53 protein-coding genes (1 of these 53 cut by a window edge) are annotated in these 56,240 nt (G+C 67.2%); 19 read left to right on the top strand and 34 right to left on the bottom strand.

The features are described 5' to 3' along the window. Positions 1–42: 42 nt before the first annotated feature. From ACNPNP_RS13825 to ACNPNP_RS13835, 3 genes are read right to left on the bottom strand one after another with little or no spacing between them, the layout of a single operon-like run. A complete protein-coding gene (locus tag ACNPNP_RS13825; protein WP_448966605.1) occupies positions 43–750 on the bottom strand; it encodes a spermidine synthase family protein in 708 nt (235 codons plus the stop codon). Between the two features lie 60 nt (positions 751–810). Next, complete coding sequence (locus ACNPNP_RS13830) at positions 811–2,223, bottom strand: amidase (protein WP_448966606.1); 1,413 nt, start codon at positions 2,221–2,223, stop codon at positions 811–813. 9 nt (positions 2,224–2,232) lie between these two features. Beyond that, on the bottom strand, positions 2,233–3,192 hold the full coding sequence (locus ACNPNP_RS13835) for a helix-turn-helix transcriptional regulator (protein ID WP_448966607.1): 960 nt from the start codon (positions 3,190–3,192) through the stop codon (positions 2,233–2,235). Between the two features lie 97 nt (positions 3,193–3,289). Between ACNPNP_RS13835 and ACNPNP_RS13840 the strand changes: the two genes are divergently transcribed. After that, positions 3,290–3,715 carry a VOC family protein gene (locus ACNPNP_RS13840; protein ID WP_448966608.1) on the top strand — a complete coding sequence of 142 codons (426 nt, stop codon included), beginning with the start codon at positions 3,290–3,292 and terminating at the stop codon, positions 3,713–3,715. Positions 3,716–3,752: 37 nt separating this feature from the next. Here the strand turns inward: ACNPNP_RS13840 and ACNPNP_RS13845 are convergent, their stop codons facing one another. Both ACNPNP_RS13845 and ACNPNP_RS13850 read right to left on the bottom strand, forming a co-directional pair. Next, positions 3,753–3,989, bottom strand: coding sequence for a hypothetical protein (locus ACNPNP_RS13845; RefSeq protein WP_448966609.1), 237 nt, complete (start codon positions 3,987–3,989; stop codon positions 3,753–3,755). Positions 3,990–4,042: 53 nt separating this feature from the next. Then, complete coding sequence (locus ACNPNP_RS13850; protein WP_448966610.1) at positions 4,043–4,591, bottom strand: TetR/AcrR family transcriptional regulator; 549 nt, start codon at positions 4,589–4,591, stop codon at positions 4,043–4,045. A 91-nt stretch (positions 4,592–4,682) separates the two neighbouring features. On the opposite strand from ACNPNP_RS13850, the gene ACNPNP_RS13855 reads away from it, so the two are divergent. Further along, the gene (locus ACNPNP_RS13855) at positions 4,683–5,621 is read left to right on the top strand and encodes a ketopantoate reductase family protein (protein ID WP_448966611.1); all 939 of its coding nucleotides are present in this window, start codon (positions 4,683–4,685) and stop codon (positions 5,619–5,621) included. Between the two features lie 19 nt (positions 5,622–5,640). Here the strand turns inward: ACNPNP_RS13855 and ACNPNP_RS13860 are convergent, their stop codons facing one another. The 3 genes from ACNPNP_RS13860 to ACNPNP_RS13870 form a co-directional block, all read right to left on the bottom strand. Then, positions 5,641–6,756, bottom strand: coding sequence for a fatty acid desaturase family protein (locus ACNPNP_RS13860; RefSeq protein WP_448967256.1), 1,116 nt, complete (start codon positions 6,754–6,756; stop codon positions 5,641–5,643). Between the two features lie 124 nt (positions 6,757–6,880). After that, on the bottom strand, positions 6,881–7,147 hold the full coding sequence (locus ACNPNP_RS13865) for a hypothetical protein (protein WP_448966612.1): 267 nt from the start codon (positions 7,145–7,147) through the stop codon (positions 6,881–6,883). A gap of 264 nt (positions 7,148–7,411) precedes the next feature. Further along, positions 7,412–8,557: a low temperature requirement protein A gene (locus ACNPNP_RS13870; protein ID WP_448967257.1), complete on the bottom strand. Its 1,146-nt coding sequence runs from the start codon at positions 8,555–8,557 to the stop codon at positions 7,412–7,414. Between the two features lie 334 nt (positions 8,558–8,891). On the opposite strand from ACNPNP_RS13870, the gene ACNPNP_RS13875 reads away from it, so the two are divergent. The 6 genes from ACNPNP_RS13875 to ACNPNP_RS13900 are packed head-to-tail and all read left to right on the top strand — an operon-like array spanning position 8,892 to position 19,201. Next, positions 8,892–10,427, top strand: a complete 1,536-nt coding sequence (locus ACNPNP_RS13875) for a sugar transferase (protein ID WP_448966613.1) — start codon at positions 8,892–8,894, stop codon at positions 10,425–10,427. Beyond that, entirely contained in the window at positions 10,427–11,101 is a 675-nt protein-coding gene (locus tag ACNPNP_RS13880) for a hypothetical protein (protein ID WP_448966614.1), read from the top strand. Before ACNPNP_RS13875 ends, ACNPNP_RS13880 begins: the two co-directional genes overlap by 1 nt. Positions 11,102–11,134: 33 nt before the next feature. After that, positions 11,135–15,637, top strand: a complete 4,503-nt coding sequence (locus tag ACNPNP_RS13885; RefSeq protein WP_448966615.1) for a fibrinogen-like YCDxxxxGGGW domain-containing protein — start codon at positions 11,135–11,137, stop codon at positions 15,635–15,637. Beyond that, complete coding sequence (locus tag ACNPNP_RS13890) at positions 15,634–16,338, top strand: CDP-alcohol phosphatidyltransferase family protein (protein WP_448966616.1); 705 nt, start codon at positions 15,634–15,636, stop codon at positions 16,336–16,338. Before ACNPNP_RS13885 ends, ACNPNP_RS13890 begins: the two co-directional genes overlap by 4 nt. A gap of 18 nt (positions 16,339–16,356) precedes the next feature. Then, a complete protein-coding gene (locus tag ACNPNP_RS13895; protein WP_448966617.1) occupies positions 16,357–17,700 on the top strand; it encodes an O-antigen ligase family protein in 1,344 nt (447 codons plus the stop codon). Further along, positions 17,690–19,201, top strand: a complete 1,512-nt coding sequence (locus ACNPNP_RS13900) for an oligosaccharide flippase family protein (RefSeq protein WP_448966618.1) — start codon at positions 17,690–17,692, stop codon at positions 19,199–19,201. Before ACNPNP_RS13895 ends, ACNPNP_RS13900 begins: the two co-directional genes overlap by 11 nt. 15 nt (positions 19,202–19,216) lie before the next feature. On the opposite strand, the gene ACNPNP_RS13905 is transcribed toward ACNPNP_RS13900, so the two are convergent. Genes ACNPNP_RS13905 through ACNPNP_RS13915 form a run of 3 tightly spaced genes read right to left on the bottom strand, consistent with a single transcriptional unit; the run spans position 19,217 to position 21,149 of the window. After that, positions 19,217–19,789: a glycosyltransferase gene (locus tag ACNPNP_RS13905; protein WP_448966619.1), complete on the bottom strand. Its 573-nt coding sequence runs from the start codon at positions 19,787–19,789 to the stop codon at positions 19,217–19,219. Further along, positions 19,786–20,235, bottom strand: coding sequence for a UDP-N-acetylglucosamine--LPS N-acetylglucosamine transferase (locus ACNPNP_RS13910; RefSeq protein WP_448966620.1), 450 nt, complete (start codon positions 20,233–20,235; stop codon positions 19,786–19,788). Before ACNPNP_RS13910 ends, ACNPNP_RS13905 begins: the two co-directional genes overlap by 4 nt. 2 nt (positions 20,236–20,237) lie before the next feature. Then, on the bottom strand, positions 20,238–21,149 hold the full coding sequence (locus tag ACNPNP_RS13915) for a glycosyltransferase family 2 protein (RefSeq protein WP_448966621.1): 912 nt from the start codon (positions 21,147–21,149) through the stop codon (positions 20,238–20,240). A gap of 189 nt (positions 21,150–21,338) precedes the next feature. Between ACNPNP_RS13915 and ACNPNP_RS13920 the strand changes: the two genes are divergently transcribed. The 3 genes from ACNPNP_RS13920 (at position 21,339) to ACNPNP_RS13930 (ending at position 25,058) form a co-directional block, all read left to right on the top strand. Then, complete coding sequence (locus ACNPNP_RS13920) at positions 21,339–22,460, top strand: Gfo/Idh/MocA family protein (protein ID WP_448966622.1); 1,122 nt, start codon at positions 21,339–21,341, stop codon at positions 22,458–22,460. Beyond that, complete coding sequence (locus ACNPNP_RS13925) at positions 22,457–23,365, top strand: hypothetical protein (RefSeq protein WP_448966623.1); 909 nt, start codon at positions 22,457–22,459, stop codon at positions 23,363–23,365. Before ACNPNP_RS13920 ends, ACNPNP_RS13925 begins: the two co-directional genes overlap by 4 nt. A 109-nt stretch (positions 23,366–23,474) precedes the next feature. Then, positions 23,475–25,058: a glycoside hydrolase family 16 protein gene (locus ACNPNP_RS13930; protein ID WP_448966624.1), complete on the top strand. Its 1,584-nt coding sequence runs from the start codon at positions 23,475–23,477 to the stop codon at positions 25,056–25,058. Between the two features lie 40 nt (positions 25,059–25,098). On the opposite strand, the gene ACNPNP_RS13935 is transcribed toward ACNPNP_RS13930, so the two are convergent. The 3 genes from ACNPNP_RS13935 to ACNPNP_RS13945 form a co-directional block, all read right to left on the bottom strand. Continuing rightward, positions 25,099–26,058 (bottom strand): YveK family protein, encoded by a 960-nt coding sequence (locus tag ACNPNP_RS13935; protein WP_448966625.1) that lies wholly within the window; start codon positions 26,056–26,058, stop codon positions 25,099–25,101. Positions 26,059–26,129: 71 nt separating this feature from the next. Continuing rightward, the gene (locus tag ACNPNP_RS13940) at positions 26,130–27,380 is read right to left on the bottom strand and encodes a phenylacetate--CoA ligase family protein (RefSeq protein ID WP_448966626.1); all 1,251 of its coding nucleotides are present in this window, start codon (positions 27,378–27,380) and stop codon (positions 26,130–26,132) included. A 127-nt stretch (positions 27,381–27,507) separates the two neighbouring features. After that, positions 27,508–28,716, bottom strand: coding sequence for a glycosyltransferase (locus tag ACNPNP_RS13945; protein ID WP_448966627.1), 1,209 nt, complete (start codon positions 28,714–28,716; stop codon positions 27,508–27,510). A gap of 131 nt (positions 28,717–28,847) precedes the next feature. On the opposite strand from ACNPNP_RS13945, the gene ACNPNP_RS13950 reads away from it, so the two are divergent. From ACNPNP_RS13950 to ACNPNP_RS13965, 4 genes are all read left to right on the top strand, one after another. After that, positions 28,848–29,294 carry an FAD synthase family protein gene (locus ACNPNP_RS13950; RefSeq protein ID WP_448966628.1) on the top strand — a complete coding sequence of 149 codons (447 nt, stop codon included), beginning with the start codon at positions 28,848–28,850 and terminating at the stop codon, positions 29,292–29,294. A 60-nt stretch (positions 29,295–29,354) separates the two neighbouring features. Further along, a complete protein-coding gene (locus ACNPNP_RS13955) occupies positions 29,355–29,618 on the top strand; it encodes a glutaredoxin family protein (RefSeq protein ID WP_448966629.1) in 264 nt (87 codons plus the stop codon). Between the two features lie 28 nt (positions 29,619–29,646). Continuing rightward, on the top strand, positions 29,647–31,047 hold the full coding sequence (locus ACNPNP_RS13960) for an MFS transporter (RefSeq protein ID WP_448966630.1): 1,401 nt from the start codon (positions 29,647–29,649) through the stop codon (positions 31,045–31,047). Positions 31,048–31,134: 87 nt separating this feature from the next. Then, positions 31,135–32,880, top strand: a complete 1,746-nt coding sequence (locus ACNPNP_RS13965; protein ID WP_448966631.1) for an aldehyde dehydrogenase family protein — start codon at positions 31,135–31,137, stop codon at positions 32,878–32,880. Between the two features lies 1 nt (position 32,881). Here ACNPNP_RS13965 and pip read toward each other — a convergent pair whose 3' ends face one another. From pip to ypfJ, 3 genes are all read right to left on the bottom strand, one after another. Beyond that, positions 32,882–33,847, bottom strand: a complete 966-nt coding sequence (gene pip, locus ACNPNP_RS13970) for a prolyl aminopeptidase (protein ID WP_448966632.1) — start codon at positions 33,845–33,847, stop codon at positions 32,882–32,884. A gap of 102 nt (positions 33,848–33,949) precedes the next feature. After that, positions 33,950–34,321: a hypothetical protein gene (locus ACNPNP_RS13975; protein WP_448966633.1), complete on the bottom strand. Its 372-nt coding sequence runs from the start codon at positions 34,319–34,321 to the stop codon at positions 33,950–33,952. Between the two features lie 47 nt (positions 34,322–34,368). Further along, complete coding sequence (ypfJ, locus tag ACNPNP_RS13980; RefSeq protein WP_448966634.1) at positions 34,369–35,238, bottom strand: KPN_02809 family neutral zinc metallopeptidase; 870 nt, start codon at positions 35,236–35,238, stop codon at positions 34,369–34,371. A 90-nt stretch (positions 35,239–35,328) separates the two neighbouring features. Between ypfJ and ACNPNP_RS13985 the strand changes: the two genes are divergently transcribed. Further along, entirely contained in the window at positions 35,329–36,318 is a 990-nt protein-coding gene (locus ACNPNP_RS13985; protein ID WP_448966635.1) for a malate dehydrogenase, read from the top strand. Between the two features lie 68 nt (positions 36,319–36,386). Beyond that, on the top strand, positions 36,387–36,857 hold the full coding sequence (locus ACNPNP_RS13990) for a recombinase family protein (RefSeq protein WP_448966636.1): 471 nt from the start codon (positions 36,387–36,389) through the stop codon (positions 36,855–36,857). A 9-nt stretch (positions 36,858–36,866) separates the two neighbouring features. Here the strand turns inward: ACNPNP_RS13990 and ACNPNP_RS13995 are convergent, their stop codons facing one another. The 13 genes from ACNPNP_RS13995 to ACNPNP_RS14055 form a co-directional block, all read right to left on the bottom strand. Continuing rightward, a complete protein-coding gene (locus ACNPNP_RS13995; protein WP_448966637.1) occupies positions 36,867–37,355 on the bottom strand; it encodes a DUF6630 family protein in 489 nt (162 codons plus the stop codon). Positions 37,356–37,385: 30 nt separating this feature from the next. Further along, positions 37,386–38,315, bottom strand: a complete 930-nt coding sequence (locus ACNPNP_RS14000) for a hypothetical protein (RefSeq protein ID WP_448966638.1) — start codon at positions 38,313–38,315, stop codon at positions 37,386–37,388. A gap of 33 nt (positions 38,316–38,348) precedes the next feature. Continuing rightward, complete coding sequence (locus ACNPNP_RS14005) at positions 38,349–39,113, bottom strand: PoNe immunity protein domain-containing protein (protein WP_448966639.1); 765 nt, start codon at positions 39,111–39,113, stop codon at positions 38,349–38,351. A gap of 83 nt (positions 39,114–39,196) precedes the next feature. Then, positions 39,197–40,039 (bottom strand): hypothetical protein, encoded by an 843-nt coding sequence (locus ACNPNP_RS14010; protein ID WP_448966640.1) that lies wholly within the window; start codon positions 40,037–40,039, stop codon positions 39,197–39,199. 24 nt (positions 40,040–40,063) lie between these two features. Next, positions 40,064–40,306 (bottom strand): hypothetical protein, encoded by a 243-nt coding sequence (locus ACNPNP_RS14015; RefSeq protein ID WP_448966641.1) that lies wholly within the window; start codon positions 40,304–40,306, stop codon positions 40,064–40,066. 194 nt (positions 40,307–40,500) lie between these two features. Beyond that, entirely contained in the window at positions 40,501–44,319 is a 3,819-nt protein-coding gene (locus ACNPNP_RS14020) for a WXG100-like domain-containing protein (RefSeq protein WP_448966642.1), read from the bottom strand. Between the two features lie 3 nt (positions 44,320–44,322). Then, positions 44,323–44,616, bottom strand: coding sequence for a hypothetical protein (locus ACNPNP_RS14025; protein ID WP_448966643.1), 294 nt, complete (start codon positions 44,614–44,616; stop codon positions 44,323–44,325). Beyond that, on the bottom strand, positions 44,613–45,071 hold the full coding sequence (locus ACNPNP_RS14030; protein ID WP_448966644.1) for a WXG100 family type VII secretion target: 459 nt from the start codon (positions 45,069–45,071) through the stop codon (positions 44,613–44,615). The genes ACNPNP_RS14025 and ACNPNP_RS14030 overlap by 4 nt, the downstream gene beginning before the upstream one ends. 54 nt (positions 45,072–45,125) lie before the next feature. Beyond that, the gene (locus ACNPNP_RS14035) at positions 45,126–45,419 is read right to left on the bottom strand and encodes a WXG100 family type VII secretion target (RefSeq protein WP_307361391.1); all 294 of its coding nucleotides are present in this window, start codon (positions 45,417–45,419) and stop codon (positions 45,126–45,128) included. Positions 45,420–45,547: 128 nt separating this feature from the next. Then, positions 45,548–46,171, bottom strand: coding sequence for an FHA domain-containing protein (locus tag ACNPNP_RS14040; protein WP_448966645.1), 624 nt, complete (start codon positions 46,169–46,171; stop codon positions 45,548–45,550). Between the two features lie 85 nt (positions 46,172–46,256). After that, positions 46,257–49,487 carry an FtsK/SpoIIIE domain-containing protein gene (locus ACNPNP_RS14045; RefSeq protein ID WP_448966646.1) on the bottom strand — a complete coding sequence of 1,077 codons (3,231 nt, stop codon included), beginning with the start codon at positions 49,485–49,487 and terminating at the stop codon, positions 46,257–46,259. Beyond that, positions 49,394–50,596, bottom strand: coding sequence for an FHA domain-containing protein (locus ACNPNP_RS14050; protein ID WP_448966647.1), 1,203 nt, complete (start codon positions 50,594–50,596; stop codon positions 49,394–49,396). Before ACNPNP_RS14050 ends, ACNPNP_RS14045 begins: the two co-directional genes overlap by 94 nt. Next, on the bottom strand, positions 50,593–51,630 hold the full coding sequence (locus ACNPNP_RS14055) for a hypothetical protein (RefSeq protein WP_448966648.1): 1,038 nt from the start codon (positions 51,628–51,630) through the stop codon (positions 50,593–50,595). The genes ACNPNP_RS14050 and ACNPNP_RS14055 overlap by 4 nt, the downstream gene beginning before the upstream one ends. Before the next feature lie 75 nt (positions 51,631–51,705). Between ACNPNP_RS14055 and ACNPNP_RS14060 the strand changes: the two genes are divergently transcribed. Continuing rightward, positions 51,706–52,377 carry a hypothetical protein gene (locus ACNPNP_RS14060; RefSeq protein WP_448966649.1) on the top strand — a complete coding sequence of 224 codons (672 nt, stop codon included), beginning with the start codon at positions 51,706–51,708 and terminating at the stop codon, positions 52,375–52,377. Then, positions 52,358–53,062, top strand: coding sequence for a hypothetical protein (locus ACNPNP_RS14065; protein ID WP_448966650.1), 705 nt, complete (start codon positions 52,358–52,360; stop codon positions 53,060–53,062). Before ACNPNP_RS14060 ends, ACNPNP_RS14065 begins: the two co-directional genes overlap by 20 nt. 17 nt (positions 53,063–53,079) lie before the next feature. Here the strand turns inward: ACNPNP_RS14065 and ACNPNP_RS14070 are convergent, their stop codons facing one another. The 4 genes in view from ACNPNP_RS14070 to ACNPNP_RS14085 are tightly spaced (each overlapping or abutting the next) and all read right to left on the bottom strand, a layout consistent with a single transcriptional unit that may run on beyond the window. Beyond that, on the bottom strand, positions 53,080–53,412 hold the full coding sequence (locus ACNPNP_RS14070) for a hypothetical protein (RefSeq protein WP_448966651.1): 333 nt from the start codon (positions 53,410–53,412) through the stop codon (positions 53,080–53,082). Beyond that, positions 53,405–54,199 carry a hypothetical protein gene (locus tag ACNPNP_RS14075; RefSeq protein ID WP_448966652.1) on the bottom strand — a complete coding sequence of 265 codons (795 nt, stop codon included), beginning with the start codon at positions 54,197–54,199 and terminating at the stop codon, positions 53,405–53,407. The genes ACNPNP_RS14070 and ACNPNP_RS14075 overlap by 8 nt, the downstream gene beginning before the upstream one ends. Then, a complete protein-coding gene (locus tag ACNPNP_RS14080) occupies positions 54,192–54,929 on the bottom strand; it encodes a hypothetical protein (protein WP_448966653.1) in 738 nt (245 codons plus the stop codon). The genes ACNPNP_RS14075 and ACNPNP_RS14080 overlap by 8 nt, the downstream gene beginning before the upstream one ends. Further along, positions 54,917–56,240 carry the 3' portion of a serine/threonine-protein kinase gene (locus ACNPNP_RS14085; protein WP_448966654.1) on the bottom strand. 311 nt of this gene lie beyond the right edge of the window, so 1,324 of the gene's 1,635 nt are visible here — the last part of the coding sequence; its start codon lies beyond the right edge, outside the window; the stop codon is at positions 54,917–54,919. The genes ACNPNP_RS14080 and ACNPNP_RS14085 overlap by 13 nt, the downstream gene beginning before the upstream one ends.

Here is a 56,240-nt window from a genome sequence, read left to right on the forward strand (position 1 = left end):
AGAAGCAGCGACGCCACTCGTGCGTCTGCGCCCCTGCGGGAATCAGCTGCGGCTGCGACCGACGTAGATCGTGTTCGACGACACGCCGCCCGTGACCGGATTGTCGAAGTCCACGACGTGCGCCGTCGCGTCGTCGAACACGTCGTTCAACTCGACCATGAAGTCGTCATCTGGCGGGTCATCCGACCACAGCGCGAAGACACCGCGCGGCGCGAGGTGCCTGGCGAGTGATCGCAGTCCCGCGGCGTCGTACAGATCGGCATGCGTCGGGTCGAGCTGATGCCGCGGGGAATGGTCCACATCGAGCAGGATGGCGGAATAGCCGCCGTGCCCTTCCGCTGGCGCGGCCCGCATCACGGCGAAGAAGTCGTCCTCCACGAGGGTGGTCCGTGCATCGCTCACGAGCTCCGTCGACGCCGGAAGCAGCATCCGCTCGTGCCAGCCGATCACGGCGCCGAGCCGATCGATCACCGTGAGTGCGCGCACCCGCTCGTCGCGCAGCGCGGCGACAGCGGTGTATCCGAGCCCGAGGCCTCCGACGAGAACCGAGAGCTCCTCACCCTCGACTGCGGCGAGCCCCAGGTGCGCGAGTTCCTCCTCGGCCACCGTGAACAGGCTCGACATGAGGTACTCGTCGCCGAGCTTCACCTCGTAGATCTCCCGACCCACCGCGGGCTCCGTGCGGCGCCTGAGCATGAGGTCGCCGATCGGTGTGGGCTGCCAGTCGAGTTCTTCGAACCGAGTGATCACTGCGGCGTCCCTCCGTCATGCCTCACCCTACCCGCGCCGGCAGCCCCGGATCGCCACGCGTCACTCCCGCCAGACGTCCGGCCTCGGCATCAGACCTGCACCGCGCTCCAGCTCTGCGGCGAGCGCGATGATCCCTGCTTCCCCGCCCGGCCGACCGACCAGCTGCACGCTCACCGGATGACCGGATGCACTGAGCGTCACGGGCACCACGATCGCGGGCAGGCCTGCGACGTTGACGAAGCTCGAGTACGGCGCGTAGCGCACCTGCTGGGAGAAGTTCTCCGCCGCATCCGTCGGATGGAACCAGCCGACCGGCTGCGGTGGCAGCGCCAGAGCCGGAGTCAGCACGACGTCGAACGGCGCGAAGGCTGTGATCGTCTCACGCTCGAAGACCGTCGCCGCGGCGAGGGCCTCGAGCACCTGCGTGCCCGTGAGCGCACGCCCCTCGCGCACCAGCCACGCGGTGATCGGCTCGACGAGCTCGAGCTCTGCATCCGACAGGTTCATCCGCGCGGCGCTCGTGCGCCAGATCGTGGTGAACATCTCCGCATAACCGCGCGGGCGCCAATCGAACGGATCGACGCCGTGCCCTGCATCCGTCAGCAGCGCCGTCGCGATGTCGACTGCGCGCGCCGCTTCGGCATCGAGACGGATGTCTTCGGCGTCATCCCATGGCGATACGGTCGTGACGCCGACGCGAGCGGATGCCGGTACCGCCGTCGCGGCGTCCGCGAAGCGACCGGAGCCGGAGCCGGAGGCGGCTGTCGCGTATGAATAGGGCCGCCCGTGCACCTGCACGTCGAGCAGCAGCGCCGCATCGGTCACGGTGCGGGCTATCGGGCCCGCCACCGGGAGGCCACCGGGGCTGTCCAGGCCTGAGGCGAACGGAATCCTTCCGCGCGACGGTTTGAGCCCCACGACGCCGACGGTCGCGGCGGGGATGCGGATCGAACCGCCGCCGTCCGATGCCGGGGCGAGCGGAAGCAGTCCGGCCGCCACAGCGCTCGCGGCTCCGCCGCTCGATCCGCCGGCCCCGTTGAGCGGATTCCACGGATCGCGCGCGGGCGGAGCGATCTGCGTCTCGGTGTATCCGGTCAGCCCGAACTCCGGGGTGTTGGTCTTGCCGAGGCTGATCCCGCCGGCCTCGTCGAGCACTGCGGCCTGATCCGCTGTGGAATCCGGGATGAAGTCCGCGTGCAGACGCGACCCGAACCGCGTGGGCACACCGGCGCGCGGCACGAGGTCCTTGTCGGCGAACGGCAGACCCCAGAGCGCGCCTTCCGGCGTCTGGTCGCCGAGCGCAGCCGCGCGCGCGAGCGCAGCATCCGCCGTCACATGCACGAACGCGCCGAGGCCGTCGTCCAGTCGAGAGACGCGATCGAGGTAATGGCGGGTGAGCTCGACCGGGTTGACCTCGCGCGCGCGGAGCGCCGCGAGTTGTTCGATCGCCGTCAGGTCGTGGAGCTCAGCCATGCCTCGAGCCTACGGGCGCGTGCTGCCGCGAGCACCCGATCCGTACCGGTCGGCCAGCGTCGCGAACGCCTCCGCCAGCTCGGGCGGCTCGATCGCCGTGATCGCGGCGTCGAACCGGCCGAACGACGCCGCCAGAGCGACCCATGACCACGAGCCCGCGTCGATCATCGTCCGTCCTTCGTCCACAGCCTCGGCGACTGCATCGCCGAGGAAAGGGCGCACCACCGGGAGGGGAAGGTCGACGATCGCCCTTCCACGGCACGGCCAGACGTCACGTCCCTGAGACCCCTTGAACCGTGCCGCGACGAACTCGCGCACATCGCCGCCCGGCACGTCCCGCGTGGCGAACCGTGGGCCGTTCGGGATGCGCGGAACGATGCGATCGGCGCGGAAGATCCGCCAGTCGTCCTTGTCGAGATCCCACGCGATCAGATACCAGCGCCCGTCCGAGGTCACCAGGTGATGCGGTTCGACGCGTCGCCGGTCTTCGGAGGCGCCGTAGTCGAACCTCAGCGTCTCCTCCGCATGGATCGCGGCGGCGAGCGCGACCAGTACGTCCGACGATGCCGCATCCGCGTCGTCCGTGCGCAGCGGGGTGACCTTCAGCGCGTCGAGGCGGTGCCGCAGTCGTGACGGCATGACCTGCCGCACGGTCGTCAGCGCACGAACCGCCGCTTCTTCGATGCCTGCGCCCATCGCGGTCGCCGACTGCAGCGCGAACCCGATCGCGATCGCCTGGTCGTCGTCGAAGAGCAGCGGCGGCAGTTCCGAGCCCGCGTCGAGGCGGTACCCGCCGTCCGGCCCCTTCGCCGCCTGTACCCGGTACCCCATCTCGCGCAGCCGATCGATGTCCCGGCGCACCGTGCGGGGGCTGACCTCGAGGCGCTCGGCGAGTGCCCCACCCGGCCAGTCGCGCCGCGTCTGCAGCAGCGACAGCAGCACGAGCAATCGCGACGTGGTCGAGGCCATGCTCTCAGACTAGATCCAGTAGAGGACAGGAACCGACCTGTACTGCTGACAGCGTGGTCATCACCGGGATCCACCGGCCAGACAGCGAGGAGCGACCATGTCGATCACCACCACCACTCACCTCAACTTCCGCGGCGATGCCCGAGCAGCGCTCGAGTTCTACCAGGGCGTCTTCGGCGGCGACCTCACCGCGATCACCTACGCCGACGCGCACAGCGTCACCGCTCCCGACGAGGCGCAGCAGATCATGTGGGGACAGGTCGCCTCACCCGAGGGCTTCCGAGTCATGGCGTACGACGTGCCCTCGCACACCCCTCACGACCCTGGCACGATTCCTGTGTTCGTGTCGGTGCGCGGCGCCGACGCCGACGAGATCACCCGCTACTGGGAGCGTCTCGTCGAGGGATCCGACGTCATCGTCCCGCTCGCACAGGCCGCGTGGGCGCCGCTCTACGGCATGCTCAAGGACCGCTTCGGCGTCACCTGGGTGCTCGACGTCGAGGCGGCCTGGCCTGCGAGCTGACCCTTCGGGTGCGGGGCCGCGGTCCCGCACCCCAGGGTCACTGCCTGGGCGGTACGCCGTGATGCTGGGTGCTCGGCGGCCCAGCGTACGGGCCGCCGGGTCGCTGTCCGGCACGTTCCGCATCCGCGCGAAGGATGCCGTTCTTCACGGCAGTGCGCATGACCAGGTATCCGATCCACAGCATCAAGGCGATGGTTCCGAGGTAGATCACCAGGCCGAAGATGATCGCACCGATCCCGAGGCCTGCGGCCATTCCTGAATAGTCGTTGTCCATGCCCACAAAGTAGCGAACGCGGAGTGCTGCCGGAAGAGCACCCTGGCTGCTCGTCAGCGCGAGCTGATCCCGTCGATCAGCAGTTCGACGGCGGCCCTCGCCTCTGTCTCCCACTGCGGCCGGTCGACCGCTGACCCGATGCCGTGCAGGACCACCATCACCGCACCCGCAGAGACCTGTTCGCGAATGGCACCGTCAGCAGCGGCGCGATCGATCAGTCCGGCGACCGTGAGCTCGAGCTCGTTTCCGCTGTCGGCCTGGACATGAGGCCCCACCAGAGCGGCAAGCGTCCGAGCCAGAGCGGCATGCGCCACGACGTACTCCACGAAGCCTCGCAGGAACGCTTCGAGGGCCTTCGCCGCGGGTTCTGTCGATGTGCGTGCCCGCTCGCAGAGCGCGAGCACCTCGCCCTGATACACCGCCGCGGCCAGCGCCTCTCGAGTCGGGAAGTGCCGATAAAGGGTTCCGACGCCGCCTCCTGCGCGGCTCGCGAAGTCGTCGAACCGCAACTGATCGCCACGGTCGAACGCCGCCCGTGCTGCTGCCACGATCGCGTCCCGATTGCGGCGGGCATCCGCCCTCATCGCACGCTCTTCCGCCATGTGCTCTCCCTTTGACATCCGGAGATGGTTTCCATATCGTAGCATCCGGAGATCATCTCCACTTATTGGAATCGGCGAAGAGAGGCTCGACATGCGAGTACTGATGTTCGGCCGTGGAGTGATCTCGACGATCTACGCCCACGCACTGCAGGATGCCGGACACGACGTCGAGTTCCACGTCCGCGAAGGACGCGCCGAGCAGTACGGCGAGGAGGTGGTGATGGACCTCCTGGATGCGCGCCGCACGCCGCTCGGCCGTCAGTCCCGCAACGTCGTCCGCACCCGCCTGCGAGAGTCGTTCGGACCATCGGACGCGTTCGACCTCGTCGTACTCAGCGTCGGCCATCATCACCTCTCGGCCGCCTCCGAGTACATCGCTCCCCGCCTGGGCGACGCGACGGTGCTCGTGCTGGGCAACGTGTGGGACGAGCCCCTCGCCGCGGTCGCCCCGATCCCGGCGAGTCAGATCCTGTTCGGTTTCCCGCAGGCCGGTGGCGGTTTCGATGACGCGGGAATCCTGCATGGCGCCGTCATGCGCACCGTGATCCTCGGCACGTCCGGCACAGCGCCCGCCGCACGGGAGATCGCCGTGCGGAATCTGTTCCGACAGGCGGGCTTCGTCGTCCGTGAGGAGAAGGACATCCGCGGGTGGCTGTGGCTGCACTTCATCGCCGACGTCGGGATGCATGCTCAGGGCCGTCGGTACGGTGGTCTGGCGAACATGGTCGGCGACAGACAGGCATTCCGAGACGCTTTCCTGATCGGTCGTGAACTGCTGCCCGTGCTCGAGGCGCGCGGGGTCGACCTGCGTCGGCACCGGAGTGCGGTCCTGCCCTTTCGCCTGCCTGCGCAGACGAGCGCCGTGATCGCCTGGGCGTCCACCCGTTTCCGGATCGCTCGGGTCAGCCTGGCAGCCCATACCGATCCGGATGCACCCGAACCGCAGGCGGTGCTCCGAGACGGATCACGAGACGCCCGCAGGCTCGGGATCCCGACCCCGCGCCTGGATGCGGTCCTCTCGGACGGCTGACAGCCCGTGAGGGCGTCTGCTAGGCCCGACCGAACTGCGCCACGGCGGGGCAGTCGAACGGATCGGCACCCGCAGAGAGTCCCACCCGGTTCAGATACTGGATGACGATCGCGTACGACTTGAGAAGCGTGGTCTCTGTGTACGGCACGTCGTTGGCGAGGCAGTAGTCGCGCACGATCTCCCTGGCCTTCGCCAGGTGAGGGCGGGGCATGTTCGGGAAGAGGTGGTGCTCGACCTGGTAGTTGAGGCCGCCCATGAACATGGTCACCCACCAACCACCGGAGATGTTGCGCGAGGTGCGCACCTGCTTGCTGAAGAAGTCCAGTCGGGCGCCAGGCTCGATGATCGGCATGCCCTTGTGGTTCGGGGCGAACGCGGCCCCCATGTACACGCCGAAGACGGCGAGCTGCACGCCCATGAAGGCGAACGCCATTCCGAGCGGAAGAAGCAGGAAGACGGGCACCAGCACTGCTGCGAGTCGTGCGGTGATGAGCGAAAGTTCGATCCAGCGGCCCTTGACGCCCTTCTTCGTGAGCAGGTACTTCAGACCGAGGTAGTGCAGGTTCAGGCCCTCGAGGGTGAGCAGCGGGAAGAACAGCCAGCCCTGCTTGCGGGTGATCATGCGGATCAGGCCACGGGACTTGGCTGCATCCTCTTCGAGGAAGGAGATCGTGTCGACTTCGATGTCGGGATCCTTGCCCACCTGATTGGGGTTGCCGTGGTGCTTGGTGTGCTTGTTGTCCCACCAGGAGTAGCTCATCCCGACGAGTCCGACGAGGATGCGGGCCAGACGGAAGTTCGCCGGCCCCGAGGTGAGGATCTGCCGATGCGCAGCCTCGTGCGCCAGGAAGGCGATCTGCGTGAAGATGATGCCGAGGGCGCCGGCGATGAGCAGCTGGAACCAGCTGTCGCCGAGCAGGATGAATCCGGTGATGGCCCCGCCGAGGGCGAGCGCGATGCCCACTGCGGTGAGGAGGTAGAACCACCCGGTGCGCTGCAGGAGCCCTGTCTCGCGGACGACCTGCGAGACGTTCTTGAAGGCGCGCGCCATGGGCGGGAAATCCGCATTGCCGGAGTACGTCTGACGTACCGGTCCGAGAGTGCTGGTCGTTTCGACGACCGTTGAGGTGGAGATGTTGCTCTCCTGTCGATCGGAGCCCTTGAGCTGTGAAAGCCAAGGGCAGGTGCCGATCGCTTACCTTAGGCTAACGCGACGCGTATGCGTCCTCACGTATACATAAGGGGTTCGCAGATGAACTTCAGGAGCGCGCGCGGCTCAGATGCCGGCGCAGGGTCTGCGCGATCGAACGGTTGATTCGACGGGGCGTGCCGTCGAGTGCGCGGCGCGCGTCCGAGGACGTCGCGAAGGCACCCAGTTCGTTGCCGTGGTTGTCGTGGACGATGTACTCGGTGCCGTCGAACTCGACGAAGCCGGCGAATTCGCCGTCGCGGGTCGCGACGTGCACGAAGTCGTCTGCCTGCTTCCAGTTCAGCGGTGCGTGTGGACGGATGGATGTACTGCTCATTGTGATGCTCATTGCTTGTGGTGGGCGCGCGCATGCGCGCCTCATGTTCTCGAGATCGAGAGCGGATGCCGCGCGCGTCGGTGCGAGCGGTCCTTTACGGCCCTGATCAGTGGCGACGTGATGCGCCGAATCGCGGCGAATCCTTCACGTTGCACCACCAGTCTACCCGAAAACGCCCGAGGGCGCCGATCGGCGTCGATCAGAGCGTGAGAATCGATCTGCTGCGCGAGAAGGGCGTGGGCACCAGGAGCCTCACGCTGCAGATCAATTCTCGTGCGCGACGGCAGATCGTTTGCGGACGGGCGGGCGGATCACCAGCACGGTCACGACGACGATCAGGATGCCGGCGGTCAGCGTGACCGGGATGGGGATGAGCGGATCGAACAGCACGAGGAGCGCCGCGATCGGGACGACGGTGTTGACGATGCGGTCGGCGTTGTCTCGGATCGCGATCCACCAGATCCCCAGGAGGAAGACGGCGATCGGCACGGTGACCGTGAACGACGCGGCGACCGGACTCAGTTCACTGTGCCCGGTGAGCACATCGATCTCGACCTCGATGCCCGCCGAGAACGCGGCAGCGGCGGCGAAGACGAAGTAGTGCGTGTAGCCGTAGCGCAGTGAGCGTCGGAACGACGTGATCGCGTGGTGGTGCGGCGGCCAGAAGTAGATCCACCACAGCGAGGCCGTCACCACGAGGGTCAGCACGGCGATCGCGATGAGCGGCCCGAGCCGGTCCACCTCGTGCAGCGCCTCGATGATGGCGTTCGCCGAGGCGAGCAGGCTCTCTCCGAGCACGATGAGGGTGAACAGCCCGTAGCGCTCGGTGATGTGATGCGGATGCCACGGGGTCTGATGCCGGTACTCCGCGAAGACGGGGATCGAGATCTCGACGAGCGCGAACAGCACGAAGGCGGGGATGCGGACCTCTGCGGGAAGGAAGAGGAATCCGATCCAGAGCACCTGCGCGACAGCGATCCCCAGCGCGTATCGCCGCGTCGCGCTGCGCAGCGGCCCGGAGTGGCGCGACGCGCGCAGCCACTGGGCGATCATCGCGACGCGCATGATGACGTAGCCGACCACGGCGATCGTGAAGTCGGCGCGCCCGAAGGCATTGGGGACGCCGGCCGCGAGGACCAGCACGCCACCCATCTGCGCGATCGTCAGCACCCGGTAGAGCCAGTCGTCCGTGTCGTACGAGGTGGCGAACCAGGTGAAGTTCATCCACGCCCACCAGATCGCGAAGAACACCATCGCGTAGCTCGTGATGCCGTGCAGGAAGTGCCCTTCGGCGAGCGCGTGATGAAGCTCCGCCGAGGCGATGGAGACCGCGACCACGAACACGAGATCGAAGAACAGCTCGAGCATGCTCGCCGAGCGATGCGGCTGCTGCGGGTCCCGCGGCCGCATGCTCGTCAGCCGATATCGGGAAGGCGCCGTGTGTCCGCTCACCGGGACATCGTAGCCCGGACCGAAACGATGTTCAGCTGCCGCAGATCTGCATCTTCCGCTCGCGCGTGTCTTCCGCTACAGTGACCAGAGTCTGCAGTATCTGCTGCGCCGGACGTCGTTTGGGAAATGGCGTTCAACCTCCTGTGATGTGGGATCACAGTGAAGCAGCAGAACCGAGGGGTCGGAATGCGGACGATCGCCGCGAGCGTCGTGCTCGGGGTCTGGGGAACACTGGGGAACACATGTCGCACTGGGGATTTCTGCGTACATTCGCGGCTCGGGGAGCATCAGCATGACGTCCGTCGAGGACGCGCTGAGTCTCGCTCGCACCGGGTCGCTGTTCACGCCTGCCGTCGCACCTCGTGCGGCCACGGCGTCGCCGCACCGCGTGGTAGCGCCGCGCATGTCGGCGACACTCGAGCGCCGACAGCAGTGGGAGCGCCGTTATCGTTTGCGGCTGCGCCTGTCTGACGCCACGGTCATCGTGGCTGTCGCCACGCTCACTGCGTTGACTCAGGTGTTCCTCCTCGGTACACCGGTCGACGTCGTCGTTCGCGGTGCGATCCTCATGATCGCGACCCTCTACATGATGCTGGACGCGTTGAACACGCGGTCAGCCGCGATCCTCGGCTCGGGCACCACCGAGTACCGCAGGGTCGCGCATGCCGGAGGACTCGCGTTCGGGATCGTCGCGATCGCCGGCATCCTCCTCGAGTGGGATGGCCTGCGGCCACTGCTCGTCATTGCTCTGCCGACCGGGATGCTGGGGCTCCTGGTCATGCGGTGGAGTTGGCGGCGGTGGCTGCAGCGCCGCCGACTGGCGGGCGCGTACGTCTCGCGCACTCTGGTCGTCGGCGCCACGAAGGATGTCGAGTACGTGATCGACTCTCTGCACACCAGCGGGGAGAACGGATATCACGTAGTCGGAGCGACGTTGCTGGATCGCAACGCGAACGAACTCGCCGTCGGCGAGACCCGATATGCCGTCGTCGGCAACGTGTCGACTGTGGCCGCAGCGGCGGCACGGATCGGCGCGGACACCATCATCGTGGCCAGCCGCCCCGAGGGCGACGCCGATTTCGTGAAGCAGCTCAGCTGGCAGCTCGAGGGAACTGCCGCCGAGCTCGTGCTGTCGAGCCGGCTGACGGATGTCGCTGGTCCGCGGATCTCGCTTCGTCAGGTCGACGGGCTGCCGCTGATCCAGGTGAAGATCCCGACCTACGAGGGCGGGGTGCACCTGCTCAAGCGTGTACTCGACATCGCCGTCGCCGCGTTGGCGCTGATCCCGATCGGCTTGATCACCCCGGTGCTCGCTCTGCTGATCAAGCTGGACTCACCCGGCCCGGTGTTCTTCTCCCAGGAACGAGTCGGCCGCGATGGCCGCACGTTCCGCATCATGAAGTTCCGTTCCATGAGAACGGATGCGGAACAGCAGCTCGCAGTGCTCAAGACGCAGAACCAGGGTTCCGGACTGCTGTTCAAGATGAAGGACGACCCGCGGGTCACGCGTGTGGGAAAGGTACTGCGCAAACTGTCGCTGGACGAACTCCCGCAGTTCTGGAACGTGCTGACCGGTGACATGAGCGTCGTCGGCCCTCGCCCCCCGCTGCCCAGCGAGGTCACCTCGTACGACGGGACGGTCTTGCGCCGCCTCTACATCAAGCCCGGAATCACCGGCCTCTGGCAGGTCTCCGGCCGCAGCGACCTCTCGTGGGACGAGAGCGTGCGCCTGGATCTTCGATACGTCGAGAACTGGTCGGTCATGAATGACCTGCAGATCATGTGGCGCACGGGTCGCGCGATGGTGCAGCCGAAGGGGGCGTACTGATGAGCACACCGACGGAAACGGACCAGAAGACACGGCGCTGGCTCGTGCCGGCGATAACGGCCGCTCTCATCGTGGCGGGCGTCGGGGGCGGCATCGCGTTCCTGGTGCCTATGCTCTCGGAGCCGACCGCATCACAGGACGACGTCATCCTCGAAGAAGGTGACACGGGCGATGACGAGAACATCTCCGAGGATCCGCTCACGACGGTCATCGCTCCTACCGCACAACCACTGAGCGCTGACGAACAGGCGGAGGTCGAACGAGCGAGCGTGGCCGTCGATGCGGTGGTGGCGGCGATCGATGAGATCTCCCAGCGTGGCGACGGCTCGGCCGTGGGCATCGAAGCAGTCGCGACAGGGTGGGTGCTCGGGGAGTTGCAGTCCAAGGCACGCGAGCAGTACGACCTCGGCTACCGGCAAACGGGGGAAGCAGCGATCACCAGCGTCACCACCACCACCATCGACCTCGCATCGACGCCCGCGACGATCACCCTCAAGGTCTGCATCGATGTGGCCGGCATCGATGTGACCGACGCCGCGGGCAACTCGCTCAAGGCCTCGCTGTACAACCCTGGCCATCCCGTGGCCCACCTTTACGGCGCCGTCTTCGAGGGCGACACATGGAAGATCTCCACTCACGACATCCCGGACGTCCAAGACTGCCCCGCAGCCTGACTGGCCGACCGACACAGACTGACGAAAGACACGATGATGAATGACATCTCGATCTCGCAGCGATCCAGGATCGCCCGTACCGCAGCCGGCGTAGCCATCGCCGTCGCCGCAATGGTCGGCACGCTGCTGACGCCTGTGGCCGCGACCGCCGCTGACGCTCCGCTACCGGATGGGCTCACCCAGGAGACCGCAGCAGCCTCGTGTTGGGAGGTCAAGCAGAATTTCCCGACAGCCGCGGATGGCATCTACTGGTTGGTGACTCCGGAGCTGGTGGCGCCGGATCAGTTCTACTGCGATCAGACCACCGACGGCGGTGGCTGGGTGCTTATCGGCCGCGGACGTGAAGCATGGAAGGAGGGTTACCACGGCCTTCGGACCCCAGCCCAGTTGCGCAACACCATCACAGGCACGGGCGCTTTCCTGCCAGCACAACTGCCCTCGGCCACCGTGGACGCACTCCTCGACGGTGGACGCGTCGACGCGCTCGACGACGGCATCCGCCTTCGCCGCGCGACGAACACCGCCGGCACTCAATGGCAAGAGGCGCGTTTCACCCTCAGCAAGCGCGACCGATGGGTATGGACCTTCGGCTCCACGCACAGCGTGAAGAACTACTCGTTCAACGGGTCAGGTGGCACAGGCGGTCAGACGCGGAACTTCGGCAACAACAACCAGCTGAACCGGGTCGTCTTCAGCGAGCAGTCCTCCCACAGCTACCTCAACGGCTGGGCATTCGGATCGAACGTCGGAGGCAGCGCCGCCACCGATTCTTACCTCTGGAGCCCCAGCGGACAGGGCTATGCCCGTCCGTTCACTCAGGTCTTCCTGCGACCCAAGCTGGTACTTGCAGATCTCGACTTCACCGCGATTCCGGCAGCGGGATCCCCCGCGACGACGGTCGCTGACATTCCGGAGAGCGACGCCATGACGACGACCTGGGGAGTCTCGGGCTTCGCGAACGGAAGCAGCGGTGAGCTCAACACCGAAGTCGCCGTCTTCGGCGAGGCCGACGGCAAGGTGTTCGTGGGCGGGAACTTCAGATACGTGCAGCGCAACCAATCCGGAACGGACCAGGTGCAACAGCCGAACTTGGCCGCATTCGACATCGCCACGGGGCAGTGGGTCCCCGGCTTCCGGCCGACTCTGAACGGACAGGTCAAAGCGATCACCACGCTTCCGGACGGACGGATCGCCGTCGGCGGCCAGTTCTCGACGGTCAACGGCGTCGCCCAACCGGGTCTCGCCTTCCTCGATCCGGACACCGGGGCGCTCTCCGGATGGCAGGTCGCCGCCGAGCACAGGGCGACGGGCAGCGTGCCTTACATCCGCGGACTGGACGTTCAGGACAACCATCTGTATGTGGCGGGAGCTTTCACGCACCTCACCGCCGTCGGATCGACAACCAGCGCCAGCACCTGGAACGGCGGTCGCGTCAATCTGACCACCGGGCAGCCCGACATCTCGTGGAACGCCTTCCTCAACGGTACGTCCGTCTCGGTCGATGCCTCTGACCGCGGCGACCGGACCTACTTCTCCGGGTACTTCAAGATGAAGCAGAGCACCTCGACGCCGAGTGCAGCGGCGATCCAGACAGCATCCGGCGCGCCTCTTGTCAGCCCGCTCTGGGTTCCGCGGTTCTCCAAGTCCAGCACCGATGCATCAGGGAACATCACTGGCAACGTGTGGCAGCTCGGGGTCCAGGAAGCGGGAGACATGGTGTGGCTCGGCGGTTCGGAGCACTCGCTCTTCTCATACGACCGCGACACCTTCGCGCTGATGCGTGGGTCCATCACCAACGCAGGCGGCGACTTCCAGACGGTGGAGACGAACGGCTCCCTCGTCATCGGCGGCTGCCACTGCGGCAACTGGGTGTACCAGGACTCCTTCACCTGGAACGACCCCGGAACGGGGTGGGCACAGTCCGACAAGATCAATCTCGTCGGCGCGTGGGATGCCACGACCGGCGACTACATCCACGACTGGTCGCCGACGCTGCAGGCGCGCGCCGGCTACGGCGCCTGGGGCTCCTTCCACGATTCGACCGGAGTGCTCTGGATCGGCGGCGACTTCAGCAGATCCGTACGTGCCGGCGGGACGGCTCAGTGGTCGGGCGGGTACGTACGCTTCGCTCCGACCGATACCGTGGCCCCGACGAAGCCTGCCGACATCACGGCCGTGCCGGCGAGCGCTACCGAGATGAGTCTCACTTGGGGCGCGTCAACGGACTCGGGCGGCGTGACCTATGAGCTGCTCCGCGAGAACAGGGTCATCGCATCGACGACGACCGCGACGTATACCGTCCCTGTCACGGACGAGCCCGTCGACTACTTCGTCCGTGCACGCGATGCCGCAGGAAACCGGTCTGCGTCGACGCCGGCCTTCGTCGTCGCCCCGCTGCCGGAGGATGCGTTGACCTTCGCCGACGCGGAGTCGGAATGGTCGTGGCGCTACTCGAACGACGCCCTGCCCGCTGGGTGGAACACACTCGACTTCGACGATTCGGGCTGGGCGACCGGTAGCGGCCTGTTCGGTCGAAACGTCTCGAGCGCGACCACGAACATCGATCCGACGAACCTCACCAGTAAGCCGTTGAGCGCGCAGTTCCGTCACACGTTCACGGTCACGCAAGCGGCGAGCGTCGTCGACGGCACTGTGACCGTCCTCGCGGATGACGCAGTGGTGGTCTACCTCAACGGCGTCGAGTTGGGACGCGCCAACCTTCCGGAAGGCAACCTGACCCAGAACTCCTACGCCACTGTCTCGCCACGACACAGCACTGCCGTGGCTGCCCCGATCGTTTTCACCGTCCCGGCAGGATTGCTCACCAACGGCGACAATCTGATCGCGGCATCCACGCATGCCGCCTGGCGAGCGACGCCTGACCTCAGCTTCCAGCTGTCGTTCACCGCCATGCGCGGTGAGATGCCTTCTGCGCCGCAGGCAGTGACGTCGCTCGCGGGCACCAGCACCGCTGATGCCGTCACACTCACGTGGGCTGCGCCGGCTTCGGGCACCGCTCCGACGGGATACAGCATCAGTCGGGACGGCGAAATCATCGGTGCAACGGATGCCGCGACGCTGACGTTCACCGATTCCGGGCTCTCAGCGGACACGGAGTACACGTACGATGTGATCGCCACAGGTCCGGGGAGTCTCGTCTCGCCCACCGCGACAGTGCAGATCAGCACCGCGCTTCCGCCCGACGCGAACGAGCTGCCCGTGGTCGTCGACGCCGATTCGTCGTGGGCATGGCGATACTCGAATGATGCGTTGCCGTCTGACTGGAACGCGGTCGGGTTCGACGATTCGGAGTGGGAGACCGGCAGCGGACTGTTCGGTCGGGGGGTCGCCGGGGTGACGACCGACATCGAACCGGTGGATATCCCGAGCAACCCGCTGAGCGCCCAGTTCCGGCACACGTTCGAGGTCGTTCAGGCGGCCAGTCTGACCGACGGTACTGTCACCGTGATCGCCGACGACGGCGTGGTGGTGTACCTCAATGGCACCGAGCTCGGCCGTTCGAATCTGCCCACGGGCACGCTGTCGCAGAACTCGTACGCACAGGCCGCGCCAAGGCACTCGAGCGCGATCGCCAACCCGATCACGTTCACCGTGCCGACGAGCCTGCTGGTCAACGGGGAGAACGTCATCGCGGCGTCGACGCACGCCAGCTGGCGAGCGACGGTCGATCTCAGCTTCCAGCTGTCGTATGTCGCCGAGCGGGGAGAGCTGGCAGCCGCACCGAATGCGGTGGCCGACCTCGCCGCTACGAGTACGGCCGACTCGGTGGCACTCACCTGGGGGGCCCCGGCGGAGGGCCCGGCGCCGACCGGCTACGTGATCGCACGAGACGGCGAGACCGTCGGCTCCGTGGACGCGGCGACGACGACGTTCTCGGAAGGCGGCCTGGCCCCCAGCACGACGTATGCCTACACGGTCACCGCGACAGGTCTTGGCAGTCTGGTCTCGCCCGCCGCCTCGGTGGACGTGAGCACCACAGCACCACCTGCCGAAGACGAACTGCCCGTCACGGTCGATACCGCTTCCACATGGGCATGGCGGTACTCGAACGACGCGCTGCCTCCGGACTGGAATGCCGTCGCGTTCGACGATTCCGCCTGGTCGACCGGAACCGGCCTGTTCGGCCGCGGAGTCGCAGGGGCGACGACCAACATCGAGCCGGTCGACATCCCGAGCAACCCGCTGAGCGCCCAGTTCCGCCACGCGTTCACAGTTCTCGCTGCCGGTTCTGTGGCCGACGGCACTGTCACTGTGATCGCAGACGACGCGGTCGTGGTCTACCTCAACGGAGTGGAGCTCGGTCGAACCAACCTCCCGGCCGGAACTCTGACGCAGAATTCTTACGCCACCGTCGCACCCCGGCATTCCACGGCAGTCGCCGCTCCGGTCACCTTCACGGTGCCGGCCGCCCTTCTACTGGAAGGTGAAAATGTCATCGCTGCATCCACCCACGCCAGCTGGCGTGCGACACCCGACCTCAGCTTCCGACTGTCATTGAGTATGCTTCGCGGATGAGCAGGCTTTCCTCCGCCGAGGCCCGGCGCGCGCTCGCCTCCGCGAAGAAACCAGGTGCGGGCGTTCCTGCATACCTCCGCTGGGTGAACAGGCCCCTCGGCGGGCAGGCCGCCGTCGTCGCTGCGGCATGGGGCTGGAGTCCGAATGGCGTCACGGCGATGAGTGCGATGCTGGGCGCGATGGGCCTCGGCATCCTGATCGGTTTTCCGACGTCGTGGGCGGGCGCTGTCGCGGCGGTGCTCCTGCTGCTCGGCTACATCCTCGACTCCGCAGACGGGCAACTCGCCCGCATCCAGGGCCGTGGAGGGCCGGCCGGCGAGTGGCTCGATCACGTCGTCGACGGCGTGCGTGCACCACTGGTGCACATCGCGGTCGCCATCCATCTCGCACGAACTGACGCCCAGTGGTGGCTCGTGGTCATCGCCGGAATCTTCTCGGTGCTGGTGTCGTCATGGTTCCTCTCCCAGCTGCTGGCCGAGAAGCTGCTGCCGAAGGCGCCGCGCGTTGCAGACGACGCATCCGCCGGGATCCTCGATTCGTTCATCAAGCAGCCGCACGACACCTCGACGACATACGTGGCATTGTCGTTCCTCGGCCTTCCGGCTGCCTTCGCCGTGATCTACATCGCCCTGTTCGCCTGGCACGTGCTGATGTTCGCAGCGTCACTGCGACGCAAGTTCGCCCAGCTCGCCGCTCTCTGACAGAACTAGAGATATCCCGTGCCCGCACTCATCTCCTCACCGAGTCGATCGCTCATCGCAGCGACCGACCAGGATGCGAGCCTCGAAGTCGAGCCCCGAGTGCTCCCGGCCTGGCCCGTGCTCACCGTGCTGTGGGGATACCCCGTCTTCTGGCTGCTGGGACTGCTGCCCTTCGCCTCCGTGATCATGGCGATCCCGATGCTGGCGCTGCTGATCATGCGGCGGCGCATCCTCTTCGTGCCGGGCATACTGCCATGGATCGGCTTCGTTCTGTGGATGATCCCATCGGCCCTGATGATCGATCAGCTCGGTCGAGGCGTAGGGCTGGGCGTGCGATTCAGTCAGTTCCTCGCGTTGGCCATCATCATGGTCTACATCGTCAATGCGCGTACTTCCCTCTCCCCGAAACGGGTGTTCAACGGGCTGACGTTCATCTGGGTGTTCATCATCATCGGCGGCTACCTGGGGATGCTGTTCCCAGAGGTCCAGTTGACGATGACGATCGGGCGGCTCCTGCCGGAGGCGATCACCAGCAACGATTACGTCGCCGAACTCGTCTTCCCGACGTTGGCCGAGATTCAGACGCCGTGGGGGGCGGAAGAGCCGTTCGTCCGCCCTTCCGCACCGTTCTCTTACACGAACGGGTGGGGCGCCGCGATGGCGGTGCTCACGCCGATCGCGATCGGCACAGCCATCGGGCATCGCACGGCGCGCGCGATGTGGTGGCTCGTCATCGCGCTCGTCCTCGCGATTCCGCCTGCGATCGCCACCACCAACCGCGGCCTGTTCCTCGGCATCGCGGGCGCCGTCGCCTACGTGCTGTTCTGCCTGCTGATCCGCGGTCGATTCCTCGCGTTCTTCTGGGTCACCATGCTCGGCGTCGCCGGGACGATCGTCCTTTTCCTGTCCGGTTTCCTGGACGGAATCGTCGCGCGTCAGGAGACAGTCGACACCACCGAGGGTCGTGGGGATCTGTATCTGGAAACCTGGGAGCGAACACTCGAATCTCCGATCATAGGCTTCGGTGCGCCGCGACCGAGCTTGATGAGCGAGATTCATGTGGGCACGCAGGGCGCCGTGTGGAACGCGATGTTCTGCTTCGGGCTGGTCGGGCTCTTCCTCTTCGTCGGCATGATCGTGATGGGTGCTGTACGCACCTTCGACGCCCCCAATCTGTCCGCTGTGTGGGTGCACGCCAGCGTGGTCGTGACGGTGTTCCTGTCCGTCTTCTACGGATTGGACCGGCAGCTCGTGTTCGTCGGCATCGCGCTCGCTGTGCTGCTCCGCGAGAAGTATCTCGGCAGATCGTCGTACTGGATCGCGCATCCGGTCCCCTTCGCCCGAGCCAAGAATGAAGAGTGAGGGTCTCGCGCGCAGCGGCGTGATCAGCCTGTTCGGCTCGGCGTTCGCCGCGCTGGCCGCGCTCGTCCTCACTGCGATCGTCGGAAACACGCTCGGCGCGAGTGGCACAGGCCTCTTCTTCCAGGCGATGGGAATCTTCACGATCGTCACGCAGGTGCTTCGACTCGGTACCAACAGCGGCATCGTCCGGTTCATCGCCGAGCAGCGGGCGTTCGAACGTGCCGGCGCCGAGTGGCGCATCATCGGGTACGCCGTGGTTCCGGTCGCCGTCGTGTCTGGCGCAGTTTCGGTGATGGTGTGGCTCCTGGCCGATGCTCTGGCTGCGTGGTTGGCTGCGCCTGCCGACGCTGAGGGCCTGGCAGGCCTGCTGCGAGCCATGGCACCCTTCGTGGTTCTCGGCGCGCTGATCGGAGTGCTCCAGATCTCCGCGCGCATGCTCCGCGGCGTCACGTCGTTCACTCTGCTGCAGAGCGTGCTGCTGCCGGCGAGCAGGCTCCTCGCCGTGCTCTTCGCGGTGTCCATCGCCGGCGTCGCCGCCTGGGGCGCTTTCGAGGCATGGCTGTGGCCGCTGCCGGTATGGGTGCTGATCACTGCCGCGGTCATCGCTGGGCCGTTGATCCGAGATATCCGGCGTCGATCCGAAAGCAGCCCTGACACGCGCCCCAGCTTCCGTTCGTTCTGGCGTTTCAATGCGCCGCGCTCGGTCAGTTCCGGACTGGAGACGGCTCTGGAGTGGGCTGACGTCCTGATCATCGCCGCTGTCGCTTCACCCGCAGTCGCCGGTGTCTACGCTGTGGTCACACGTGCCACCCGTGCCGGTGGTGTCGTGGACAAGGCCATGCGGGTCGCAGTCTCCCCAACGATCTCCGCGTTGCTGGCGCGTGAGCGATTCGAAGACTCGACTCGCCTGCACACCAGGGTGGTGCGTGCGATGATCCTCATGAACTGGCCGTTCTACCTGCTCCTGATCTCGATGGGCTCGGCGGTGCTGGCGATCTTCGGTGACGAGTTCATCGTCGGGTGGGGCCCGATGATGCTGTTGGCCGCCGCGATGATGTTCCAGACGGCGTGCGGCATGCTGCAGAGCATTCTGCTGCAGGGTGGGAAGAGCACCTGGCAGATGTACAACAAGACGATCGCGCTCGCGCTCAGCATCGGCGGCAACCTCGCGCTCGTGCCGCTGTGGGGCATCTGGGGGGCAGCGGTGACCTGGGTTCTCGTCGTCGTGGTCGACAATCTGATCGCGGCGGTTCAAGTTCACCGCGGCATGCACGTCGATCTGCAGCCCGCGAAGCTGGTCCCCGCGATGATCGTGCCCGTCATCGTGTTCGGAGGTGGCGGTGCCCTCTTCGGTTGGTGGGGCGGTACCGACTTCGGCATCCTGATTCTGGGCGGGATCGTGTTGTGTCTGATCTATGCCGCGGTGCTCTGGGTGTTCCGTCGAGGCCTGCGCATCGAGTCTCTTTGGCGGAAACTACCCGTCATCGGTCGCTTCGCCTGAGCTGCTGCCGCCCGTTCACCGCCGCAATCTGGACGACAGGATCGCGGATCCGCTGCGGAGGAGCCGCGGCAGGAAGGCGTACCAGGGCGCACGTCGGATGGGCTGTTCCAGCAGTCGACGGACGACCTCGGCACCCGGCGTGGCGATCTCAGAAGGCTTCTCCTCCGATCGCACGTGGGAAAGCGCACGGTCGAGCTGCGCGGTCAGATCCTCCGAGGTCAGTGCGCGTCGGAGGATGCCCAGAGCCTCCATCTCCGCAGAGAAGACGAGTTGGTGATCATCGACGACCTCGCCGTCGCCCGGGATTCTGGGCACCACGATGGGAATGATCCCGAGCGCTCGCATGTCCATGACCGCGCCAGCTCCTCCCTGAAGTACCACTGCCGTCGCCTGACGGCACAGCTCGAGCAACTCCGTGTAGGGCAGGATGTCGACGTTCTCCGCGCCGACGACTGCGACAGAGGGTCCGTGTTGCATGACCACCCGCACGCCGTCGGTGTCCTCCAGCCAGCTCTGCATCCATTCCGACAATCGGTTGAACGGAAGATGATAAGTCCCTGCCGACACGACGACGAGCGGAGCGCTCATAGCACCACGCCCACGTTGCGAGAACCCGGATAGAACTCGCGCATGCCTTCCCACTGCACCAGGAACTCATCGGTGAACGGATACACGAGCCGACCGCTCAACCCCGGCGACGTGATGCGATCGACCGGCTCGAGATACACAGTGCGCGCCCCGAAGAATCGTGCCTGAGTGAAGAACGGAAGGGCGATGGCCGCGCCAGTGGAGAACACGATGTCGGGACGCTCCTTGGCGAGTACTCGTCGCGCAAGAGCGAAATTGCGCATCAAGTTCGGGACGTTCCGTACCGTCGGGTAGTTGATCTCGTAGACATTCTCAGATGCGAGCCTGGAACGGGCATCCTCGACGGGGAACGTGGCCCAGCAGCGTTCGTGCTCTCCCCACCACTCCCGCAGGGCGAGAGCCTGAGTGAGATGTCCTCCGGACGAGCAGGCGATGAGGATCTTCATCGTCAGATGCCTTTGCCGCGGCTGCGCACGAAACGGATCACGGCGTCGGCGCTGACCAGCCGCCATGAGATGGCGATCGCGAGCGCTGCTTTGACCTGCTTCGGATTATGACGAAGTGCGCGCCATGCCCATTGCCGGCCTTCCTTCCGCTGGCCGTTCGCCACCAAGGCGAAGGCGATCTGGGCCTCGATGCGTCCAAGCGCTGAAGGGATCGTGGCGATGTCCGGATGCTTGCGCAGCAGATACTGCAATGCCTCGGCGTAGACCGCCCACTGACCGAAATAGTAGGACTGCCCTTGCCACCTGACCTTCACCAGTGGCTCGTTCACCACGGTGACCGTGCCGTGATCGGAGGCGCGCAGCAACAGGTCGTAGTCCTCGCCGTACGCGCGCGGCAGATCCTCGTCGATCAGGCCCACAGGACCGAGGAGCACGTCCCGCCGAAACAGCAACGCTCCTGAGGGAATGCCAGGATGCCTGCTGCGGAGGAAATCCTCATGCGACAGATCCTCCTTCTCGACCAGACGGACATGCGTGTTCTCCCCGTCATCGAGCACCATCGCAGTGGCTATGGCGATGGCATCAGGACGCTCGTCCATCCGCTGCAGCTGCGCTTCGAGCTTGCCCGGCAGCCACTCATCGTCATCATCCAGGAAGGCGATCAGGTCGCCTGTTGAGTCGAGGATGCCCGAGTTGCGGGCGCCGGCGAGGCCCCGCACGCGGGTGTTCGAAATCCCCCTGACAGACCAGCCCTCCGGAACCTCGACATCCGGCACCTCGATCGGGCAGGCGTCGAAGACGATGATGACTTCACCCGTGCGAGTGGCCCCCTGATTGAGGATGCTCTCGACGGCGAGCTTCATGAGCTCCGGACGTTTGTGCGTCGGCACGACGACGGACACTTCACACTGCACGCGTACTTCCCCTTAGACACGCATCCGACGCTCGCGCCCCCGCGAGTTCGGAATCCCCAGATTCTCTGCGGGTCCCACCCCAACAGAAAATCGCTGACATGAAAGCCAACTTGAGCGCTAGTATAGCGGACGGTGCCCCTTTGGGAAGAGGGCGCTCAACTGGGGAACTTCTGGGGAAGGGGATTCGTCGTGCCAGACGAAGCTGTCAAGAAACGCGTTCGCGTCGGGGTCGTCGGAGTCGGAAAGATGGGGCTCTCGCATCTTGCGATAGTCCGCGCATTGGATGACGTCGAACTGGTCGGCGTCGTCGATTCCACCGACTATCTGCTCGACGTGCTGAACAAATACACCGGCGCCGCGACCTTCTCCTCGCTGGAGAAGATGCTCGACGGCGCACATCCTGAGGCGATCATCATCGCCACGCCCACGGGCTCACACGCTGCCCTCGTCCGGGCCGCGCTCGAGCGCGACGTCCATGTCTTCTGCGAGAAGCCGCTCACGCTCACAGCGTCGGAGTCCGCGGAGCTCACCGCACTCGCCGTCGAGCGGGGGCTGGTCGCCCAGGTCGGTTATCACAACCGCTTCATCGCGACCTTCCAAGAGGTCAAGCGGTTGCTCGATGAGGCAGCGATCGGCCGGGTGACGCATGTGCTGGCTGAGGCGTACGGTCCTGTCGTCCTCAAGGCGAAAGGGTCGACCTGGCGTTCCAAGCGCACCAGCGGCGGTGGTTGCCTGTATGACTACGCTGCGCATCCTCTCGATCTGGTGCACTGGTACCTCGGAGCCCCCGAGCGGGTGCGCGGGTCGGTACTGAACAGCATCTTCTCCGCGGATACCGACGATGAGGTCTATTCGACGCTGGATTACGCGGACGGCCTCAGCGTGCAGCTCTCTGTCAATTGGTCCGACGAGTCGTACCGCAAGATGTCGACGTCAGTCTCGATCACCGGCACGCAGGGCCGTATCGTCGCCGACCGCCAAGAAGTGCGCGTATACCTTCGCGACGGCGCCGGCATTCCGGACGGCTACAGCGGCGGATGGAACATCAAATACACGACAGAGCTCACCGACCAGGTCTCGTTCTACTTGCGCGGCGAGGAATACAGCGCGCAGTTGGAGAGCTTCGTCGCAGCGGTGCTCGCCGGTGAGTCCGTGGCGCGGCAGAACAGCTTCGCCAGTGCCGCACAGACCGACAAGGTCATCGAATGGATACTGCAGGACGCCGCAGCCGAGACCGAGGTGGGCACGGTGACCGCACTGCCAGCGCAATCGCAGAGACGCAACCTGTTCGGGCGGAGGAAGAGCGCATGAGCACCGCAACGACGACGACGCAGATGGACCTGCTCCTTCTCGGCGACAATCAGTTCTTCGGCATCAACCACATGTCCGAGGAGAAGGCGCGCGCACAGGCCATCCGCTTCCAGGACACCAGGGCGATCATCGATGTCATCGACATCGCGTTCGACAACGGCATCCGCACGTTGATGTGCACGACGCACGATCGCATCTCGCAAGTGTGCGATCACATGCGAGCCGATCCGGAACGTTACGCGGACTACCGGTTCTACCCGTGCATGCCATACGCGCACAAATACGCGAACGCGATCACCGACAACGGCATGCTCGGCGCTGTGCGGCAGTTCCTTCCGGAGGAAGGCCTGCTCAACGCCGCATTGCGCGGAGGCAGGTCCTTCATGAAGAAGGACATCGAGGGCATCATCACCCTGCTGGTGGATGCCGAGATGAAGATGTTCCAAGGCCTGAAGACGCCGGTGATCTTCTTGCAGAACGTCGTCGTCGATCTGATGCTCGGGCTCGGCTTCCATGAGGCCTTCGCCATCTTCGACCGGCATGTGCGTGAACGCTACGGCGCCGAGCCCGGGTTCATCACGATGAATCTGCCGATGCTTCTCGACGCACTCGACCGGGTCGGCGTGGTCAACCCGATCGTCTGCGCGAACATCAACGAGATCGGCTTCCGGATGTCAGGTGGCATAGCAGCGTACGAGCAGGCGCTGAGCGAGCGCCCCTTCCGGCCCGTCGCGATGTCGGTCTTCGCCTCGGGGGCGATCGCACCGCAGCCTGCTCTGCAGTGGATTCACGATCACGCGAACGTCGAATCGATCGTCTTCGGCGCCTCGTCGCGGACATCCATCACGAGCACGACGGGGATTGTCAGGGAACTTTGGGAGAGAGACATCTACACTAGGCCCTGAAACCCGACCATTCAGGATGCATCGAGGGGGCTCGGCAGGCATCCGCAACTCCCAGGAGACCTGGAGAGAGCCAGCGGCACATGTCGCACGTTCTCTTCTCCCCCTCGATATGAAGAAGAAGACTGCACAGAACCACGTCCTCATTCGTTACCTGATCGCGGCGCTCGCGTCCTTCGCGGTGCTCGCCACCTCGTTCGTGGCCGCACAGCCGGCTCACGCGGCTGCGTCCACTTCGGCCGTCACATCGATCATCCCCCGACAATCCTCGTGGCTGTACCACCACGGCGCGACCGCACCGGCACAGGACTGGCAGACCGCCGCGTCGACCTGGCCGACCGGTGATGCGCCGTTCGGCAAGGGCAAGGACATCGGCCCCGTCAACACCGTCATCGACGAGCCGGCGGATACCCGGCCGCTGTCGGCGTTCTTCCGCAAGACCTTCACCCTCACCTCCGACCTCCCGGAGTGGACCTGGCTCAACACGTGGGCCGACGACGGCATCGTGGTGTGGGTGAACGGTGTGGAGGTCGGACGCAAGAATGCGCCGGACGGAGAGATCACGCCGAACAGCTACTCGACTGTCGCGCCGTCCTCCGACGCCGCTCGTCGAGACCCGGTGACATTCTCGGTGCCTGCGTCGCTCCTCAAGCCCGGGGAGAACACGATCGCGGTGCAGGTGCTGTTCAGCTGGCGCCAGACACCGAACATCAGCTTCGATGCGCACCTCGTCCGCGAGGATCGCGCGAGTGCTCCGGCGAACCCCGCAGGGCCGACGAATCCTGTCGCGCCCGCAAAACCCACCGTCCCGACTGAGCCCGTCGCGCCGGAAGCACCGGTGACGGATACCGGGAACATCGCGGGTTGGGGAACGCCGACCTGGCGCGACGAGTTCACCCATGTCGATCCGTCGACGGGCACGCCTGCGGTCGATCCTGAGAATTGGAACGTCCGGGGGCGAGATGACCTCGGCCTCCTCTTCGACGCCGCCGTCGTCGAAGAGGAACAAGTGAGCGTCGACGACGCCGGGGTACTCCATATTCGCGCGGACTGGCGCGACCAAGCAGAGAAGCGCCCCTCCTCTCAGAGCGGGCCGACGGATCTCTGGCATGAGACCGGCTACCTCGATCAGCGCAAGCTCGAATCGGACGACGTGTCGATGAGCCAGCAGTACGGCCGCTGGGAGATCCGGGCGAAGACGCCGACCGGCGACAACACCCGAGGCGCCCTGGCCGCGTTCTGGTTGCGCAACTCCCAGTCCGGTGAGATCGACATCATGGAGGCCTGGGGCCACGGCGGCGCCATGCCTGCCGAGTACGACAAGTGGGTGAAGGACACCGCCGCCACCACCATCCACACCAAGACCGACGGCACCGGCCGAAAGGCCATCTGGCGTCATCATGAGCAGGGGGCGACCACCGTTCCGTGGGACGGCTTCCATGTCTATGCGTTCGAACTGACGCCGACGTACGCCGCGACGTTCGTCGACGGTGTCGAGGTGATGCGCGTCACGCCCGACACCTATCCGGACCTGTGGGACCCGGCGTACTTCGGCACTCCGCTGCACATGCGCCTGAATCTGCATGTCGGCCCGTCGGAGCAGTATTGGGGCCTTCCCGACCCCGCCAATCGCACGGCCACGCAGAACCTCGACTTCCAGGTCGACTACGTCCGTTCCTGGGAGTACACCGGGTAGGGATCGTCCCGGCCGATCGGAAGCGCTGCCCGGCCTCGGGTCAGCGGCGCTTCCGATCGACGGTGCGCGCACGCATCGGACGCAGCGCCAGCTCGTCATCGTGCGGCTCGATCAGAGTGTCGTCCTCATCGACTTCGACATCGTCGCCGCGATGTTCATCGCGTTCGTAGACGTCGCCGGGATCGCCGTCGGCCCCATCGCCCTCGGCCTTGGACCGCTTGTATGCGCTGCCGGGACCGTTGCGCACGCGCGACACGATCAGCGCCACGATCGCACCGAGCAGGATGCCGAGGAACATGCCCGCGGCGACGAACACGAGGATCGATGGCCGATTGGACGTCTGCGGCGGGTCAGCCGGGGTGACGAGCGTTCCCGAGTAGAACGGCGTGGCGATGATGAGCGCCTGCTGATCGAGGAGAGCCTGAAGCTGAAGCTGCGTCGCCGCGCGCTCGCTGCTGCCCTCAGCCTGAGAGTCCAGGAGCGCCTGCAGCTGCGTGATCGAGTTGCCGAGCTCCTCCGTCGTCCGTTCGACGACGGCCCGCGCGTTGTCGGTGCGCTCCTCCCCATAAGCCGTCGCGAGTGCGTTCGCCCGATCGGCCGCCAGCTGCGCGCTGTTCGCCGTGACCTGGAAGATGAGCACCTGAGAGTTGCGCGGCACTTCGATCGTGGTGTTCGCGCGAAGCGCCTCCACCGAGGTGCCGTCCAGATCTTCGCTCGCGCGTGAGAGCACCGACGTCGAGGTGGCGACGACGCGCTCGGTCTCCATGTTGACGGTGTTGAAGCTCGACCCGGAAGACAGCACGCTGATCGGTTCCACGGTGTGCTGAGCCTCGGCCGTGTACTTCTGCGGGTAGATCGCGAAGATGCCCACTCCTGCGAGTGTGAACACCACGATGGTGCCCACCAGCACGAGCCACGACTGCATGATCCCTCGATAGAGATCTTCCAGTGTCCAATGTGTCGCCACGCGTTTCCCCCCAATTCGCTGCGTCCGAACCACGGTGTCGATCGCAGATCCCCCGTCATCTTACAATCCGTGTCCGCGACCGAGCCGGGAGTCCTCCGTCGGGATCAGGCCCGCACTTCGGAGATGACCAGTCTGGCCTTACCAGCCACGCTCTCGATGGCGTCGACCGCCACCGCTGCGATGCGGACCTCATCATCGAGGAGTGCGCTCAGCTTGCGGACCGCGGCGGCCACGGCCGCATCCGCATCGTTCTCCGAACGCGCGACATATCGGAGGGTGATGGAGAGGTCGGCATGCTGGATGATCTGCATCTGCCTGATCGCGCCAGGCGATTCGAGGAAGAGTCCGCTGAGACCGCCCGTGATCTGCTTTCCCGATGGCGTTCTCACGACATCGGAGATCCGGCCCTGGACGGCTTCGATCCGTGGGAAGACGAGTCCGCAGACGCACTCGCCCTCCACCGCGCGTGATCGATCCCCCATCTCGTAGCGCACCAGCGGGAAGACCTCGTTGCTGAAATCGGTGACGACGACGGACCCCGCTGCGCCGCGCCTGACCGGACGCCTCTGCTCATCGAGAATCTCAACCCGGCGCTGATCCGCAGCGACATGCAAACCGCGATGCGCTGCGCACTCGGCCGCGATCCACGGGATCTCGGCCGACCGGTAGGTATCGAACACAGGAGCCTCGAACACCCGCTCGAGGAGCTCGCGCTGGCCGGGCTGTAGCGTGGCGGCCGTCACGGAGACCGCCGTGGTCACCAGCTTCCGATCGGTCCGCTCGAGATGCGCAGCCACGGCGGTCGCACCTTCGACGTAAGCCACGAGCAGCCGAGGACGCACCCGCTGCCATCTTGAGATGAACTGCTCCATGGAAGATTCCGTGATCGCGCGTGCATCGAGCAGGAGATGTCTGCTCGGCCACCATTGCAGCGCGTACTGCCAGGCATCCTTGCCCTGCCGAAGCCGACGGTAGATGAAGGCGGTGTCGTCGGCAGGATGCACGCCCCACCATCGGTACATCCGCCACCACATGGCTGCGGTCGGGGCCGCCGCATCGTTGCGCACTCGCAGGGGTGAGCCTGTGCTGCCTCCGGTCTGCGACGCGAGAGCGCGGCCCGCGGAGATGTTCAGCGCAAGGACGTCGTCGCCGGCATCGCGAAGCCGGTCCTTGGTGACGACAGGGAGCCTGGTGAAGTTCGCCGCGATCGCGACATCGTCACGCGTGAAGCCCGCGTCGGAATACAGCGACCGATAGAACGGCGAGTTGTCGAACGCATGCAGCGCGATCTTCGCGCTCGATTCGTCGGTGAATCGGACGAGCTCCGCAGCCGACATCACCTCATTCCGACGCATCTCACGGAAGGTCCGCAGCTCCCGACGCATCAACAGGTGTGTCTTCGCGTCGAATATCGCTTTCTTCACAGCTCCCCACAAGCTCCGGCGCGATGCCGATCTCCTCCATGGTAGAGGTGAGTGATCGTCAGAGCTCCCCGGGGCGCATCGCCTCAGCGTCGATTGCGCGAATCACGCGCTGCGCAGCCGTGTCATGTCTCGGCTCGGAACCGGCGCGCCGCCCCCGCCGCGGCGCGTAGACGAACAGCGAATGGAACAGGAAACGCGCGATGAACGCGACGATCAGCGAGAGCCCCGTCGCCAGCACACTCGAGATGTGCCATGTCTCGACCATCAGCGCCATCACGGGGATGCGCACAGCCGCCTCGACGTTGTTGAAGGTGAAGGATGCGGCGAAGCGAGCGCCGACCCCTCGGGCATCAGGGCGCATGTCTCCGAAGACGAATCGTTCCTGCAGGACGAAGTTGCCGACGATCGTGATCTCGGCGCCGACGATCGCTGCCCAGATGTACGGCATCCCCATGGTGGTGAGAGCCCACATGATGCCGAGGTTCGCGACCGCCCCGATACCGCCGATCACGGCGAACAGCGACATCTTGCCGAAACGAAGCCGAGCCAGATGCGCGACAAATGTGGCGCCCTGGCGCACAGTGGCCTTCGAGGCGCCGTTGCGCCGTTCGGAGAATTCCATCGGCACCTCGGCGACGCGCACATCGGATCGGGCGAGGATCTCGAGCAGGATCTTGAAACCCTGCGGACGCAGCCCCGAGAGTGCGAGGCGGCGGCGGTCGACGAGGAAGAAGCCGGTCATCGGGTCGGTGCTGCCCGCCAGCCTCCGGGGGAACATCGCTTTGGTGAGCCAGGTTGCCGCTCTGGACACGCCGAACCTGAGAGCCGTACCGAGGCCTCTGGAATCACCACCGCCCACATACCGGGATGCGGCGACCACATCGGCATCGCCCTGTTCGAAACGGGAAAGAAGCACTGGGATCAGTTCGGGCGGGTGCTGGAGATCGCCGTCCATGACGATACAGATGTCGCCACGGGCCTCGGCCAGCCCGAGCGCGACGGCGCCGCTGAGACCTCCGAGGTTCTCGGTACGGTGAATCACGCGCACCGGAAGCGGTGACTCGGCGGCGACGCGTGCGATCTCAGCTGCAGTACTGTCTGTACTGTCATCGACGAAGAGCATCTCGGCGTCGCGACCGTTCAACGCTGCACCGACCCGCGCGACGAGTTCGGCGACGTTCTCGTACTCGTTGAAGGTCGGCACGACGATCGTCACTGCTGTGCTCACGCGCGCGCTCCTCCCCGTTGTCGCCGTTTCATGCTCCATCGTTTCACGTCCTGCTGTGCGACGACGTCCGTGACAACAGCCCCGCGCACCCGCTAAGCTGACTCGATACGACTGTGGGAGTCGTCGGTGGCCGTGGGGGCCGCCTCTGGGGAATCTGATCTGGGGAGATCATGACGCGTATCGGCTATGCCGCTGGGGCTTTCGATTTGTTCCACGTGGGGCATCTGAACCTTCTACGTCACGCCAAGCAACAGTGCGATGTACTGGTGGCCGGTGTCGTGAGTGATGAGATGCTGCGGCAGGTGAAAGGCATCGAAGCCGTCATCCCGGTCGCAGAACGCGCGGAGATCGTGCGTCACATCTCGTTCGTCGACGACGTGTACATCGAGACAGCACCGGCGAAGATGGATGCCTGGCGCGATGTGGGCTTCACGCACTTCTTCAAGGGCGACGACTGGCGCGGCACGGACAAGGGCCTGCGCCTCGAGCGCGAGTTCGCCGAAGTCGGTGTCGAAGTCGTCTATTTCCCGTACACCGCGCACACCTCGAGCTCGGCGCTGCGGCGAGCGCTGGACGCCATCACATCCGGCTCGAGGCCGACCGCCGCTCAGCGTTGAGTCGGAGCAACGGCGTCCGGTTTCAGCGCCCGCCCATCCGCACGCCCGTATCCTGGATTCATGACTTCTCCCGCCTCTGACTCGATCACGCTTTTCGGTGCCGACTGGTGCCGCGACTGCATCCGCACCAAGAAGCAGCTCGACGACCTCGGCGTCGAGTACACCTACGTCGACCTCGTCGCCGAGCCTGCGGCGGCCGACGTCGCCAAGGAGATCTCGGGTCGTACGAACATCCCCGTCGTCGTGTACCCGGACGCCTCGCACCACGTCGAGCCCCGCAACGAGGACGTCGAGGCGAAGCTCCGCGAACTCGCGCTGATCTGACGCCACTCCGCGCCGCTACACTGGCGCGATGAGCACTGACGCTCGACCCGAACGGGCATCCGTCCGCCTCTCCGCGCGAACGATCGTGAGCTATGCGATCGGATCCCTCGGCACCGGCGGCTATTCGACCCTGCCCGGCCTCGTCCTGACCTACTTCCTCACCGACAATCTCGGCGTCGCAGCCCTCGCCGCCGGCGTCATCGTCACGGTGGCGAAGGTGTGGGATGTGGTGATCGACCCGCTGATCGGCGCGGCATCCGACCGTCAGCTCGCGCGCACCGGCTCGCGTCGAGGGTTCATGGTGATCGGCGCTCTGACCCTGCCGATCTTCTTCGCGCTCACGTTCGCCGTCCCGCCCTCGTGGGGACCGGTCGCGAGTGCGATCTGCGTCCTTCTCGCCTTCCTCGGCACTGCGACAGCATTCAGCCTGTTCCAGGTCCCTTACGTCGCGCTGCCGGCCGAGCTGACGCGCAGCTACGACGAGCGCACCCGGCTGCTGGGCTGGCGCGTGGTCGTGCTGACCGCCGCGATCCTGCTGTTCGGGGCGGGTGGCCCGATGCTGCGCCGCGCGACCGGCGATCCGGTCACCGGTTACCTGTTGATGGGCATCGTCGCCGGTGTCGCCATCGGGATCGGCATGCTCATCGCGAGTCGCACTGCGGATGCCGCGGCGAAGGCCGCCGCGATCGATGCCGCCCCTTCGGCCGCGTCGCAGGACGGCGCGACGACGACGAGCCTGCGCACGCAGTACCTGTCCGGGTTCCGTGCGCTGCGCCGCAGTCGGCCGTTCCGGGCGCTGCTGGGCACCTTCCTTCTTCAGGCCCTCGCCACCGGGACCATGCTGGCCGGTGCGCAGTACGTCGCGACCTGGGTGCTGAACGACGAGGCCGCGGTGGAGGTGCTGTTCGTCGCCCTGGTCGGCCCTGCGCTCATCGCGACGCCGGCCTGGACCGTGATCGCGAACCGCATCGGCAAGGAGCGCTCCTTCCTCGCCGCCAGCATCCTGTTCCTGGCCGCATCGGCGACGATCACCCTCGCGGTGTGGGCACCGGGCGCGTGGATATACGCCTCTGTGGCCGTCGCCGGCATCGCCTACGCCGGTCTGCAGTCCCTGCCGATGGCGATGCTGCCCGACGTCATCTCGCACGATGAGCGCGCGACGGGCCCTGGTCAGGCCGGAACCTTCACCGGCATCTGGACCGCCGGCGAGACGATCGGGTTCGCGCTCGGGGCGACCGCCGTCGCGCTCATGCTCGCCTCGACCGGATACGTCTCCAGCGTCGCCGGGGCGAGCACCGCCCAACCGGATGCCGCCGTCGCGGGCATCGTGCTCAGCTTCAGCATCCTGCCCGCCGCTCTCATGGCACTCAGCCTGATCCCGCTCGCCCGCTACAGCCTGCGCCGACACGATATCGAGGAGCTCGGGTGACGTTCGTGTGAGGAATGGCACAACAGCGGCTCCGCGGTCGGCGGATCGATCCTAGGCTGGGCGCGTACCCGCACGAAGGAGATGCCGATGACGTCAACGACCACCGTGACCCCCGCACAAGGACTCGACGAGGCCGACCGCGATCTTCTGGACGCGGCGATCGCCGATCTCGATGCGGGCGCGCGCAGCTGGTCGGCCCTCGCCGTCGGGCAACGGGCCACGCTCCTGCGCGCCGTGCGCACCGCCGTCGCGTCCGCATCGGAGGAGTGGGCGCACACCGCTGCCGTGTCCAAGGGTCTGAACGGCGGCCATCCGTTGCGCGGTGAGGAGTGGCTCTCGGGACCGTACAGCGCCCTCGGCGCCCTCGATGCGTACATCGAGACGCTCACGAGACTGTCCGAGGGGCGCAACCCGCTCGAAGGCATCCGCATCGACAGGGCACCCGGTGGACGAACCCGCGTGCAGGCCTTCCCCCTGACGGGAGTCGACAAGGTGCTGCTGTCGGGCTTCGCCGGGGAGGGCTGGCTCGAGCCAGGAGTCACGCCGCGCGCCGCACGCGCCGGCGCCGGTCTCGCACAGCGCACGCCGGGAGAGTCCGGCGGCGTGGGGCTCGTTCTCGGCGCAGGCAATGTGACGTCGATCCCCGTGCTCGATGTGCTCTACGAGCTGCTCGCGCACAACCGCACGGCGCTGTTGAAGGTGAATCCGACGCAGGATTCACTGATCTCCGTGTTCGAGCACGCGTTCGCACCGCTGATCGAGCCGGGATTCCTGCGCATCGTCCGCGGCGGCGGCGACGTCGGCGCCTACCTCACCGCCCATCCGAAGCTCGCCCACGTGCACATCACCGGGTCTGCAGCGACGTTCGACGCGATCACATGGGGCACGGGGTCGGCGGGAAAGCGCCGGCGCCGCGAGAACCGTCCGCAGCTGAAGAAGCCGATCACCGCAGAGCTCGGCGGCGTCTCGCCGATCATCGTCGTGCCGGGCGAGTGGACCGACGCCGACATCGCCTTCCAGGCCGAGCACATCGCGACGATGCGGTTGCAGAACTGCGGGCACAACTGCATCGCCGGGCAGGTCGTGATCATGTCGTCGGACTGGGAGCAGGCGGACGCCTTCCGTGCCGCGCTGCGCCGCGCCTACGCCAAGGCTCCGGAGCGCCCGACCTGGTACCCGGGATCGGATGCGCGCATGCAGCAGGCGTCGGAGGACTACCCGGACGCGCTGGTGCTCGGCGACCGGCTCCTCATAGAGGTCGGGCGTGGCGAGGACGCGTCGGCGTTGCAGAGCACCGAGTACTTCGGCCCGGTGCTGGGCGTGGTCGAGGTCGCGGGTACGGGGCAGGAGTTCCTGGATGCCGCCGTGGCGCATGCGAACGACGAGCTGCAGGGCACGCTCGGCGCGAACCTGCTGATCGACCCGACCACGCAGAAAGCGCTCGGCACCGGATTCGAGCGCGCGATCACCGAGCTGCGCTACGGCTCGATCGCGATCAACGTCTGGACCGCGGTCGGATTCATCACTCCCACGCTGACGTGGGGCGCGTTCCCCGGCAACACCCTGGCCGACGTCGGCAGCGGGATCGGCGTGGTGCACAACGCACTGCTGCTCGACCGTGTCGAACGATCGGTCCTGCGCGGCCCGTTCCGGCCGTTCCCGCGGTCGTTGCCCGTCGTGAACGGCGGAGGGCGGTTCACGATCCTCCCGAAGCCGCCGTGGTTCGTCACGGCACGCACAGGCGCTCAGGTATCGGAGGGGCTCACGCGCTTCCGTGCAGACGGCGGCGCTCTCGGGCTGGTGAAGACCCTGCTTCGAGCGCTCCGCGCCTGAGTCAGTCGTCGGCGAAGAGGTCTGTCGCGTCGCGCAGCGCCTGCTGGATGCCGGGTTCGGATGCCGCATGGCCGGCATCGTCGATGACGACGAACTCCGCCTCCGGCCAGGCCTTGTGAAGGTCCCATGCCGTCATCATCGGCGTGCCGACGTCATAACGACCCTGCACGATGACGGCGGGGATGTGCCGGATCCGGTCGACCCCCGCGATCAGCTGCCCCTCGCTCAGCCACCCGCGGTGCAGGAAGAAGTGGTTCTCGATCCGTGCGAGCGCGACGGCTGCAGCAGGCTCGGTCATCGAGGCGATCACGTCAGCGTCCGGGCGGAGGGTGACGATCGATGCCTCCCACTTCGCCCAGGCAACGGCCGCCGGCACGTGCACCGCGGGATCCGGATCGCTCAGCCGACGGTGATACGCCTCTGTCATCCGGCTTCTCTCGAGCACCGGGATAGGAGCGATGAACTCCTCCCACAGTTCGGGGAAGAGCACTGCGGCCCCACCGTCGCAGAACCATTCCAGCTCGACGCGCCTCAGCGTGAAGATTCCGCGCAGGATCAGCTCGCTCACCGCATCCGGGTGTGCCTGCGCATAGGCGAGCGCGAGTGCACTCCCCCAGGAGCCTCCGAACACCTGCCATCTCGTGATGCCCAGGTTCTTGCGCAGCAGCTCGATGTCGGCGACCAGGTGCGGCGTGGTGTTGAACCGGAGATCGGCGTCCGGCGCGCTGACGTGCGGAGTGCTCTTGCCGCAGCCGCGCTGATCGAACAGCACGATCCGGTACTTCTCCGGATCGAAGAACTGCCGCTGCCAGGGCGAGACGCCGCTGCCGGGTCCGCCGTGCAGGAAGACGACCGGCTTACCCTCTGGATTGCCGCTCACCTCCCACGCGATGCGCTGGCCGTCGCCCACGATCAGCATCCCGCTGTCGTACGGTTCGATCGGCGGATACAGTGCGTCCAACTTCATCGGCTTCTGGCCCCCCGGTCAGTGAGTCGTCCGCCTTCTGGCGGTCATTCCACCGTACCGCGCAGTGCCGGAAGACCCGTGCAGGCGGCGTTCGATTCAGGGTCAGGTGCGCGACGCACGCGTGAAGTAATCACGCGACCGCGGCGCGAAGGTGAGACCGAGTGCCGAGAGGGTGAGCACCATCGCCACGACGAGCACAGGGACAGCCTCTCGCCATTCGTGCATCACGACGGCGGCGGCTGCGAACGAGAGCGGGAACACGACCGCCGCGTAACGCGCCCAGCCCCTGCGGATCATCAAGAGGATCGTGACCGCAGCGTATGCCGCGAACAGGGCGATGGGAATCAAACCGAAGAGCTTTCCCCCGCCCCATCCCCACGCGCCGAGGAAGAGTGCCACCCAGAGCAACGGGATCGAGGTGGATATCGTGACGACGCTGAAGATCGTGAAAGCCACTCGAAGAGTGACCGGCATGCGGTCGTCAGCCCCTTCGACGCGGCCCGGCTCAGACGTCGACAGGGCTACAGCTCACTGCCGTCGACGGCGAACGTGTCGCAACTGCCGAGGCCGTTCTGGTACCCGCTCGCGAACCAGCCCTGCCGTTGGTCGCTCGACCCGTGCGTCCAGGACTCCGGATTGCTGAAGCCCGACTGCTCCTGGATGTGATCGTCGCCGACGGTGAACGCCGCGTTCAACGCGTCCTCCAGCTGCGCTTCGGTCGGTGTCTGCAGATACTCGACACCGTTCTCGTCTTCGAGCGTCGCGGCGTCTGCGAGCCACGCGCCGGCGTAGCAGTCGGCCTGCAGTTCGGTGCGCACGCTGTTGCTGTAGGGCCCGGAGCCGTTGTTCGGGTACTGCGTCATGATGCCGGTGATGTTCTGGATGTGGTGACCCCACTCGTGGCCGACGATGTACAGCTGCGCCAGCTCACCGGCTGAGGCATCGAACTGCTGACGCATGATCTGGAAGAAGTCGGGGTCGATGTACACGCCCTGCTCGGGCGGGCAGTAGAACGGTCCGACCGAGTTGGATGCCGTGCCGCACTGCGTGGACGTCTGCCCCTCGAAGACGTACAGCTGAGGAGGCGTGTAGCCCTCGACGTGCTGCGCCCAGTAATCGTCCAGCAGCACCTGGGCGCCGGCCATGCGGCAGTCATCCTGGGTGTTCGCATCCTCACCCGTCTCGCACGCGAGCACCGTGCCACCGGATTCCTGTGGTGCGCCGCCTTGCGAGCCGCCCCCGACCAGGCCCGACAGGTCGATCCCGAACAGCGGTCCAGCGAGCAGCGCGAGGATGCCGAGGATTCCCACGCCGCCACCGGCGATCGCCGCGGTGCGACCAGGGCGACGCGTCCGATGGCCCGAGATGTCGGAATCAGGGTTGAACGTCATGGGATGAGAGTACCGCGCAGGCTGCGCTGAGTGCGGGCAATGAGGCCGGACTCGTGTCGGCGCTGAGCGGTGTCGGCGTAGGCTCAGATCATGGTTACGACGATCACCATCACGGGTGCGGGCGGACAGATCGGGTACGCACTGCTGTTCCGCATCGCGGCCGGAGACCTGCTGGGCCCCGACGAGAAGATACGGCTGCGGCTGCTGGAGATCCCTCAGGGGCTCAGATCCGCCGAGGGAGCGGCTCTGGAGCTGCACGACGGTGCCTTCGACCTGCTCGAGCACGTCGAGGTGACCGATGATGCGGCGACCGGCTTCCACGGAGCGAGCCTCGCGCTGCTGGGCGGCGCGCGGCCCCGCGGTCCTGGCATGGAGCGCGGGGATCTGCTGGCGGCCAACGCCGGCATCTTCGGACCGCAGGGCAAGGCGATCGCCGAGCACGCAGCGGCGGATGTGCGCGTCACCGTGGTCGGCAACCCGGCGAACACGAATGCGCTGATCGCCGCGGCATCCGCGGAAGGGCTTCCGGCCGAGCGCTTCACCGCGCTGACCAGACTCGACGAGAACCGCGCCCGCGCGCAGGTCGCCGCCGCCCTCGACGCCCCGGTGTCGAGCATCCGTCGCGTACCGATCTGGGGCAATCACTCGGCGACCCAGTTCCCCGATGTCTCGCACGCCACCGTCGACGGACGGCCCGTGGTCGATGCGCTGGCCGAACGTGTCGGAGACGTGCGCGCCTGGCTCGAGCAGACCTTCATCCCCCGTGTCGCGAAGCGCGGCGCAGAGATCATCGAGGTGCGTGGATCGTCATCCGTGGCATCCGCCGCGAACGCCGCGATCGAGCACGCCCGCGACTGGGTGCGCGGCACGGATGACTGGACCAGCGCCGGCGTCGTCTCGCACGGCGAGTACGGGGTTCCCGAGGGCCTCATGTCGTCGTTCCCCGTGCGATCGGTCGACGGCGAGTGGCAGATCGTCGAAGGCCTGGAGCTCGACGAATGGGCTCGCGCGCGCGTGGACGCCTCAGTCGCCGAGCTCGTCGAGGAGCGGGACGCGGTCAGGTCGCTCGGAGTGCTCTGACCCGATCTTCCGGCGCGGGTACCTGGTTGTCCGAGGCGCAGGGCACAATGGATGCTGGAGGTGCGCCGATGAGCGATACGACTGATCTGACGACCGGGAATCATCCCATCGGCGAGCCGATGACGAGTCCGTTGCACCTGCCGCATGCGGCGACGCAGTGCGAGAAGTGCTTCACCGAGTTGCAGCATGATCACGAGTGGTGGCACGCACGCCCTGCGAGCTCGCGGCTGGTCGGACTGGTCGTCTCCCGTGAGGGGATGCCATCGGTCGTGCAGCAGCGCGATGACCTGACCCGCTTCGGCGTTCCGATCGAGGGGTTCCGGCATCCGGCTCCTGAGATCCTCGAGAGCTGGAGCGATCGTCTGGCCCGCTTCATCGCGACCCTGCACAAGGGCGATGTGCTGGTCGTGGCCAACGTGCACGCCCTGGGGCGCGACCGTGACGAAGAGACGCGCACGATCACCGATCTGCGCCAGCGAGGCATCATCGTGAAGGTGCTCAGCACCGACTCCCGGCACCTCGCCGACGCGGTGCGCTGACCGCGTCTGTCAGGGGTGCGTGCGGGCGACGTGCCCGAGCGCACTCGCGAGCGCGACGATCTGCTCCGCGTCGTCGGCTTCGACGGCGACCAGCGGGTAGGCGTCGGAGTCTTCCTCGAGGTAGACGAGCGTGAGGCCGTGCTCGTCGAGCATTCCGTTCGCGACCGCGACCGCTGTCGGCAGATCTGCCTCGATGTCTCCGACCGCGTCGAGGTCGATCCCGGTCGCGAAGATGCGCGGCAGGCCGGCGAGAGCGTCGGCGAGCTGTGCACCTCCGTCCTTCCAGTCGAGGTAGGCGAGCGCTCCGGCTTCGTCGAGTCCGTCGATGATGACGAGCCAGGGGTCGATGTCGGAGGCGGACTCGATGCCGCGGTCGAGAAGATCATCGGCGTGCGCCGCATAGTACGCGTCCGGATCGTCGACCGCCTGTTTCACCGAGGCGGTCAGCTCCGCGTCATCATCGAGCAGTCCGCACAGGCGGATCCATTCCTCGTTCATGATTCTCCTCGGTGTTCGGGGCCTGCAGGATCAGCCGGCCAGAAGCTCTTCGGGGAAACGCGCCACCTCGAAATGCTCGGGAACCGTGCCGGCGGAAGGCGTCAGCACACCGGGCAGCTCGATCAGCCGCTCGAACGGCACCCGCTGCATCCGCCCGTCGCCGCCGTTCAGCACGATCAGATCCGCGCGCGGAACCACGGTGTGCACGTCCTTCGTCACCGTCGCATACGTGGTGTAGGGGCCCTCTTCGCTCTGCTGGGCGAGCTCGAGCGTGGCGACGAACACGTCCACGCCTGCGGCGGCGTAGGTGCGACCCAGAACCTCTCGGGCGGCGGCGTACTGCACCTGATCCCAGCGGCGACGCATCCGACCCACCTCCGCCGCAACGCTCTCAGGCCATTCGAATCGCTCCCACCCCGACGCACCGCGCACCAGAGGCGTGATCGACACGCTGCGGTCGGTGTTCGCCAGCACGCGCTCGGCCGCGGTCGCGACTGATGCGAGCGATGCGGGATCATCAGCGAACCCTACGAGGGTGTGACCGGCATCCGGCACCACTATCACCGGCACGGCATCAGGTCGCAGACCCGATACTGCAGCCGGATCGCGCAGCGCGGCAGCAGCGAAGGGCATCGAGCGGATGACGAGCCCCGCACCGAACTGCTCCACCGGCGACTCGTCCTGACCTCGAGCCGCGGCGGCGGCGACCACATCATCCATCGTCACACCCCACTCGCCGAGCATCGTGGCGGTGACCGGCACATCAGCCGTCGGAAGATCGAGGATCGCACCGACGTAGTAGTCCTCCACCGCGGGCACGGCGGAATCGACCGCCTGCTCCACGCCCTGCACCGCGAGCAGTTGCGCGCGGATCTGGAACGGCACGACACCGACTGGCCGGGCGGAGAGCACAGCGCGAGCCTCGTCGAGGCTCGCAGGGATCTCGATGCCACCGGTCATGAGTTGCTCCTTCGTTGTGAGTATGGACGGGAATCAGGCGGATACGCCAGCGGACCGCAGATCGCCAGGATAGAACTCGTCACTGCGCAATCCGGTGTCATCGATGTCGAGAGCCGTGGCCACACCGAGAGCCTCGAACGCCCAGTACCCGTAGTACACGCTCCGCTTGCCGACCAACTCGTGCCCGCCCCATCCCCAGACGCCCTTCCAGGCCTTGTACCAGTTCTTGAGGTACTTCTCGATCTTCTGCGACGGATCACCGGCGTCGAAGGCTTCGTCCAGCACTCCGACGACCTTGGGAAACGACAGCGTCTCACCCACCGTGTGCTCAGGGCGCCTCGTGGCGATGAGTCGATCGATCAGCCGATCTCCCCAGCCGAACCGCACTGCCGCGACGACACGATCAAAAGTCGCATCGTCCACGCGGAATGCCAGCGCCAGCGACACCAGCGACAGCCACTCGCGATAGAAGTCCTTGCTGTTGCCGAACGCGAACCGCACAGCTCGATGTTCAGCCGAGAGGAACTCCAACTCAAGTCGCAGCGCTCGCTCCGCGTCGCTCAGAACGACGTCGAAATCGGCACGGAGCACCTCAACAGACGCTCCCTGCGAATAAAGTGCGCTGAATCGGTCCCAGCGTTGTTTCATCACGTCGCCTGCGACCTGCCCGATCATCTTCGGGTCTGCCCACTTCTCCACTGGTCGATCGAATCGTCGATCGTTGCTCTCGCATCGTGTGGTCAGATACTCCACCACGTCATCGAAGTACGCCTGGTCGGCACGAGTGTCGCGCAGCACCGTAATCTCCTTCTCGTCTCCCGGTCGGATCGTCGCTCAGCCAGTGCGACCGCTGTCGATCACGCGCGCCGCCGCATCGAGGTTCACGGCTCAGGCGCCCAGACATTCGCTACCGACCGAACGCTCTCGAGTTCGGCACTGGGGGTCGTCAGCTCGAAATACCCGGGCTCGACGGGCCCCGGCTGCAGTTCTTCGACCTGACTCCACGAAGGGTTCTCCAGCAGAAGAAGAGCCTCGCCTGCGGCCTGTTGCAGGACTCGCACCGGCACTCCCCGATGGCTCGCGGTGATGACGACCTCGAAGATCTCGTCGCACTCGCCGAACGGCGCCAGACGGCGATGGATCATCGGGCGGATCTGCTCGAAGCCGTCCGGCACGCCCTCGTCGCCGATCCACACGAGCTCCACGCCCGGCTGGCCGTTCGGCAGGAAGTCCGCCGGCAGATCGTGACCGCGCCACTTCGCACGCGGACCGACAATGTGCAGCGGCGGATAGAAGCCGGTTGCGCCCGTCCATCCCTTCGCGGGCGATCCGAAGGCAGCGAGCTGTTCGATGCGCCCATCGGCGTGCAGGCGCTGAATGGTCGATCCGCTCGGCACGCGAGTGCGCGCAAGAAGCCAGACCGGGGCGCGCACGGGGCCGCGCAGGAACCCCGTCTCGTACGTGGGCCATGGCCGTTCGCCGATGTCGGACGGCGTCTCGAACCGCATCAGCGGACGCTGCTCGAACATCAGCACGTCGACGTACTCCGGCGCTTCGGGGAAGACCAGCCCGTCACCGCCGAGCCCGTATGCGCGGACCAGCTCGGCCGGGCGCACCCCGACCACATCGCCCGCTCGCACGACGGGCCCACCGAACTCGGCGAGCCCGCCCTTCAGCATCGCGTCCGTCATCGCCGGCATGAGCAGCTTCTGCCAGATCGTCACAACGCCTCCTTCGACGTCACCACGCTACCGCGCCTCACCGGCGTCACCTGCCGGCAGGAACCGACGCCACTCTTCAGGGAGACCATCATCGAAGTCGGTGAACTCCGAGATCGAAGCGACTCCCGCCACGAAATTGTCGCCGGGATGCTGACCGGTCTGTCTCTGCACCACGACTCCGTCCGGCCACCGCAGACCCGCCGTCGACGCCGAATCCGTCCACAATCGGAACAGGACCGTCCCGTCATCTCGGAAGACAAGATCGTGCACGCGCTCACCCTGATACCTCGCGGACGGCGAGACGTACTTGAACCCTGGTGTCCCGCCCGGAATCTCGCGTCGAGCGGGCTCAACGCTCGGGTCAACCGCCATCAGGACCCAATTCCGAATGTTCGACGCCGAGTTGCCGACGACACGATAAAGCACATCATCGACGAGTCCGTACTTTCCCGAACTCAGGGGACTCATGCCGTCTCCACCCACTCGAGAATCGGGTTGCCGTCCGCGTCGACGCCGGTCTGCTTCAACACGGCAGTCAGTTGCTGACTTCCGTCTTGACGGATCGACCACATCTCTGCGCCCTCGCGCATTCCCGATGCCGTGCCGGTGTGCAGTTCGGGTGCGCCATCCGAGCCGAGCGTCCAACCCGCGCCCACGAGCGGATTCTCATGCGGCAGGACCACCGCTCCCGGAACATTCGGATCTGCCGGTCCACGATCTGCGATCGGTTGGGCGTTGTCACCCCGACCAGGTGTGATCTGCCACGAACCGTCGTCCCAAGTGCTCTGAGATCTGTGCCCGGAGTCGCCGAACAGGCTGGAGTTGCGCGGAACCTCATGGCTGCCGAAATCGTCGGTCTGGTACCTGACGACGGTGACATCGCGATCGCCCGCGGAGAAGGTCGTCCCCTCATAGTTCAGGGCGAGCCGTTCGAAGACGTCACGCGGTGTTCGCATGTCCACGACATCGCCGGCACGCGCCGTGAAGCCATAGATGTGATCAGGGCTGTTGTACCCGGAACGATCGTTGTACAGGTAGTTGAGCGCCGTCGTGTCGTCGACGACCTTCTGCATCCAGGTGTCTGCGTCCACCGTGATGGAATCGCGCACCTGGGTGAGCATGTCGACCTGATCCGGTGTGAGGTATCGCACGTGCGTGTCGAGTGCGTCATCGAGGTCGCGTCGAGTCCACCCGCGGTCCGCAAGGAAGTCGTCGAGCGGCTGCCCGTCGAACTCGCCTTGATCCCAAGGGGTGGTGCTCGCTGCGATCTGCTCTGGCGACGCCTGCACGGTGTGCGACGTGCCGTCGCTGAGTGCCGCTGTGCCGCCTGAACCGGGGTCACCTGCCGCACCCGCGGCGTCGCCTGGACCGTCACCGTCGTTGGGCGGCAGGTCGCCGCCGTCGCCCTCGGCTGCGGGCTCGCCGGCACCCTCGGCTGCGGGCTCGCCGGCGCTCTGCGGAGCGGGGTCACCAGCAGCCTCAGGCGCCGCGGGTGTCTCAGCACTCGTGGACGAGTCCGGCCCGCTCGGCGTCTGCGGCACGTCGTGAGACGACTGGGGTGCAGCGCCGGAGGTCGAATGAGAGCCGGACGTCTGAGTAGACGGCGCAGCGGGCGCTTCACCGTTCGCGGGGGATCCAGTGAACTTGCCGTCCCCGCCGGCGACGCGTCCGTCGGCGCCCAGCTCGCGCACCCTGATGGAGCCATCCGGCGCGACCTGCGCGAGACCGCTTTGCACGTCGCCGGAGGCGAGCGCGTCGTTCACCGCGTCGATGTCAGACTGAGACGTGTCCTGCATCGCCGAGTCGATGCGGTTGGTCCCGGTGTTGGCGCCGGTCAGCCAGTCGTGGCTCATCTGACGTCCATCGAGCGTGTTCCCGAGTCGTGCGGTGTTGTATTTCGCCTCGATGACTGCGACCTCGGTCTGGCCGTCCGGTCCGGTCCGGCGGTAGATGCCGTCGATTCCCTGCGCCGTGACGGGATGGGACCCGTCCGCACCGTTGTCGATTCGCGTCCAGCCGTTGCTCTCCATGAAGGCCTGCGCCTGGAGCTCGCCGTACGTGCCCTTGTTGTGGTTCGCCGGTGCGTCAGGGTCGCCGTTCGCTGCGTTCCACTCATCGAACGAGCGCATGTTGCCGTCGGCGTCGAAGAGACCGGCCACGTTCGAGTTCGAAGAGTTCGCCGGGTTCCAGTCGGACGGTGACAGTCGATCGCCGTCCGTCGGTGACGTCGGCGGGACGGCTGCGTCGTCCTCCGGCGAGTCGCCGGTGTCGTCAGCATCCGCGTCGTCCGGCTTTCCGTCGCCGTCTGCATCGGCATCGGGGTCGGCATCCTCGGAGGCTTCGCCATCGGCGTCGCCGTCCTCGCGGGGAGGCCGGCCGCCGTCGGCCTCGCCGCCGCCGTGCGGGACACCACGAGAACCGGGTCCCGCGCCCTCGGAGCTGCCGGGTGTCGCATCGGGGTCGGCCTCAGCATCGGGCGTCGGCTCAGGAGTCGGCTCCGGAGTGGGCTCCGGGCTCGGCTCCGGCGTCGACTCAGGAGTGGGCTCAGGCGTCGGCTCAGGCGTCGGCTCAGGCGTCGGCTCAGGGGTCGGCTCCGGAGTGGGCTCAGGCGTCGGCTCAGGCGTCGGCTCAGGCGTCGGCTCGGGCGTCGGCTCGGGCGTCGGCTCCGGGCTCGGCTCAGGCGTCGGCTCCGGAGCGCTGTCGCCCGCGGATGTGCCGTCACCGGACGGCGTTCCGTCGCCCGAGGTGGAACCGTCGCCGACCGGCGGCGTCACGTTGATGTCGGTCTCGGCAGGAGCCTCGCCGTGATCGGTCGGCGCACCGTCGCCGTCACCGCCGCCGCCCGAGCCGATCTCGTTGCCGGCACCGGTCGGACCCTCGTAATCTGTCCTCGATCCGTTGCCGTCGACGCTGGTGGAGCCAGGGTCGCCGCCGCCCCCCGCAGGAACATTGGCGTCGGGCGTCTCGATGCGTCCGCCGTCCACGTTGCCGGCGGTCGGCGAGTTGCGACTGGGGAGGCGTGCGGACATCACCACGCCAAGACCGGCGCTCAGCGCGAGAGCGCCCGGTGTGATCTCCTCGCCTCGGACGCCCATGTCGGTCGCCGTGCCTGCCACACCGCCGCTGCCGTTGCCGAGCGCCTGGACGACGACTCGTCGACCGGCGTTGCCGAAGGGCGCGACCACTGCTGCGGTCACGCTGCCGCCGACGAAGCCGCCCGCGAAGGCCGCCAGGAAGTTCGGGTTGGGGTCGACGGTCTCTGCAGCCATCGCGCCCGTCGTGCCGGAGACGACCTCGATCGTCACGCGGGTCAGCTTCGGGAACCGGGTGCCTGCGGCGCGCAGTGCGGCGACGATCGCCCGCAGCTTGCTCGAGAGCCGCATCGCGGCGGCGACGCACTTCTGGACGAGTCCGGCGATCCTCGCACCGATGTTCGCGATGCGGATGGCGATACCGGAGCCGGCGACGACGGCGGCGGCGCCGAAGGTGACCACCGAGAGCAGACCGCCGACCGCGATGCTCGCCACGACCTCGATCACGAGCTGCACCATCATCTGACGCGATTCGCGGTGCGTCTCCTCGATGGTGTCCGCGTAATCGCGGCAGATGTTGTCGATCTGACCGATGCCGTCATCGCTGCTGACGAACTTCCCGAGCCCCTCCGAGAAGTCGTCGACCTTGGAGGAGATCGAGGTGAGCTCGCCGCTCTCCATGCCGCTCAGCGGCGCATCCGCAGTCGAGATCGACGTCTTCAACGCCTCGAGATCTCCGAGGATGCTGGCCCAGGTCGTGCCGGCCTCGCGGAGCTTCTCCGGGTCGCCGTCGGGGAAGAGCGTGCCGACGAGGTTCATGATCTGATCCCAGATCCAGACCGCGGCCGAATCCAGACCGTCGACCATGGTGTCCGGGCGCCCGCCGAAAGCGGAGGGCGGGGATGAGACCGTGGTGCTCTCGATCTTGTCCCGCAGCACATACGTACCGGCGGCGTCGTAGACGATGTAGCCGGCGTTCGCGTTGGCCTGGGCATGCGTGGCCGCAGCGGCCATGAGCCCGCGATCGAGATCGCGTGCGGACGCCTGCGTGTCCGCGAAGCCCTGAAGCGCCGCCTTCGCCATCTCGTCGTACGCCTCGGCGAACTGCTCTCCACCTGGGTCGGTTCCGGCCATGCCGTCGAAACCGTTCAACGACGAACGTGCGGAGGAGCCGTAGGTGTCGGCCTGCGTGGAGATGGCGTCGAAGTTGTCTGCCGCCGAGCGGAACTTCTCCGGATCGATGTTCACCATGGTTCACCCGGCCCAGTTCGACGTCATGGAGGTCTGGGCGGTCTCGTACTCGGTCGCTGCGGCTCCGGCCCAGGTCGCGAGGAACTCCGCGTGCGAGGTGAGCACGCTCGCCCCGACCTGCCATACCTGCACGGAGTTCACGAACTCCGCATTGGCCACGCCCTGCCACTGGGAGTCCACCGCAGCGGTCGCGGCCATCGCGTGCGCCTGAAGATCGCTGCAGTAGCCCTGCAGCTGCTTGAGCGCAGATTCGAGACCACGGATGTCGCCCGTCTCGTAGGTGTGCTGCCCGGTCATACCTCAGCGCTCCCGCCCTTGGTGAAGGTCTTGATCTCTGCGACGAGTTCGGTGAGGTCCTCGCGCGAGTCGCCGACGCTCTCGGCGAGGGTCACGCTGACCTTCTCGTCGTCCTTGGTGCCGAGCTCCCCGTCCTTGCCCGGCTGGTTGATCGACACCCGCGCTGAGCGCGTCGCGGTGATGATCTGGCTCTCCGTCGTCTCATAGGTGGCCTGGGCGCCGTGCAGTCGCGTCGCGATGCTCAGCAGCGCCGTGGGGGTCAGCGCCGCGCTCGTGATGAACGAGTTCCATTCCTCCCGGAACGCGGCGGCGGCAGCGCCGGTCCAGGTTCCCCCGACGACGGCGTTCACGACACCCTGAGCCTGCTGGATCTGCGCGTCGAGCATCCCCGCAGCATTCATCATGGATGCCGCGGAGAAGCCGAGCGACGGCGTGCTCACCACGAAATGCGCCATGAGGCACCCCCCTCACATGTGACGATGGCAGGCCCGAGGGCCCGGCCGGTTGGACTACTGACGGAAGCTGTTGCCGATGTTCGACTCCGACTCCTCGTACGCCAGCGAGGCCTTGTTGAGCTGGTCGCTGATGCCGTTGAGCGATTCCTTCAGCTGGAGGCCGGCGGCGTCCCACTGCTCGTAGAGATCGTTGAAGGTCTCCGATGCCGATCCGCCCCAGTCTCCGGCGATCAGTCCCTGAACCAGGGCCTTCAGATTGCCGAGCTGCGACTCGATCGAGGATGCGCCGTTTGCGAGCTGGCTCGCGACGCCTGCGAGTGATTCTGAGGTGACCTTGATCTCGGCCATGTCATACCCCCTGGTCATGCGGCTGTGCCGCTGGTTGGATCTGCGTAACCATTCCTAACACAGGGCGGGAGCGCTCAACGATGGGGAGATATGCCCATGCGTGCGGCCGAGCCATCGAACCGGAGGGCTCAGGAGACGACGAGCGTCGCATCACCGAGCAGCAGGCGGTCTCCCGGCAGAAGACTCGTCGGCGTTCCTGCGACCAGGACGTACTGGCTTCCGGCCCGCTCGAGGAACGTGCCGTTCGCGGAACCAGGATCTGTCGCGGTGACGCCGTCGGACACCGGGGAGATCACGAGGTGCACACGCGACATCGCGCGTTCAGGGTCGGGAAGGCGAACGGCGACGCCCTTGTACTGTGCGGCACCCTGTTCCGGCGATCTGCCGAGGACGAGCACGCCCTCCAGCGACAGCTTCTTCCCGCCCGGGAGCACCACGGCGGTCGGAACCGGCACAGCGGCCGCGGTCGGCTGCGAGGAGGATGCCGGCTTCTTCTGCGGCGGGGACTCCTGATCCTGCGGCTCTGCCCTCTCCGGCTTGCGAGCGGGCTTCCGCGGCGCCGGCAGGGGTACGGGTGCGAGGACAGGTGCGGGCTCGACGGAGGATGCCGAGTCCTGCCGCCGCGGTGCGGCATCCGCGCCGGGGAACGGCGGAGCCACGCCGGCGACGGCGTCGATGAGCTGTCCGCACGCCGGGCAGAACATGCTGTCCGGCCGGACCGCTTCACCGCAGAAACGGCATTGAGTGCTCATCGAAGATTCCCCCCTTCATCCGCTGAGCGCCCGAAAAGGGCGCAGGAACACCGCGTCAGTCTAACCCTCACCGAACCACCCGGATTCACGCGGTGAGGTCCGGGACCTGCACAGGCACGTAGGTGCCGTCGGAGAAGAACATGCCGGAGCCGGGTGCGCCGCGTCCGATGTGCGTACGGGCGAGCTGCACACCGAACACCTGCGTGCCGATGATGGTCGAGGTCGGCGAGAGCAGAAGGCCCGCTCTGCCCTTCTTCGCCTCGGTCAGTGCGACAGTGATCGCGGAACCCGCCGACTCCGATCCGACGCCCACCACGAAACGGGCATGACCCCGCGCGGACGCGAGTGCGCGATCGAGCGTCGAGTCGCGGATGCCCTCGCTGTCGTCGACGACGATCGTGAGCGGCTGCTCGCCCGCGGCGAGCGCTGCGACCACATCGGCCTCTGCCGACTGCGGGGTCAGTACCGGCATCCCGTGGCTGCGCGCCACGTCCGAGAGCACTGAACCGTCGCGGGCGACGGCCACGACGATGCGGGTGCCGTGCCACGCGAGCTGATGCGCGATGACGGCGAGGGCATGCGTCTTGCCGCTGCGCCTGTCTCCGGTGACGACGAAACCACCGACGTCGGGCCATGCGACCGTGATCCGCGAGAGCCGGTCGCCGCCGACGGCCACCACGGGGAACTCGGCGGTCGCACCTTCCAGGAGCGGCAGCTTCGCGGTCTCGCTGAGGCCGATGCGCTGCGGCAGCGGATCGACGCGGAACGCCTGCGGCAGCTCGGCCAGCTGCGGGAACTGCGCGTAGTGCGCCGACACGTACTCGACGATCGCGCGGACCGCCGCGGTCTGCCCCTCGCCAGTCACGTCCGTGGACAGCACCGCGAGCTGCGCCTCGGTGCCCGAGGAGCCGAACATCACGCGTCCGGGAGGAATCGACGACGGCACCTCGCGGATCATGATGCCCGCGCCACGGTAGTCGTTGACGTCGCGCATCGGCAGCGCGTACCGCGTGTCGATGAAGCTGGCGACCTTGTCACTGGGCACCGATCGGTCGGCGGTGATGATCACCCGCAGGCCGGACGAGGGCCCCTCGCGGAGCAGTCGCAGGACATGGTCGCGGACCGTCACCATGTCGTCCGCGCTGAGCGATGCCGACAGCCGCTCCCATCCGTCGATCACGAACAGCGCGTACGAGAGGGCGTCACGCGCGTCCGCCTGCGCCCGCTGCTCTCCGATGCTGCCCACACCGGCGGCCGCGATCACCGATTGCCTGCGCGAGAGCTCTTCGCTCATCCGCGCGAGCAGACGGGGAAGACGACCCGAATCCTGAGGCGTGATCACCGCACCGGTGTGCGGCGCTCCCACGAACGGCAGCAGCGCACCCGTCCCGTAGTCCACCGCGTACACATGCAGGTCGGCGGGGGTGAAGCGCTGCACGGCCTGGGCGAGCAGCGTCCGCACGGCGGTGGTGCGGCCTGATCGACTTCCTCCGAAGAACAGCAGGTGGGAGTCGTTGTGGACGTGCCACAGCAGCGGACGCTGCGTCTGGCGCGAAGGCACGTCGACGAGTCCGAGGACGACTGCGCCTTCGGGCGCCGAGTCCTCGTCGAAACGATCGAGCGGAAGAAGTTCGGGCAGCGGCAGCAGCCACGGCGACGGGCTGCGCTCCACGCCAAGCTCGGCCGCCGCCTTCGTGGCCAGTTGCACCAGGCCGCGCAGGTCGGTGTCGTCCTGGGCGGGGCGGTGCACCGCCTTCTCCACCGCGGGGAAGCGCGGCGGCAGGCCGACGGTCTGCCAATCGAACTTCGCGGCGGGCGGCAGCACCCTCGTCGTGCGCTGGTGCCCGATCCTCAGCCCTGCTACGCGTGCCGTCTGGAAGACCACTGGGGCGGCGTCGAGGCCCGCACGCATGTACCCGCGACCCGGCGTGGCGGCCGAGATGAGCGCGGCATCGGGGGTGCCGATGACATCGGTGGAGTCCGCGCGATCGGTCACGCGCAGCGCGATGCGCAGGTTGATGTTCGACTGCATCTCGGGTGTGATCACACCGGACGGCCGCTGTGTCGCGAGCACGAGGTTGACACCGAGCGAGCGGCCGACGCGCGCGATGCGCACGAGCCCGTTGATGAAGTCCGGCAGCTCGGTCTTGAGCTCGGCGAACTCGTCGACGACGATCATCAGCCGTGCGAGGCCCAGCTTCGCTGCGGCATCCGCGTCCTTGTCCCACGCGGCGTCGACGTCCTTCGCGCCGATCTCGTCCCGCAGCACCCGCTCGCGGCGCTTGAGCTCCGCGTCGAGGGAGGCGAGCGCGCGTTCGGTCTCGCGTGCGTCGAGGTTGGTGACCATGCCGACGGTGTGCGGAAGCCGCGCGCAGTCGGCGAACGCCGATCCGCCCTTGTAGTCGATCAGGACGAAGTTGAGCGCGTCCGGCCGGTTCGCCAGCGCCAGCGAGATGACCAGCGCCTGCAGGAACTCCGACTTGCCCGAACCGGTGGTGCCCGCGACCAGCGCGTGCGGTCCGTCGGTGGCGATGTCCACCGCGCACTCGCCCTCCGAACCCGCACCGATCACGACGAACGACTGCCGGGGTGCGACTCGCCACTGATCGATGATGGGCTGCGGGTCGTTGAGGTCGACGCCCAGCAGCTCCGTGTAGCGCACGCTGGTCGGCACCGTCGCGTCATCGCCGACGCCGCGGACGTGCTCGATCGAGCTCAACGCCCTCGCGAGCTCCTCGGCGTAGTTCACCGTGACCTGATCGAGCAGCACGGGCGAGTGATACGCGTCACCCGACTCGACACGGCCCAGCAGCGGGTCCCCGGGGTCGGGGACGACGACCGGCGTCGCCTCCTCCGGCAGGCGGGACCGGTCGCTGTCGATCGCGATCACATGGATGCCGTACGCCGCTCCGTGCTCCAGCAGTGCGACCATGCCAGGCAGCATCCGGTACCGGCGCGCGCCGTCGACGATCAGCACGACGTGCGATTCGGTCTCGATGCGTCGATCGCGCCCGATGCGCATGCGCACGTCGAGGAGCGCGCCCATCTCGCGCACGCGTTCGCGACGGGTGAGGTCGGTGTTGCCGATGAGCGCGACCGGCCCGACCCCCGGCTGGGCGTGCGGCAGCCACTGCACCCACGACCAGGCGTGCTCCTGCTCACGATCGCACAGCACGGCGATCTGGAGATCCCTCGGCGAGCGCAGCGCCGTCAGCGCGGTGATCATCGAACGCACGACGCCCTCGGCCACGTCGGCCGGCCCCGCGACTCCGACGGGCCCGTCGGCGAGATCGACGGCCACGGGTGACGGCGACACACCGACGTGCCGATCCTCGCGTCTCTCCTTCTGCGGACCGCCTTCGAAGCGGACGTCGAGCCGGACCCCCCGACGCCCACACGCACCTTCAGCGCGTCGGATTCCGATCGCCGGCGCTCCCAGAGCCGCGAGAGCGGACGGGTGACGACATCGCGGATGTACACCGGGTCGAGGTGGTGGTACCAGCTCGTCAATCGCTGCTGCCGCACGGTCGCAGCGATGCGCTCCCTCGCGGACTCGATCTCCGCGATCCATTCCACCTGCGTGCGCTCGCCCTTGCGCTTGGCGATCTTCTTGTTGGCGATGAACGAGCCGACGACCATGATCGGCGAGGCGGCGGCCATCAGCAGCATGACGGGTCGTTGGAAGACGATCGCGAGAGTGACGCCGAGGACGACGGGCACGATGGCAGACAGCCACGGGAGCGGAGAGGCGTCGGCCTCTTCCGGCTCGTCTCCCGGCAGCGTGACCGACGGCGGTGTCTGCGACGGACGGATGCGGGAGGGCCGGTTGAACGCGCGGGCTCCGAGCTCGTCGACGGTGATGTCGGCATCGGATGCCGGGGCGGAGCCGACGCGCAGCACGCTGCTTCCCAGCTGGACAAGATCAGCGGGGACGACCTCGGCCGATGACGACACCTGTTCGCCGTTCACGAGCAGGTTCCCCGTCGGGTCGACCAGCTCGATGCGCGCGGCGAGCGGCAGCGGCGCACCTTCGACGGATGCCCCGCCGGTCACCGTGATGTGCGCGTGCTCCTCTGCCAAGTGCGGATCGGCGACGCGGATCGTGGCACTGGGGCCCCGCCCGATCAGCAGCTGCTCCCCCGGTACGACGGCCACCGATTCGCCGGCGAACGGGCCGGCGACGAAGTCGAGCCTGGTCGTTCCGGCAGGATGCACGGTCGATGAGCGGCTCGGGACCACGACACCGCTTCGCAGCATCGACTTCGCGAACGGTGCTACGGGATCCGCACCGGGTGCGACGATCTCGACGGGCACGCTCAGCGCCTCACCGATCTCGGACACCGTGGTCGCTTCGTCGACCTTGACCAGCCACGATTCTGTATGCGAGCCGCCAGGACGATCGGCGACAGTCAACCGGAGGCTCATGATCCGGGTATCCCTTCCAACAGGAGTGTCAGCGGTCCCAGCAGGGATCCGCCTTCACCGGGTGCGTCATCGCCCGAGGGCGGATAGACCATGTGCAGCGGGGCCTCGTGCGCCCATGCCGGTACCGCGACGTCGCGGTCCCCTGCGTCGGCATCGACCGTGACGCTGCCCCAGGCCTGCGCGCCGTCATCTGCGACGACGCGGAACATGAACTGTGCGGGCGACGGGCTGTCGGCGGCGAGCGATGCCGTGCCGTCCGGCGCGCAGGCGAGTGCTGCCGGTCGGGGTTCGGCGCAGACGACCGTGAGGTCGTCGCCCCACGACAGCGCGGCGAGGTCCCACTCCGATGCGCTGCTGACGACGTGCAGCGCACCCACCGGCTCCGACGACGCGGCCTCGCCGAACGAGAGCGTCAGCTTCACCTCGCCGGTCTGCCCCGCGTCGTCGGTGACGCGCAACGGCACCTCCACATCTCGGGGCGCGGAGCCCCTGACGGAGAGATGAGTGCCGCTCACCCCGACGTCGACGCCGTGCGGGAGGTTGCCGACCTCGATGAGCGCGCCGCCGTCGTCCGAGCACATCTCGCATTCGATGCCCAGTGCGGACAACGGCACCATCGCCTGCGCCCCGACCTCGATGGGCATGTCCAGTCGGTCGACCGCGATCTCCGGTGCCGGCGGGGGCTCCATGCGCAGCGTGTAACCGACCTGGAGGTCGGTGTGCTTCGAGACCATTCGCACGGACAGCGGATGCTCTCCCCAGTCCGGGTCGTACGCTGCGGAGAGCGTTATCGATTCGGTGTCGCACGCGATCGTCACGCCCTCGACGACCCCGAGCGATGAGCAGTCGATCAGCCAGCCCTCACCAGGACGGATCTCACCGGCTTCCTGGTAGGGGATCATGACGGCGCCGTCCGGGGGCGGGCCCTCGTCCTCTTCCTCGTCGCCCTGCGCGGCGAGCAGCGCGGACGCGACGGGCAGCACCAGCGCGAGGACCGCGGCTGCGCCGCGACGCCAGGGCAACGACGAACGCATTCGACTCCAAGTCTCCGGTCGGATCACGACTAGGATAGACGGGACCGATCAGCAGAGAGAATCCGCAGTCCTTCGATGAGCGATGTCCCCCGCACCCGACGAGAGCGCAGCAGCGCGACGGACTCGGTCACCGGGCAACCCTCGATCATCACGACCACGCCGGCCTCCTGGTCTTCCTCTGCGCCGTCAGCGGCCCCGGCAGCCATGGCGGGGCAGATCGGATGGTCGTCCCCTCGTCCGAGCCTGGACGCGATGTCCGGTCCTATCCGGCCCCTCGAGATCTCCGGCAGCGTGCTCCCCGAGCTGGAAGAGGACTCGTCCTCGGCGAAGCGCCGTCCGCTGTGGTTGCATCCTGCGTTCCTTGTGTCGGCCGGCACCACGCTGATCGCCCTGATCGCGCTGGCGGTGTTCCTGATCCTCGGTGTCTTCGGCGGTACGGCTGCTGCCACCGACCTGAAGGTCGAGGCGACCGAGAACGTGGTGCGCGCCAGCTGGAGCGGCCCTGACGTGCCGTACCAGGTGATCGTCGTCGACGGTCCGGCCGGCGACGCAGTGGACGTGTCCCAGCGAGTGACCGGCACCGAGGTCTGGCTGCCGCTGGCCGCCGGACTCATCGATGAGAGGTCCTGCCTTCTGGTGCGACCCGCCGAGGGCAATGAGAAGGCGCCCGCCTCACTCGATCGGGCGACGCTCGACCAGCAGGGCGCCGTATCGGGGTGCGTGACGGATGCCGAAGAGGAGGAGTGATGCGCTTCGGCGCGTCATCATCCCGCTGACGCTCGCGCTCCTGCTCGTGCCGGGATGCTCCGGAGCCCCCGCCCCGCCCGTCGCGACGCCCACCCACCTGGATCTGAGTGAGGACTGGGGCGAGGACGTCGGCAACGGCGTGGCGCTGCTCGGCACCGACGATGCCCTCGCCACCGTGATCGCCGCGATGCGCGCCGAACGCGGTGTGACGATGACGGGCGTCTTCGTCGACACGGCGGACAGGTTGATGACGTTCTCGGTGTCCGGCCGCGGCGGCTCGGTGCAGGCCGAGTTCGTGGTCGGCGAAGCGACCACCCGGATCGTGCTGGCCGATGACGTGGCCTACATCCTGCCTTCTCCGAAGGGCGACCCGGCAGACGGCGTCTACGCCTGCGTGGGCGTCGACGACCCCGCCGTGGCGCGCTGGCGGACGCTGCTCGACCCGGTGCGCACGGTCGCCGAGTTCAGTGCCGACGCGAGTGCCGTCGCCGCCACTGGCGAGGGCACGGCGAACCTCGTCCTCGGCGGCGAGGGAGCGCTCGGCGCGCTGACCGTCTCGACGGACGGAGCTCCGTTGCCCATCGCTCTGGTGCGTGCGGATGCCGCCGGCACGATGGAAGTCGAGTTCAGCGACTGGGCAGAGGCGGAAGTCGCCTCGCCCTCACCGCTCGCCGAAGGCTGCTGACGGCGCGCGCCGCCGAGTCACCAGCGCGGTAGGCCCTGGCATGCCGCCGAGACGCGATACACACCGGTCTGCGGATCGGCGAACGCGAGCCACACCGCTTTCTTGTCCTTGCGCTCAGCGGCCTCGATGATGAGTTTGAACGTGGCGGGGGCTGCGCCCGCCCAGTCGATGTACGCGTCGTCGTCGATGCCGAAGGAGCCGAGTTCGGCCACGGCGAGCACCGCCTCCGCCGCCCTGATCACATCGTCGAAGTCATCGAGGTTGCCGATCTGGGATGCCAGCACCGAGGCCGTCAGATCGACGATCGGCTGCACCATCCGGTCGCATCGTTCTGCGCGAAGGTCACTCATGCGGATCCTTTCCTGCGGTGGGGCGCTTTCCGCGCCAGATTGCCATGATCGTCGGATGGATGAGCGCCGGATCGCGCGAGACGATGATGGGCACATCGGCATCGGCCGCACTCACCCTCGCCGCGGTGGCGACGGCGTTGATGCTCTCGTCGTCGATCGCATGGTGCAACGGGATCCTCGGTCCACCGGAGCCCATCGAGACGAAGAACACGCGTCCGACCGCACCCGGCGCGCGGGAGCGGTACTCGCGCACCGTGCCCTCCTGCACACCGAGCAGCAGCTCCACCTGCGGATGACCGGCTGACGACATGACCCCGGCGGTGAGGCGCTTCAACCCGGAGTACTGCACCCCGCGCTCGTCGATGATGAGCCCGCCGACGACCGCCGTCCAGGGGAAGTCGACTCCGGCGAAGCGCATGCCGTCCCGAGAGACCGCGATGTACTCCTGCGGGGAGTCGCGCACGGCGTTCAGCGAACGGCGGATGCCGGCGATCCTGGCCGCGGCCACGACGGTCACGATGACGAGTACGGCGAGGAGCGCGTACGTCAGCGCACGTCCCGATCCTGTGGCGAGGAGCACGGCCGCCACGGCGGCCGCCGCGACAGCGAGCAGGACCAGCACGGTCAGGAAGACGGTGTTGCTGCCGCGCTTTCGCCGGTTGACCTCGGCCGCCGCCGGCAGCGAGAACACACCGCCGCCGGCGAAGAACGACCGCCATTCCGCGGCGACCGCGGCGTCGACGGGGCGCGGGACGAGCTGCGGCCCCTGGTTCTGATCCTCACTCATCGGCGCCGGCCCCTTCCGTGATCTCTTCCTCCGTGCGCAGATCCAGCAGCGCGAGGTCGGTCTTCGTGACCAGTCGCGATGCGATCGCGTACTCCACGAGCCGCCCCCGCCTGTTGGTCGCGAAGTTCCGTTGACCGCCGCGCATACCTGGTACGCCGATCCGATCGAGCTTGTCGCAGACGTTGTCGAGCTTGCGGTTGAAGCGGGTGATCGTCCACCCCAGCCGCTGCGCGGCACTCGCCGAAGTGGGGATCTCGCTCATGCCGGTGCCGTCGCGCAGCAGCTGCGGCTCGGCGAGCGCCAGGATCAGCTGTCGCTGACTCACCGTCAGCGGCACGTCGCCGATCGTGGCATCACCGTCCGCGCTCTCCGGACGCGTGGGCCGGAACGTCGGCTCCGCCGCGTGCACGACGAGCTCGTAAGTGGTCGGTCCGGCCGTGAACACCACGGTGGTCCGGTGGAAGACCAGCGGCAGGCGCGCACCGGGAGCCAGCCAGGCCTGCACTCCCCCTGCCGAATCCGTCACGGTCGCCGTCAGTCGGCTGCCGATGTTCGACAGCCACCACAGGCCCGCCTCATGGCTGATCTCGAGGAAGTGGCGGTGCAGGAAGAGGTTGTCGTCGATCGCGAGGTCGCCCTCCCGTCCGACCGTGAAACGCCCTCCGCGTTCGATCGGGAAGTATTCGCCGGCGAACTCGACGGTGACCTGATCGGTGCTCACTCGACGCACCCCCGCACAGGCTCTGACGCACGTCCGTCACTGCGGCGCAGCATGACGTCGATGCACACCTGGCCCGACGCCGCACCCTGGAAGGTCACGGTGGCCTCGCGGGACGTCTCCGGCTTGCCGGCTCCGGAGAGATCGACCGTGTTCCACAGGTACAGGTCGCCGTCCTCCGATGACGGGTTGCTCCAGGTGAAGGTGATCGCGGTGCCGTCCCTGGTGCCTGCGAGCTCTTCGACCCGCGGCACGGCATCGGACACGGGATCCTGCGGGACGGCCTCGCCCTGCGTCTCCACCGGTTCAGGCTCCGCCCCGGAGATCATGTTGACGCCGACGATGGTCCCGCCGACCAGCACCGCGGCGACTGCGGCCGCCGTGACCCACAGCCCCACTCGAGGTCTGCGCGTGGCGGAGGGCATCGCGGCGGGCGCGCCCGAAGTCTCGGCCCCCGCGTGCTGCACCTGCGGCAGCTCAGGGGAGAGCGTCCGCGGCGCGCGCATCAGGGTGCGATCGTCGTCGACGGGAGCGGCAGCGCCCGATGGCGGCGTCGAGCGGAGGACGGTGTCCTCCACGGCACCGCTGTCGACGGGGCTCCCCGGTGAGAACTGCGGACCGGACGGGGATTGCGGGGCCGGCTGCGGCCGACCGAACGGGCGGGTCGTCGCTGAGGGGCGGGTGGCGCCGGCATCCGGTTCGATGCTGACGATGTCACGCACGCGGGTGAGGCCGTCCGCCTCGTCCTCGAGGTCTTCCGCGATCGGGTGGTCGTCGATGATGTCGATGGGCGTGACCGAGTGCGTCAGCTCGATCTGCACCTTCTGCAGCGCACGCGCGAACGCCACGGCGCTCGGGAAGCGCGCGTCGGGGTTCTTGGCCATCGCGCGTTCGATCGCCTTCTGCAGACTCGCGGGCGAATCGGCGCGCGACAACGGATGCAGCGGTGCGCGTTCGATGCGCTCGATCAGATCGGCACCCGAGTTGCGCTCACCGGGGCGCTCGAACGGGGAACGCCCCGCGAGCAGCGTGTAGAGCGTGGCGCCGAGTGCGAACACGTCGGAGCGGGGTCCGCTCTGCGGCGGGTCGGCGAAGAACTCCGGTGGCGACCACGGGATAGACATCCCCGTCGCCTCCGTCACGGCACCCGTGGTCGACGCGATGCCGAAGTCGGTGAGCGCGGGACGGTTGTACTCGGTGACCAGGATGTTCGCGGGTTTGATGTCACGGTGCAGCACACCGGCGCGATGCGCGGTCTCGACCGCTCCCGCGACCTGGATGCCGACGCGCAGGGCCTCGGCGACCGAGAACGGCTCCTTCCGA

Source organism: Microbacterium xerophyticum, assembly GCF_053543555.1.

What these genes read in the sequence shown, in the direction of transcription:
- ACNPNP_RS13830 (WP_448966606.1), bottom strand. Translation starts at nt 2,223, where the DNA reads ATGGCTGAGCTCCACGACCTGACGGCGATCGAACAACTCGCGGCGCTC.
- ACNPNP_RS13835 (WP_448966607.1), bottom strand. Translation starts at nt 3,192, where the DNA reads ATGGCCTCGACCACGTCGCGATTGCTCGTGCTGCTGTCGCTGCTGCAG.
- ACNPNP_RS13840 (WP_448966608.1), top strand. Translation starts at nt 3,290, where the DNA reads ATGTCGATCACCACCACCACTCACCTCAACTTCCGCGGCGATGCCCGA.
- ACNPNP_RS13845 (WP_448966609.1), bottom strand. Translation starts at nt 3,989, where the DNA reads ATGGACAACGACTATTCAGGAATGGCCGCAGGCCTCGGGATCGGTGCG.
- ACNPNP_RS13850 (WP_448966610.1), bottom strand. Translation starts at nt 4,591, where the DNA reads ATGGCGGAAGAGCGTGCGATGAGGGCGGATGCCCGCCGCAATCGGGAC.
- ACNPNP_RS13855 (WP_448966611.1), top strand. Translation starts at nt 4,683, where the DNA reads ATGCGAGTACTGATGTTCGGCCGTGGAGTGATCTCGACGATCTACGCC.
- ACNPNP_RS13865 (WP_448966612.1), bottom strand. Translation starts at nt 7,147, where the DNA reads ATGAGCAGTACATCCATCCGTCCACACGCACCGCTGAACTGGAAGCAG.
- ACNPNP_RS13870 (WP_448967257.1), bottom strand. Translation starts at nt 8,557, where the DNA reads ATGCGGCCGCGGGACCCGCAGCAGCCGCATCGCTCGGCGAGCATGCTC.
- ACNPNP_RS13875 (WP_448966613.1), top strand. Translation starts at nt 8,892, where the DNA reads ATGACGTCCGTCGAGGACGCGCTGAGTCTCGCTCGCACCGGGTCGCTG.
- ACNPNP_RS13880 (WP_448966614.1), top strand. Translation starts at nt 10,427, where the DNA reads ATGAGCACACCGACGGAAACGGACCAGAAGACACGGCGCTGGCTCGTG.
- ACNPNP_RS13885 (WP_448966615.1), top strand. Translation starts at nt 11,135, where the DNA reads ATGATGAATGACATCTCGATCTCGCAGCGATCCAGGATCGCCCGTACC.
- ACNPNP_RS13890 (WP_448966616.1), top strand. Translation starts at nt 15,634, where the DNA reads ATGAGCAGGCTTTCCTCCGCCGAGGCCCGGCGCGCGCTCGCCTCCGCG.
- ACNPNP_RS13900 (WP_448966618.1), top strand. Translation starts at nt 17,690, where the DNA reads ATGAAGAGTGAGGGTCTCGCGCGCAGCGGCGTGATCAGCCTGTTCGGC.
- ACNPNP_RS13905 (WP_448966619.1), bottom strand. Translation starts at nt 19,789, where the DNA reads ATGAGCGCTCCGCTCGTCGTCGTGTCGGCAGGGACTTATCATCTTCCG.
- ACNPNP_RS13910 (WP_448966620.1), bottom strand. Translation starts at nt 20,235, where the DNA reads ATGAAGATCCTCATCGCCTGCTCGTCCGGAGGACATCTCACTCAGGCT.
- ACNPNP_RS13925 (WP_448966623.1), top strand. Translation starts at nt 22,457, where the DNA reads ATGAGCACCGCAACGACGACGACGCAGATGGACCTGCTCCTTCTCGGC.
- ACNPNP_RS13930 (WP_448966624.1), top strand. Translation starts at nt 23,475, where the DNA reads ATGAAGAAGAAGACTGCACAGAACCACGTCCTCATTCGTTACCTGATC.
- ACNPNP_RS13940 (WP_448966626.1), bottom strand. Translation starts at nt 27,380, where the DNA reads ATGCGTCGGAATGAGGTGATGTCGGCTGCGGAGCTCGTCCGATTCACC.
- ACNPNP_RS13945 (WP_448966627.1), bottom strand. Translation starts at nt 28,716, where the DNA reads ATGGAGCATGAAACGGCGACAACGGGGAGGAGCGCGCGCGTGAGCACA.
- ACNPNP_RS13950 (WP_448966628.1), top strand. Translation starts at nt 28,848, where the DNA reads ATGACGCGTATCGGCTATGCCGCTGGGGCTTTCGATTTGTTCCACGTG.
- ACNPNP_RS13955 (WP_448966629.1), top strand. Translation starts at nt 29,355, where the DNA reads ATGACTTCTCCCGCCTCTGACTCGATCACGCTTTTCGGTGCCGACTGG.
- ACNPNP_RS13960 (WP_448966630.1), top strand. Translation starts at nt 29,647, where the DNA reads ATGAGCACTGACGCTCGACCCGAACGGGCATCCGTCCGCCTCTCCGCG.
- ACNPNP_RS13965 (WP_448966631.1), top strand. Translation starts at nt 31,135, where the DNA reads ATGACGTCAACGACCACCGTGACCCCCGCACAAGGACTCGACGAGGCC.
- pip (WP_448966632.1), bottom strand. Translation starts at nt 33,847, where the DNA reads ATGAAGTTGGACGCACTGTATCCGCCGATCGAACCGTACGACAGCGGG.
- ACNPNP_RS13975 (WP_448966633.1), bottom strand. Translation starts at nt 34,321, where the DNA reads ATGCCGGTCACTCTTCGAGTGGCTTTCACGATCTTCAGCGTCGTCACG.
- ypfJ (WP_448966634.1), bottom strand. Translation starts at nt 35,238, where the DNA reads ATGACGTTCAACCCTGATTCCGACATCTCGGGCCATCGGACGCGTCGC.
- ACNPNP_RS13985 (WP_448966635.1), top strand. Translation starts at nt 35,329, where the DNA reads ATGGTTACGACGATCACCATCACGGGTGCGGGCGGACAGATCGGGTAC.
- ACNPNP_RS13990 (WP_448966636.1), top strand. Translation starts at nt 36,387, where the DNA reads ATGAGCGATACGACTGATCTGACGACCGGGAATCATCCCATCGGCGAG.
- ACNPNP_RS13995 (WP_448966637.1), bottom strand. Translation starts at nt 37,355, where the DNA reads ATGAACGAGGAATGGATCCGCCTGTGCGGACTGCTCGATGATGACGCG.
- ACNPNP_RS14000 (WP_448966638.1), bottom strand. Translation starts at nt 38,315, where the DNA reads ATGACCGGTGGCATCGAGATCCCTGCGAGCCTCGACGAGGCTCGCGCT.
- ACNPNP_RS14020 (WP_448966642.1), bottom strand. Translation starts at nt 44,319, where the DNA reads ATGGTGAACATCGATCCGGAGAAGTTCCGCTCGGCGGCAGACAACTTC.
- ACNPNP_RS14025 (WP_448966643.1), bottom strand. Translation starts at nt 44,616, where the DNA reads ATGACCGGGCAGCACACCTACGAGACGGGCGACATCCGTGGTCTCGAA.
- ACNPNP_RS14030 (WP_448966644.1), bottom strand. Translation starts at nt 45,071, where the DNA reads ATGGCGCATTTCGTGGTGAGCACGCCGTCGCTCGGCTTCTCCGCGGCA.
- ACNPNP_RS14035 (WP_307361391.1), bottom strand. Translation starts at nt 45,419, where the DNA reads ATGGCCGAGATCAAGGTCACCTCAGAATCACTCGCAGGCGTCGCGAGC.
- ACNPNP_RS14040 (WP_448966645.1), bottom strand. Translation starts at nt 46,171, where the DNA reads ATGAGCACTCAATGCCGTTTCTGCGGTGAAGCGGTCCGGCCGGACAGC.
- ACNPNP_RS14050 (WP_448966647.1), bottom strand. Translation starts at nt 50,596, where the DNA reads ATGAGCCTCCGGTTGACTGTCGCCGATCGTCCTGGCGGCTCGCATACA.
- ACNPNP_RS14055 (WP_448966648.1), bottom strand. Translation starts at nt 51,630, where the DNA reads ATGCGTTCGTCGTTGCCCTGGCGTCGCGGCGCAGCCGCGGTCCTCGCG.
- ACNPNP_RS14060 (WP_448966649.1), top strand. Translation starts at nt 51,706, where the DNA reads ATGAGCGATGTCCCCCGCACCCGACGAGAGCGCAGCAGCGCGACGGAC.
- ACNPNP_RS14065 (WP_448966650.1), top strand. Translation starts at nt 52,358, where the DNA reads ATGCCGAAGAGGAGGAGTGATGCGCTTCGGCGCGTCATCATCCCGCTG.
- ACNPNP_RS14070 (WP_448966651.1), bottom strand. Translation starts at nt 53,412, where the DNA reads ATGAGTGACCTTCGCGCAGAACGATGCGACCGGATGGTGCAGCCGATC.
- ACNPNP_RS14075 (WP_448966652.1), bottom strand. Translation starts at nt 54,199, where the DNA reads ATGAGTGAGGATCAGAACCAGGGGCCGCAGCTCGTCCCGCGCCCCGTC.